The sequence below is a fragment of the Rhizobium sp. BR 249 genome (genome assembly GCF_047445895.1).
GTDB lineage: Bacteria > Pseudomonadota > Alphaproteobacteria > Rhizobiales > Rhizobiaceae > Rhizobium.
In genome coordinates this window covers 225,400-271,655 of sequence record NZ_JARWKX010000003.1, presented here as the reverse complement: position 1 = coordinate 271,655, position 46,256 = coordinate 225,400, and the positions used below count along the sequence as shown (strand labels likewise).

The window sequence follows — 46,256 nt, the reverse complement described above, 5'->3', positions numbered from 1 at the left end:
CCCCATAAAACTGGTTGGCCATCGCCTGGATCGTCGGATTGAACAGGTGAGTGATATTGTTGGGCACCGTGCTGCCGAACTCAGAAGCAGCAACCTTCTTCAAACCGTCGAGGTCGATCTTGAGATCGGCAAACAGGCTGCCGCCGCGCCCGAGCAGTTGGCCGGAATCCACGACCGGCAGGATGGAGCCCAGCCCCTTCAACTCCCGCTCGGTCTTGTCGCCTGCAAGTCCCATCCGGATCAGGCCATCGAGCGCCGTCGTCGGATCGGAGATCGTCGGCAGCACGTTCTTGTCGAAGAATTCGGCATAGGTCTTGTCGGCGATCGCCGAGCGCTGCTTCACGAAATCGTCGGGAAGCACCATGGAATAAAAGCCGAGCGCGGCATTATATTCCTTGAGAATGGTGGTGACGTCCTTGCCGGCTTTCAGGCCGTCGTTCAGCAGGCCACCATTGACGATATCGTGCTCGAAGGCATCCTCGACCTTCTGGCGCAGGTCCTTCATCTTCTCGTCGCGCGCGATCGTATCGTTGATGATGTCGGCAGGATCCTTGTTCGTATCGGCCGGCGCGACGCGATAACCGGAAAAAATCAGCTTGAAGGCCTTCAGCGCCTTCTCCGTCATCAGCGAGTTGACATCGGGGTCCGAGCCGAGGATGGCGATCGACTTGTCGAGATCCTTGATGATCTCCTGGTCGTTATAGATGCCGCGCTGGTTGTCGCCGAGGCTGTCCTTGTATTTGCCGAAGGTCGCCTTGGTCTGAAGCAGATCGAGATACATGATCAGCTTCTGCTCGGCAGTATAATTCTGCGGGTTTTTGACGACGTCGATGCTTTCGAAGGACTTGTCCTTGTCCTTCAGCCCTTCCATGAAGCCCTGGTTGATTTCGTTCATGAAATCGGAATTGAACAGGAGATCGATGACGGACTGGATCGGCGCGGTAGGGCTGGAATCGCCGTTCGAGGTAGCGGCAAGCGAAACGAACTTCGGGCTCGTCGTCTGTGCCGATGTCGACGAAAAAATCGTCAGGCCTGCCGTCGTCGTCCCATCAGAGGCAAAAGGCGATGTTTTCTTGACCGTGGTGCTCGTGGTCTTGCCCTGGCTTGCGGAGTTTTCGGATTTCGAACTGGAATCGGCATTTAACCGGAGAAAAGAAACCGTATCGTTGTCCGAGGATGCTGGTGCGATCGATGACATGCGTTCCCTTTGTTTTCTTTTCCGCTTTTTTTGCGGATGAGGTCGTTTACCCTGTATTCACCATATGAACGGCCTTTGAAAAATAATTCAAGTCTGGGATGCAAAGATCGGCCAACCCCTACCGGTTTCGTGCGCAAATTGGACAGCTTGAGGAAATTGCGGGAGCGGTGACGCGCCTGCTCCGGCGCGCTTCACGTGCCTTGAACGATCAACAACAGAGAGATTTGCGCGGGAAGGACGGCGATCGCCTCGACGAGCGAGGCCGCAATGCGTCGTCACCAGATGAACGACGGATCCGGCCGGAATTCGAGATGCACGGACTCGCCCATGTACCGCTCCAGCTTCTCGTTCAGCTGCTTTTCCATCTTGTCGAGCTTCTTCACGCCATTGGCCATATCCCAGAGGCCGAGCGCCAGCCCGACGCCTGAGGCGACGAGGCCAGTGACCAGTCCGGCCGCGGCAAGGCCGGCTTTGGTGGCATTGCTGAAGATGGTCACCACTTCGGGCGCCACGGTTCCGAGCCCCGAGAAGGCGCGGGACATGGCATTGGTCAGATAGAGCATCGCCTCGGAGAAGCCGATGAGCGCATTGCCGGTGCCGGCAATCCCGCCGATGATTTCGAGCGCGCCCTTGGCGCGGTCGCCGGCCTTCATCGACCGCGACGCCGAGTAGAAGCCGAGGCCCGCCATGGCGAGGCCGCCGGCCGCGCCGAGGATCTTGCCCGCCGCTTCCATCGTCTTGGGCGAGAAGCTCATGGAGATACCCCTGCCCCAACTGCCCGGCTCATTGCCGAAGGCGCTGAACGGCTTGCCGGCAACGTCGAGGTTCTTGCCGAGCCCCTCCATCGTCATGCCGACGATCTGTGTGGCCGAGCCGACCGCAGCCGCGATATCGGCCGGCGTCCACTTGCCGCCCACGCCGAGGCCGCGCGCCACCAGCACGCTCGACATGCTGAGCATCTGGACGGCATGGACGAGGCCGGCTTTATACACCTCGGCATCGATGCCGGCGGGTGTCCGGGTCTGGCGCGGCAGATCGAGCGAATCCTTGAAGGAGGCGAGTGCGTCGTCGAGCTTCATGCCGCCGCGCACCATGCGCAGCACACCGTCGACGTCGCGGGCTATGTCCTGCGCGAGGTTCTGTTTCAGTGTCTCGCCGCCGTCCGCCGGGCCGTTCTTGCTGATGAAATCCTCTGCGAACTTGTTTGCCAGCTGGCTGATGGCGTCATTCGTCGCACCGGGCACGAAGGCATCATCCGGCCCCGACAGCAACGGCTGGAGATCGACGCCCTGGCCGTCGCCGATATAGTGTTCCTTGACGATGTTGGCGAAGGTGACGTTCGCGGCGCCGAGATGCGCATCGATATAGTCTTGAGGCAGGAGATCGACGAGCGTGTTGAGCTCGGAATAATAATCCTTCAGGGCGTCTTCGAAGCTCTTGCCGGCGCCGAGCGCCCGGTCGATCGCCTTGCCGCCGCCGATATCGATCAGATAGGCGTCTTCGATGTTGGTGAGCAGATCGGAATTCTCCGGGCGCTGCAGATATTCCTTCATACCGCTCGCGAAGATGTCCGAGAGATGCTGCTGCGTCGCAGGATCGGCCGTCAGCTTTTCGATCCGTGCGTCGAGGTCCTTGCCGACACGCTCGCCATCGGGAACGCTATCGCCATATTGGTTCATATAGCCGTTGAACTGCTGCTTGATCTCGATGAGATCGTAGAGCAGCGTCGCCTTCTGCTCGGGCGTCAACTGGTCGAGGTGGTCCATATTGTCGGGCGCGACGAAATCCCGGTTTACGTTCTTCACGGCCTCGCCGAGAATGCCGTACTTGAGTTCGTCGAGCTTCTTCAGCGTCGGCTCATAGGCGGTCGACGGAGCGTAGCCGCGCAGCACCTTGCTTTCCAGGACGTCGCTGTCGTCGATCGGCCGCTCGACGACCGGCTCGATGGCATCCGAGCCCGATATGACAAGTCCCATCTTCTCGAGGCTCGATGTCAGATATTCGCTGTCGATATAAGGCAGGTCGAGAGCCTGGATGGTCTTGCTCCAGCCATTGTCCTTGGTGCCGAACATGCGCTCGGCGATCCAGGCATCGCCGCCGCTGCCGATGAAGAAACGACTGTCGGAACCGCCSGTCGCGGCGATCCCCTTGCCGGCCAGGCCGGTGGCGACCATGATCGCCGCCATGACGTCGTTGAACGAATAGCTGGCGAGATTGCTGGAGGGCAGCGGCGAGACGTTCTTGTYCCATTCGGSATTGGCCGGCAACTTCGAGACCAGGCTGGCGCCCATGACGAGGCCTTCGAGGGCCGTCTGCACCGCATGRCGGTAGCCCCAGACTTCCTTGCCGCCSGGWGCCGCCAACCGCGAYGTCAGGCGCTCCAGATTGCCGGCGAGGTCGCCGATCCCGATTTCTCCSGCGCCGAYCTTGTCGAGCAGCGGGCCGAGAAGCGCCTTGACGTCGGCCTTGAACTGATCGCGGACCTCGGCGCTGTCTYCCCCATAAAACTGGTTGGCCATCGCCTGGATCGTCGGATTGAACAGGTGRGTGATATTGTTGGGCACCGTGCTGCCGAACTCGGAAGCAGCAACCTTCTTCAAACCATCGAGATCGACCTTGAGATCGGCGCCCGAACCGGTTTCGGTCGTGCTTGCCTTTGCATCGACCAGTATCGCGCTTTTGGTCGGCGTAGACCCGACGAAGCCCAACCGCACGGCGGAGACGTCGATCGCCTGCCCGTCGCCGGCCGGAGCGATCTTGCGTATTTCGCTGGCGTCGAGGGTTTTCGCAGATGCCGGACGATGGGTCACGTCTTCGGAGCCAAGGTTCAGTACGATGGCCTCAGATCCGTTGCCAACTCGTTCCAACATCTCGTTACTCCCAATCGATGGCTGCATTCAGCGAAAAGCTGAAAGCCTCGTTAGGTCAGAAGTTTTTCAGTTATATGACAAGCGGGGGCGCCGGTCGCCAGCCTTCATCGATGTTTGCGCGAACGAGCTCGCCTGTTTTGCCATCGACTCGCCTCGGCAACAGGAACAGCTTGGCGGCACTCAAGCGCAATCGTTTCACCGCATTACCGGCTATGAACCGATCCGGGCATCACATGGTCGGGTATCGGGCAGATATACGCCTGCCCTTCGGTCTTGTCTGCCCATTCGGCCTTGGCCGCGGCCAGAAGTTCGGGTGTCGTCATCAGCGAGAGCCCGGTTGTCGCAAGCGCCTTTGCAGCATGCGCCATAGCCTTGTGAGCGGCTGCGCTCTTTCCCTGGGCGACGACCTGCCAGGTGTGAGGGTTGGTGCCGATCGCCCAGGCCGGCGTCCAGCATTGCGCCGTCGGCGTCACCCAGCTGACGTCACCGACGTCTGTTGAACCCGCACGGAAATGCGAATGGCCCTCGAACTCACGCAGGCCGAGATGCAGTGGTGTCGATCCGTCAATCTTCGCGTTGGAAAAGACATCGCCCTTGATCTGATAAAGCCGGATGCTGCTCCTGATCGCTTCGTCGGTAAAGGTTTGCTGGATCGACCTGGCAAAGGCAAGATCCGCCTCGTCGAAGGCGATCGGCCCGAGCGCCGTCATATTTACGTGCATGGCGGTTTCGAGTGTGATGTTCGGCAAGAGATTGGTCGAAGCCGTGTCGAAGACGATCTCCACCTCCGTTTCCGTCATCATGGCGGCGCCGCGCGCCACTTTCTCGACGCGTTCGGCAAGATCGAGCGCCTGCTTCATTTCCGGAGCGCGGATCAGATACAACACCTCGGCCCTTGCCTGGACGACGTTTGCCGCCTTACCGCCTGTATCGGTGATCGCATAATGCACGCGGCAGTCCTGCGGCATGTGCTCACGCAGGAAATTGACGCCGACATTCATCAACTCCACCGCGTCGAGCGCCGACCGGCCGAGATGGGCGGCGTTCGCCGCATGCGCGGCGATGCCCTTGAAACGGTAGTAATATTCGATGACCGCAAGATTGTTGGTCGAGCGCACCCCATTGAACGGCGCCGGATGCCAGGTCAGCGCCGTATCGACGTCGTCGAATAGACCGGCACGCACCATGAAGGTCTTGCCGGAGCCGCCCTCTTCACCGGGGCAGCCATAATAGCGGACGGTCCCCTGTAGATTGTTGGCCTTCATGTATCGGGCGAGCGCAATGGCTGCCATCAGCGATCCGACGCCGAGCAGATTATGACCGCAGCCATGTCCGGCGGCGCCGTCGACCAGAGCCTTGTGCGCGGCAGTGTCCGCGACCTGACTCATTGCGGCCAGCGCATCGAATTCGCCCAGAAAGGCGATGACCGGTTTGCCGGAACCGAAGTCGCCGACGAAAGCCGTCTCCATGCCCGCCATGCCGCGCCGAAGGGAGAAGCCGTTGTCCTCGAGCGTCTTGGCCAGCAGTTCCGACGAGCGTTTCTCCTCGAACTTCAGCTCGGCGAAATCCCAGATGCCGTCGCTCAGCATCGCGAATTCCGGCTTCATCGCTTCGATCGTTGCGGCAATCGATTGCACTGCATCGTGGTCCATCGCTCGTCCTCGTATTGTGCCGGCGCCATTCGGGCGCAGGAAGCCGTTCGCCGCCAGGGCGCCGTACTTTCCGCAGGAATTGAGTTGCCCGCGCCGCCGTCCGCCGGCGGCGCGGGTCAGGACTTCAGTCGACCGACACTTCCCAGAGACGGGCGTTCGATTGCCAGACCGGCTGGCCTTTCAGCTTTTTCGTGGCGCCCCAGACATCGACCATGTCGTAGAGGAAGATGCCGGGCATCTCCTTCAGCATCAGTTCGTGGAACTCGTCGAAGATCTTCTGCCGCTTCGTCTGATCGGCCTCGACATAGGCAGCCTTCATCAGCTCGATCGCCTTCGGATCATCCCACATCAGCGAGGCGTTCTTGTCCTTGTCGCCAACATAGAAGGAATACATCAGGGCCGGATCGAGACGCGGCGCGACCGATTGCGAGATGATCTGATAGTTGCCCGACCGGCGGCGATCGACCTGGGTGGCGTAGTCGAGGACCTCGATCTGTACGTTGAGACCGGCCTGCTGCAGCATCGCCTGGGCCATCACAGCGGCCGGGAAGCTCGGCACGTTGCCGCGCTTGTTGGCGATGATCGAGATCGGCTCGCCCTTGTAACCTGCCGCGGCAAGCTCTTTTTTCGCAGCCTCCAGATCATAAGGCGGACGCTGCTTCTGGGTCGCGTCGAAATAGACGGAATCCTGCGACACCATCGACCCGTTCGCTTCGCCGGTTCCGTTGGATGCGGCGGCCACCAGCTCGTCGAGATCGAGCGCCATCGCCATGGCGCGGCGAATATGCGGATTGCCGAGCACCTTGTCGCGTGTCTGGATGTAGAACAGGTTCTTGCCGTTGTTGCGTGCGATGATGAGCTGCATATTCGGGTTCGACTTGAACTCCGGAATGAGATCAGGCGAGAGTTCGGCCGTGTCGAGCACGCCCGATTCCAAGCCGGCCTTTACGGTCGATGGATCGGGGATGATCATGAACTTGATGCCGTCGGCGAGCGGCCGTTTGGAACCGACCATGCCGTCAGGTTTGCCGTCATTGGCCGGCGAAACGTAATCGGCGAATTTCTTGAGGTGGATATACTCGCCCTTCTTCCATTCGTCCCACATGAACGGTCCGGTGCCGATGGGCTTGGTGAAGCTGCCATCCGCCGCAAGGGACTCAGGCGAGATCATGCCGGTATAGCCACATTCCGGACGCGACATCAGCCCGAGGAAAACGGCCGAGGGTTTTTCGAGCTTGATTTCGACAGTCGATGCGTCGACTGCTTCCACCCCGGTCACATGCGCCGCACCGCCTTCGGTGAAGTCCGACAGGCAGGCCCATTTCGTCTCGGGCTTCAGATAACGTGTCCAATTCCACACCACGTCGTCTGCGGTGAGCGGCTTGCCGTTGTGGAATTTGACGTCGGTCCGAAGCCTGAACGTGTAAGTCAGCCCGTCCGCAGAGGTATCGACGCTCTTGGCGATCAGCGGCTTCACTTCACCGCTGTTGTTATAGCCGACAAGCCCTTCGACGATGTGCAGGATCACGCCATCGGTATTGCCGTCACGGTTGACGCCCGGATTGGCGCTGCGCAGATCGGAACTTTGCGCAATCGTGATGTCGCGTGCAGCGGCGCCACCAGCAAGCACCAGCAGGGCGACGCCTGCGAGAAGAAATCTTTTCATTGCTCTACCCTCTTTCTGTTGTTGATCATTATTGGAAAAAGCCGTCCCAGCAGGCGCGCGAAAGCCGGCCGATCGTCTCCAATGACATTGTGTAACCGGGGGTACCGTCCGGCATGACCTGCGGAACCTCGTCGGTATAGGCGGAGATGATGTAGAAGGGCGTGCCGTCGCGGTAGACGATGCCGGCGTTCATGCGGCCGCGTTTGCCGGTCCCGCCCTTGTGCGCCACCACTGTGCCGAACGGCAGGCGCGAGGGGATGGCATAACGCAGGATCTGGTTCTTCAATGTCTGCAACGCATAGGCGCTGAGTTCGGCCGAAGTGCCGAGCCGTTCCTGCACGGCAGGCGACGTCTGCGCATCGAGGATCATCTGCAGAAGCATGGTCTGGTCGCGCGCCGTGGTCGTCGTTACCGACTTCAGCGCGTGATCGGGCGAGAGCGCGAGCGGCGGGATGAGGAAACGGTGATGGGTGCCGGCAAGGCCGATCGACTTGCAGTAACCGTCGACCTCCTCCAGCGTCAGCCGCTCGAACACCATTTTGGTGCAGACATTGTCGCTGAGCACCATCATGCCGGTGATCGCGTCGCGCAAGGAGATCACGATCCCAGGCGTCAGGTAACGGAACATGCCGCTCGCCACTTCCTCGGCGAGGCGGGCCTCATAAGTGATCGGCTCGTTCAGATCGAGCCGCCCTTCATGCACGGCCTTGAGCGCCGCCATCATGATCGAGGTCTTGCGGGTGCTGGCCGAAGGAGTTTCCTCATCGGCGCCGCGTTCGATGGTCTCGCCGGTCTTCAGATTGCGAACCGAAAATCGTGTCACGAAGGGCTGGGCGTTACAGATTTCCGCCAGCCGTTCGGCGATCGCGTGGGAATTCGAAAGCGTTTCCACGTTACGTCTCCAGGCGCCATTTGAGAGTGACGCCGCCCTTGTCGTTCTGATCGAGGGCGGGAATGGCCGAGAGAAGCCGGCGCGTATAGGCTTCCTTCGGATGATCGAAAACCGTGTCGCGGTCTCCTTCCTCGATGATCCTGCCGTCTTGCATGACGACGACACGATCGGCGACCTGCTCGACGACGCCGAGATCATGGCTGATGAACAGGCAGGAAAAGCCGTGCCGCTTCTGCAATTCGGAGAAGAGCTCGAGCACCTGAGCCCTGACGGTGACGTCGAGCGCGGAGACCGGTTCATCGGCAATGAGAAAACGGGGGCGCCGCGCCACTGCCCGGGCAATCGCCACGCGCTGCCGCTGGCCGCCGGAAAGCTCGTGCGGGTAGCGATCGGCATAGGCCGCGCTCAGGCCGACTTCGTCGAGCGTCTCCAGCGCACGCTTGCGCTTGGCCGCGGAGTCGAGACCGGGGACCAGCCGCAGCGCCTCCTCGACCAGGGACAGGATCGTCATACGCGGATCGAGAGAGGAGTACGGATCCTGGAAGACCATCTGGCAATCGAGCCGGAAGCTCTTCCAGTCTTCATCGCGCGACTTCCCGCGAAACTGGATCTGACCGCTGCTTTCCCTAACGAGACCCGCGATCGTACGCCCGAATGTCGTCTTGCCCGAACCGGAGCCGCCGACAAGCGCAACAACCTCGCCTTCGTGGATATCGATGCTGACGCCGTGCAGGGCACGCTTCGGCTTGCCCTTCTTGAGCAGCGACTTGCGACCGGGATAGTCGACCACGACATTGCGCGCCGACACCATCGGCGCCCTGTTCGCATCGATCGCCCGCGCCGCACTTCGGAACGGCAAGGAAGACAGGAGCTTTCTGGTATAGGGATGCCGAGGCGCATCGAGCAAATCTTCCGTCCGCCCCTGCTCGACGATCGCGCCCTTTTCCATCACCACGATGCGGCTGGTATAGCGCGCCACCATCGGCAGGTCGTGGCTGATCAGCAGGACCGCAGTACCCTCGGCGCGCGTCAGGTCCACCATCAGTTCCATGACGTCGCGCTGGATCACGGCATCGAGCGCGGTCGTGGGTTCGTCGGCGATCAGCAGCGCCGGCTTCAAGAGCATGACCGAGGCAAGCATGATGCGCTGGCGCATGCCGCCGGAAAACTCATGCGGATAGGCGGTCAGCGCCCCATCCGGATCGCGGATCCCGACGCGGCGCAGCATGTCGAGAATGCGCTCGCGGCGTTCCTCCGCCGCAAGCTTCGTATGGAGGATCAGGCCTTCCTCCAGCTGCCTGCCGATGGTCATCGACGGGTTGAGCGAGGTCATCGGCTCCTGAAACACCACGCCGATCTCGGCTCCGCGCAGGCGGCGAAGCTCGCGATCCGGCATAGACATGACGTCCCTGCCCTTGTAGGCGACCGATCCGCCGGTAACGCGGATCGCAGGCGGCAAAAGCGAGATCAGCGCGCGGGTCGCCAATGTCTTGCCGGAACCGCTTTCGCCCACGATGCCGAAGATCTCGCCGGCTGCGATGTCGAAGCTGATGTCCTTGACTACCTTGTGGCCGGTTCCTGCAACTTCGAGCGAGAGGTTGCGAACGCTGAGCATAGTATCCGTCGTCATTTCAGGCCCCTCATGCGCGGGTCGAGCTTGTCGCGAAGCGCATCGCCCAGAAGATTGATGCCGAGCAGCGTCAGCGCGATGCAGAGGCCGGGGAAAAGACCGAGCCAGACGGCCTGCTGGATCAGCGGACGGCCGGCGGCAAGCATGTTGCCCCAGGTCGGCGCCGGCGGCGGCACGCCGAGCCCGAGAAAGGAGAGAGCACTTTCCGACAGGATGGCCCAGCCGAACATCGACGTCGCAAGGACGGTGATCGGCGCAACGCAATTCGGCAGGATGTGGCGGAACATCGTGTAGAGTTCACCATTGCCCATCACGCGCGAGGCTTCGATGAATTCGCGTTCACGCAGCGACAGAACCGTGCCGCGTACGACACGGGCCATCGATGGCGTATAGGCGATGCCGAGCGCGAAGATGATGCCATACTGGTTGGCGCCGAAGACCGCGAGCAGGCCAAGGGCGAGAAGCATGCCCGGAAAGGCAAGAAGCGCATTGTTGATCGCCATGATCACGCCATCCACCCAGCCGCGCGCGTAACCGCTGGTAAGGCCGATCATCGTGCCGCATAGCGTGGCGAAACACACGGTCAGGAAGCCGATCCAGACACTCGCCCGGGCGCCGACCATCAGCCGGCTCAAAACGTCGCGTCCGAACTCATCCGTTCCGAGCAGATGCTGGGCGTTCGGGGCAGCGAGCCTTGCCGTGAAAGAGAGCTTCATCGGATCGAAGGGCGTCCAGAAGATGCCGGTCGCGGCGGTGATCAGAAGGATGGCGATCAGGATGCCGCCGACCAGTCCGTTGAGAGTGAACGTCTTCATTCGGCAACCACCCGGGGATCGAACAGGGGATAGAGCAGATCGACCACGAGATTGACCAGCACATAGGAAAGGGAAACGAAGAGCAGACAGCCCTGGATGACCGGATAGTCGCGAGCGAATATGCTGTCGACCATCAGCCGGCCGAGACCGGGGATCGTGAACACCGTCTCGATGACGGCAATACCGCCGAGCAGATTGCCGAGGATCAGACCGATCATCGTCCAGGTCGGACCAAAGGCGTTCTTGAAGGTGTGACGCCACAGGACGGCACTTTCAGACAGTCCCTTGGCGCGTGCGTGGGTGATATAATCGAGACGCAGGACCTCGAGCGCGGAGGCGCGCGCCATGCGGATCAGCACACCCATTTCGTGAATGACCAGCGTCATGACAGGCAGGGCCAGATAGAGCAGGCCGCCAACCAGATTGTCTCCGATCGACACATAGCCGAGGACCGGCAGCCAGCCGAGCGTCAGCCCGAAAAACAGCAGGAGCAGCAGCCCCAGCCAGAATGTGGGGATCGACAGCAGGATCGTTGCACCACCGACGAGCGCCAGATCCGTCAGGCTATTTTGCCGCCATGCGGCGATCACGCCCGCCGGCACGGCAATGAGGCTCGCCAGGAGCACGGCGATGACGACGATCTCGGCGCTGATAAGAAAACGCGACGCCACCAGCGGCAAGACCGCCTCCCCGTTCACGATCGACTTTCCGAAGTCGCCATGCAGGGCATTGCCGGCCCAGATGAGAAATTGCTGCGGCAGCGACCGGTCGAGACCGAGCTCGATGCGCATGGCGGCGATCTGATCGGGCTGCGCCATGTCGCCCAGCATCAGGGCGGCCGGATCGCCCGGAATGAAACGGATCAGTGCAAAAACCGTCACGGAGACGAGCACGATCGTCGGAAGCGCCATCACCAGACGGCTTAGGATGAATCTCAGCATTGGTTCCCCACGATCGGCAGCCGCTTTTCTGTCGGCCGCCATCGATTTCGTTGGGTCAAACTATGAGGGATTGACGAAAGAGGCGCAATATTATGCGTAATCGTCATATGTTTATGCAGAGTCGGAGGAGAGGCCGACATCGATCAGAATGTTTACTCATGCCTCTAATGACATGAAATCAATCTGTTTTCTGTGAAAACTCGATCTGTTTCTTCAATGCGTTGCTCAATCCCTGTGCCGCGATCGACAGCGGGACACCGGCCGCTCGTGCCAAGCCGAACTCCTGCTTGGCCGTCGGGATGAACGGCCGTTGGATCACAGGCAGATGGCGATAGAGGTTTGCGTAAAAGCTGCTGATGATCGTGACACCCAGGCCGTGCGCAACGTAAGCGCAGGCAGAACTGTTGGTATGTGTCTCGATCTTGACCATCTGCGTGACGCCGGCGCGCTTGAACTCCTGATCCAGCGCCATCCGATTCGGCCGCTGCCGCCCGATGAGGACGAGCGGTACGTTGCGCAGGTTCTTGATGGTGATCTCGCTCAGCTCCGCCAGCGGATGATCCCTAGGGATGACGCAGACGCTCTCTCCCTTCGCCACGCGATCGATCTCAATGCCGGGTCCAGTCTCCCCCTCCATGCGCAGGAAGCCGATGTCGATGACACGTTCCTCGACCAGCTTGCTGATCGCCGTGGTCGTTTCGAAGAATGTCTCGATCCGCACGCCCGGAAATTCGCGCACATAGTCGAGAAGCATCGCAGGCGCAAAATTCTCCCACATGCTGCTCGGCAGTCCGATCCGCACGATCTCCGGTCCCGATGCCCCCTTGCGCAGATCCTCCGCATGACCAGTCATCCGATCGACGGCGAGAAGGACGTTTTCGGCATCGCGGGCAAGGACGATCGCCTCGGGCGTTGCGATCAGCCGGCCCTTGTCACGCACGAACAGCGTGATCGAAAGATCCTTTTCCAGTTGCTGCAGGATGCGGCTTACACCGGACTGGCTGAGCCCCATGGCCTTGGCGGCGGCTATGGTCGATCCGGTCGCGAGCAATGTACGCAGCACTTCGAGCTGTTTGATATTCATGAAATGGCACCTCGTCGGGCAGGGTCGGTCATTGCGGCCAGTCGGCGATCGATTGCAGGAATAATCCCGCAACCTTTGGAAGCGGATTCCTTTCGCTGCTGACGAGACCGTAGGTCACCGGCAGGTCCGGCTTCAGCGGGATCAGATGGAGCGGCTGGCCGGCATATTCACGCGCGATGAGGTCTCCGACCAGGGCTATGCCGAGGCCTTCGGCGGCAAGCGCACAGGCGCTTGCAACGGAATGCGCCTCCAGAAGCGGGCGTTGCCGCAGCCCGTGCTGATAGAACAGTGCCTCCAACTGATGCCTGACGGGCCTCTCGCGATTGAGGACGATCAGATCTTGTCCCTTCAGGTCGCCGATCAAAAGCGACGAGCGTCCGGCCAAAGCGTGGCCCTCGTGAAGCGCACAAGTCACATGTGACGGTATGATCCGCTCCTGCCTGAGGCCGGGCGTCGTCAGCGGCAAACGCGTGAAACCGATATCGGCTTCTCCGTCAACAACCATGCGTTCGATGGCAAGATAGCTTCCGGATGCCACCTCGATACGCACCGGGCCGTTGGCGGCCAGGAATGTGCGCAGCATCTTGGGCACGCGCGTCGATGAGAGACTGGCCGGGAACGCAAGCCGCAGCATGATCTCGCGCGAGCGACCGCTCTCAAGCTCCGCCGCCGCAGTTTTCAAGGCGCGCAATCGGTCGGAAATGGCACGGATTTCCGGGCCGAGCTCCAGCCCTTCGCGGGTCGGTTGAAGCCGGTTCTTTTCCCGTTCGAAGAGCCGAACCCCGAGATAGTCCTCCAACTGCTGCAACAGGCGGCTGGCATTCGATTGCGATATCCCGAGCTCGGCGGCGGCGGCAATCGTCGAGCCTGTCGCGGCGATAGCGTCATAGGCCTCGATATGTTTCAAGCTGATCGCCGCACTCGCGTCGCGTACCATTCTATCTCCGATATCGATAGCACTACCCGCAAACCGCATAAGATTGCGGGCTTGCAGAAAGTTGAACATTTTCCGCGAAGGAACCAAACTCACGGAAAGACTTTCGTCAATGGCCACCATTCTCCAGAAGATCGCGGAACAGGTTCTGTCCCGAACCACGTTCTCAAGCCTCGCCATGGACAGGGCAAGGGATGCCGCGGTCGACACCATCGGCTGTATGATCGCCGGCAGGAACGATGAAAGCGTCGCCGCGCTCACCCGCGCCTTCGACCGGGAAATCGCCCAAGGCGGCGAGGCGCGCCTCGTGACCGGCGGCTCCGCCTCGGCCTCGCTTGCAGCGCTCATCAACGCAACGGCTGCTCACGCGCTCGATTTCGATGACAATTTCCATCCGGCAAGGGCACACGCTTCCGCAGTGCTGGTGCCTGCATTGTTGGCGGTTCTCACGAGCGGCGCGGTCACGAGTGGAAGACGTTTTCTCGAATCCTATTTGGCCGGGCTGGAAGCGCAGGCAGCCATCGGCCTTGGCGTCAATCCCTCTCATTACAACAGGGGCTGGCACGCGACCGCCACAGTTGGCGGCATCGGAGCCGCGGCCGGCGTGGCACGGCTTCTCGGCGCCGGCAAAGAGGTCACGGCCGCGGCCATGAGCCTCGCGACCAGCTTCGCCTGCGGCCCGAAAGGACAATTCGGCACGACCGCCAAGCCGCTTCACGCGGGCATCGCCGCGCGCAATGCGGTGGATGCGGTGCGCATGGCGCTTGCCGGCATGAGCGGGCGGCCTGATATTCTCGAGCGGCGGCAAGGCTTCCTCGATCTTTTCGGGGGTGACGAAGCCCACGGCTGGGAAGGCCTGACATTCGACGAGACGCATATCATCGAGAGCCGGGGGTTGGTGACCAAGCGCCATCCCTGCTGCGCCTCGACCCATCGCGCGATCGACGCGCTTCTGGATCTAAAGCAGGAGCATGCGCTTGCGGCCGATGATATCGTCAGGATCGAGACCAAAGTCGGCATATCCGCCGCCCGCAACCTCGCCTATCCCACCCCCGCCGACGAGATGCAGGCCCGCTTCTCGATGCAATATTGCCTGGCGACGGCCTTCCTGAAAGGTTCCCTCAGCCTTTCGGACTTTACGCGACAGGAGATCCAGCGGCCGGAAATTCGGGAGTTTATGCCGCGCATCGAAATGCAGTCTTATTCGCCCGAAGAAGAAAAAGGCGTAGAGCGCCTGCCGCACGTCGTCACCGTCACGACGCGGAACGGCCGCATCTACAGCAAGTCCCGCCTCCACGCCAAAGGCTCGATCGAAGCGCCGATGAGCGACGGAGAACGCGAAGTTAAGTTCATGGATTGTTTGCGCTGGGCAAACAGACACGCTTCCGAAGCCGATTTCCAACGGCTTGGCGCCCTGGCGGAGTTTGAAACATTGTCTCGCGACAATGCATTCTGGAGCCTGATTTCAGACGGCCCACATCCCCGGCCTGGCCCATGAGACCCGGCTACGGTCTGCCAACCTGGCCGAGCTATATGGCGGATAGAGCAAGGACCGGACTCGTTGCCGTCGCGGCACCATCAGACGCATCGGCGCGGGTTTTTTTGTCACCGCCCGTCGCTTATCGCGCAAATTCTCGACCGCTGCCGGGCGGCCCGAATCGGAGCGGCAGCCGACAGAACGTCCTGGCGCAGCAGCCACACGCCCGGCCGTTTCCGATACGGCGCACCGCATGAAAGCCAGCTCCACCAAAACGGACTACTCCGGCCGCCGGGCCACCTCCTATTGGGCGAATGGATGAGGGCAGGCAAAAGTGAGAGAATTCGCCGCCCGGAAAGTCTCCACGCTTGGAGACTTATGACGCCTGGAGGTGTGCCATGAGGGCTCTCAGCTCCGCATTGACGCTGTGCATTGCGATCGCGCTTTGCGCGCCGCATGCCACATATGTCAGCCTGCCCGGATATGCATTCAAGACGAAGCCGAACTGTCAGCGCCACGTACCGAAGACGAGATTCGACGAAAGATGCGATTGGCCGAGACTGGGCTTCAAGGACTTCACGCCCCCGCTTGTGACCGTGCTCGGGATCTGAAGATCCTGTTCAGCCTCTTCGTAAATCACCGCAGTCCAGACGCGCTTGGCAGCCCGGGGCGTTCATCCCTTCGCCAGTTCTTTATCCACCGCGGAAACCAGGCGCGAATCATCCGCCGTCACATCAGGCGCGAAGCGGGCGGCGATTTTGCCGTCGCGGCCGATCAGGAATTTTTCGAAGTTCCAGAGGATGTCGTCCTCGTCGCCGCCTGATATGCCGTGGGCTTTCAGGCGTTCGCGCATCGGGCCGTCGCCTGTCGTCGCAACACCCGACTTGGTCAATTGCCGGTAAAGCGGGTGCTGGGCCTCGCCCTTGACGGAGATTTTCGAGAAGATCGGGAATTTGACGTCATAGGTGAGAGTGCAGAAGTCGAGGATCTCGGCGTCGGTGCCGGGCTCCTGGCCCTTGAAGTCGTTGGCGGGAAAAGCGGCGATGACGAAGCCGCGCTCGCGCTTTTCCTCATAGAGTTTCTCAAGCCCCTCATATTGCGGCGTCAGCCCGCATTTGGAGGCGACGTTGACGATCAGGAGCACCCTGCCCTTGTATTCGTTGAGCGTGGTTTCACGACCATCCACTGTCTTGACAGGGATATCCAGCACATTGCCCGTCACGGGAGCCTCCATTTCGAAAGAACATTTTCGCCGAACTTAACGATATCGCCGCCGTTGTCATCAGCGTCGGGGTCAACTCGGCTTCAGGATAAGCCGGTGCGGCTTCCGGCCGCACCGGGCCTGAAAGCTCAGGCGGGGGATGTTTCCCTCACATCGTCGAGCAGGAAGTGCACGACGATATAATCGGTCTTGTAATGGCGGCCGCTCTCCGACACGGCGTCGACGCTGCCGCCGTCCTTCGGATGCCAGGCGTGGTAGTGAGGGTTGGTTGTGATCAGGGTGATGGCCTTGCCTGCGAAACTTTCCTCGCCAAGGCGGAAGCGCATCTCGGCGAGCGGCCAGATCCGCTCGTAATCCTCCATGGTGATGCGCGCCTTCAGCGCTTTGCGGCGCAACGGCGCTTCGCCGGCCTCGGCGGGTAATTCCAGCATCACCTCCTCGGCTCCGCTGATAATGGCGTTGAATTCTTCAGGCCACATGCGTCTCATGAAATCGCTCCTCCCGAGGCTCTTCCGTCAGTCCACAGGTGAAACTTAGCGGTTTACACGAAAGAAGCAAATTCCTGTCATGCGGTTGTCATCCGCACCGACTGCTCCTACGTTCCCCTCGAACCGCATCAGGGCCGTCAGCCGCCCGCAATTCCGAGATCAGAGATGAAAACACGTGAAGAAAGGCAGGCGCTGCGGGCGAGCATGCCGCGCACGGCACTCAGCGCCCGTCATATGGAAAACGCCCGGCTGCTGCCGGATCGCAGCGAACTGCTCTATCGTATCCCGAACGGCGGCATCGGCGTCGAGGTGGGAGCGGCCTTCGGCGAATATACGGCGGAGATTCTGGAAAAGAACCGCCCGGCGCAGCTCTACCTCATCGATCCCTGGTCGATGGATCGCTACAGTTCCGGCCTCGATTCGATCCATACGCAGTTCGGGGCCGAGATCGAGGCCGGCCGGCTGCATCTGATGCAGGGCACGTCGCTCGAAAAACTCGCCGAATTCGAGGATGATTTCCTCGACTGGGCCTATATCGACACCGACCACTCGTTCGAGCTCACATGGCAGGAGCTGCTGCTTTGCGAGAGGAAGGTGAAGCGGACGGGGCGCATCGCCGGCCATGATTTCTGCACCGGCAACACGGTCAAGCCGATCGTCTACGGCGTCGTCGAGGCGGTCACCAAGTTCTGCAAGGATTACGGCTGGCAATTCGAGTTTCTGACGGTCGAATCACATGCGCATTTTTCCTATTGCCTGAAGCGCCTCTGATCAGCTTACGCCTTGCCGGAATATTGCTCGTCGCTGACCTGTTCCATCCAGTCGGCCACGCGGCCATCCAGCGCTTCCTGGATGGCGATATGCGTCATTGCCGTGTCCGGGCCGGCGCCGTGCCAGTGTTTTTCGCCGGGCGCGAACCAGATCGTGTCGCCGGCGCGAATCTCCTGGATTTCGCCACCCCAGCTCTGGGCGAGGCCCTTGCCCGATGTGACGATCAGCGTCTGGCCGAGCGGATGGGTGTGCCAGGCCGTGCGGGCGCCGGGTTCGAAGGTAACGGAGGTTGCCCTCACCCGCGCCGGCGCCGGCGCCTCCATCAACGGGTCCTGGCGAACGGCCCCGGTGAAATAGTCGGCCGGCGGTTTTATCGAAGGGCTGGAGCCGACGGGTTTGATCTCCATGATCTTTCCTTTTCCATCCAATAGAGTTGAAGCCTCGTCTTCCGACGATATTTCATCGAGGCGAGCGATCAAGGCCGGATCGGCAATTGCCGCACCGTCGCCCGGCTGATAGGCCAGTGTCTTTCATAACCTGAGGAGATTTTTCATGAAACACCATGCTTTCGGCCGCATGCCTTTCACCGTCACCAATGTCGGCTTCGGCGCCTGGCAGATCGGCGGCTCCTGGGGCGATATCAGCGAGGCGGACGGGCGCGCCGCACTGAATGCAGCGCTCGATGCCGGCATGACGTTCATCGACACGGCGGATGTCTATGGCGACGGCCGCTCGGAAAAGATCATCGCTGATGTCTTGAAGACACGCGGCGGCGAACGCCCGATGGTCGCGACCAAAGCGGGCCGCCGCCTCAATCCGCATGTGGCGGAGGGCTATACCAAGGCCAATCTCGAAGGCTTCATCGACCGCAGCCTCAAAAACCTCGCCGTCGACAGCCTCGACCTCGTACAGTTGCACTGCCCGCCGCGCGAGGTGCTTTACCAGCCTGAAGTCTTCGAAGGCCTGAACGAGCTGCAGAAGGCCGGCAAGATCAAGGGCTACGGCGTCAGCGTCGAAAAGGTCGAGGATGGGCTGAAGGCGATCGAATATCCCGGCATCGTCAGCATCCAGATCATCTACAACATCTTCCGCCAGCGCCCCGACCATCTGTTCTTCCAGGAAGCACGCCGCAAGAATGTGGCGATCATCGCCCGCGTGCCGCTCGCAAGCGGCCTTCTCTCCGGCAAGATCACCCGGGATACACATTTCGCCAGCGACGACCACCGCAATTTCAACCGCCATGGCGAGGCCTTCGATGTCGGCGAGACCTTTGCCGGCGTGCCTTTCGAGGTTGGCCTGCAGGCGGTCGAGGACGTGCGCAAGCTGGTGCCGGCCGGCGCCACCATGGCCGCCTTCGCGCTGCGCTGGATCCTGATGAGCGATGCCGTCACCGTGGTCATCCCCGGCGCCCGCAACGCCGAGCAGGCCAAGGCCAACGCGGCCGCTGCCGACCTCGCGCCGCTCTCGGCCGATGTCATGGCGGCAACGCGGGAGATCTACGAGCGGCTGATCGCGCCGCATGTGCATCAGCGCTGGTAGGACTGGAGATTCGTAAGTACTGCCGCGAGACGAGAGCAGCCCCTCATCCGCCTGCCGGCACCTTCTCCCCGCCTGCGGGGAGAAGGGACCATGCCGCAATCTCTCCGTTTCCCTCCAACCTTTCACAGGGCACGTCCCCTCTCCCCGTTTTTACGGGGAGAGGGCTAGGGTGAGGGGCAGCTTCTAGTTCGTCGCGCTCAGCTCGACCGGGAAGAACAAAGTCTCGCCGGAAGAATCGCTGACGCCGTCATTGTCGGTGACGGCGTAGGGCTTGCCCGATGCGTCGAAGGTGAAGCCTTCGAGTTTGTCCAGCACATAGCCGTTGGTCGCGCTCTTGAGTTCGCCGAGGAAGTCGTGCGCTTCGGTCTTCTTGACGACTGGAAGTTCACCGCCGAGCTTGGCGGGCTTCAGCTCCGAAATCGCCACCTTGTAGAGCTTCTTCAGCTTGGCGGCGTCGCCGACGAGGTTGTCGCGCTCGATGATGTAGACGCTGTCGTCGTGGGCGGAGATCTCGGACAGGCCGACCCAGCCGCTTTCCGTCTTGTCGAGCGGATAGCGCACGGCGCCCCATTCCTTCTTCTTCGGATTGTAGGAAACGAGCTTGACGAAGCCCTTTTCGTCGTCGTTCCACTCACGCTGGACCGCCATCCAGAGTGTGGCGTCGTCGCCGGTGCCGATAATGGTCACGCCTTCGAAGCCGTAGCGGATTTCGTTGGCGGCGAGCTCCTTCGGCAGAGCGATTTCAGCCTTGATGTCGCCCTTGGCATTGACGTTGTAGAGGGCGTGCGGGACGAGACGTTCGCTGTAGCCTTCCGAGGCAAGCCAGAAGGAGCCATCGGCGGCCGCCGCGATGCCTTCGATGTCGAGCTTCTGGGCCGGAGCGCCGTCACGCTTGACGACCAGGGCGTCGGTGATGACGGCCGGCTTCTTGGTGGCGTCGATCGTGTAGATCGTCGGCTGCGAACCGAGAACGCTGTCGCTGACGGCGTAGAGCATGCCCGGCTTGCCCGGAACGGCGGCGAGGCCCGAAAGAGCGGCGAAGCCGATCGGATTGCCGTCCTTCTCGGCCGAGACGATCTGCGGATAGGCCTTCTCGCCTTCCGCGCGCTCATAGATCATGACATGCGAGCGCGTACCGCCATCCTTGCCGAGGTCGAGTTCATTGGCGGTGGCAAGGAGGTTGCGCTGGGGAACAGAGACCGCACCTTCCGGCGAAATGCCCGACGGCAGCAGCTGAACGAGCTCGGGATCGGCGCCGGTATCCTTGTAGACGCCGACGACGGAGGCGCGCTCGGCGAGCAGGAAGAAATATTGCTCATCGCCGAACTTGGCGGCTTCGAGGCCTTCCGGCTCGACGCCCTTCGATCCCGAGCGGCTTTCCGGATAGTGGCCGATATGGGCAACGGCGCGCTCGAAGGATGCGCCCGATTCGTAGAGAACCTTGCCCGTCTTGTCGAAGATGGTGAAGCCGCGTGACCCGCCCTGGTAATCGCCTTCATTGGCAACGACGAGGCGGTTGTCGTCCAGCCACTTCACGGCGTCGGGTTCGCGCGGCACCCCCTTGGATTCGCCTGAGAATTTCAGGGCGCCGTCCCGCTTCGTGTCGATGCCGGTGAGATCGACGCTGCCGGCGGTGAAATGCGTCTTCACCTGAGCCGTGTTGGCGTCGATGATGACGATCTCGTTGTTCTCCTGCAGCGTCAGGGCAATTTCGTTCAGGCCGTTGAAGGCGACGAATTCCGGCTCCGGATCTTCAGGGGCGACACCGGCAAGCCCGGTCAGCGCCACGTGCTTGATGGTGCCGCAATCGACGGCGCCGTTCTTGACCTGGAAGACGACGAGGTCGCCGGCCGGCATCTGCGGGATCTTGCCGTCATTGACCTCTTCGTCACGCTCGTTTTCGATCGCGATGGTCCCGAGCGTCTTGTCCTTGTTGAGGGCGATCGAATCCGGCTGGCCGCCGAGATCGCAGGTGTTCTCGATCTTTTTCGTCGCCATGTCGACGATCGCGAGGCGACCCGAAGGCTTGGCCTTGCTTTCGGAGGCGTTGACGGCGACGAGTGCCTTGCCGGCGCTCGAGGTGACCGATGTCGGCTCGCCGTCCATCATCAGCGCGCCGCCGGCTTTCGGGGCCTTGGCGTCAGTGATGTCGATGAAGCCGATCGCACCGAGCGGACTGTCGCTATAGATCAGCGTGTTGCCGTCATCGGTCGCGGTGATGATTTCGGCGGATGTCGGCGAAAGCTTATCCTTTTCGGCCGGCAGGTTCTGAGCGACCGGGAAGGAAGCGATGCGGTTGAAAACCGGCTCGGCCGCGGCCGGGAAGGCAACGGATGCGAGAAGCACGGCAGCGAGCGCCGCCTTGCGCGATGAAATTGTCATGAAATCCCCCAATGTCGAAAGATCGAACAGAGGGGTTTTTGCGGGACTGCCATGACACAGACATGACAGCCCGCGAGATTTCAGAGGGTTCGCGTCAGGCCGGCTGCCTTTCCCGGCGCATCTCGTTCCTCATGATGAAGAGCGACGCGGAAAGAATGAGCGCGGCGCCCAGCCATAGATAGCCGGCCGGCGCATAGCCGAAGAACAGCCAGCCGGCGAGCACGTTCAGCGGCAGCTTGAGATCATCGAACGGCTGCACATAGGCGGCGTCGGCGCTGGCATAGGCAAGGGTCAGCAGATATTGCGCCACGACCGTGAGCAGGCCTGCGAGAAGGAAGAGCGCGAGTGTCGTGCCCGTCGGCACCGCGAAGTCGGCCGCAAGCGCCAGGCCGCCGTTGATCGGCGTCAGCAGAACCAACAGCCAGACGGTGATCGTTTCCGGTCTCTCGATGCCGGTCAGGCTCTTGGTGATGAGCGACGAGGCGCCCCAGAGCAGCGCCGAGAGGACAGGCAGCAGTGCTGCCCAGGTGAAACCATCAGACCATGGCTGGAGGATGATCATCGCGCCGGCAAAACCGACACCGGTCGCCGCCCAGCGGGCGGGGCCGACACGTTCGCCGAGGAACAGGCGGGCGCCAAGGATGATGAAGAAGGGCGAGGTCATGACGAGCGCGATCGCCTGCCAGATCGGCACCGAGGCAAGACCTAAAACCCAAGCCTCGACGCCGAGCGCGGCAAAGAAGACGCGCACGACATGCCGCCAGGGATAGTCCGTCCGCATGGCCGAAAGGCCTGCCTTGCGCAGGAAGGGCAAGGAGAAAAGAAAGGCAAAGGCATATTGCCAGAAGGCTGCGGATGCCGGCGGAAAGGCGAGCTTCATGGTCAGCCATTGGGTGACGACGTTGAGGAGCGAGAAGGCCACGCCTCCAAGCACCATGAAAGCTGCGCCGGCAAAGGCGCGGGAACGCGGGAGTGCAAGGGAATTCTGATTCATGTCTTCCATCCAAAACAGGGACCAAACATAAATCAGGACGCATGAGGCGACGGCACGCAGGCCGGCAGTCCCCTGCCCGCACGCGGCCATGCTCATTCTCTTTCATCCGGACTATACCGTCGGCTCCGGAATCACACCGGATCTGCTGACCCCTCCCCGGCCGAAGCTTCGGAAGGCGCTCGCGGGCTCGGGCCGCAGCCCTTACCGCCGGTGGGGACTTTCACCCCGCCCTGAGAACAGCTCCGTTCGTAGAACAAAGTGCGGGATGCGGCAAGCGGCAAAACAAAAGGGGTCCGGCAATGCCGAACCCCTCGAAATCCTGCTCAGCCGTTCTCGTTTACGACTGGCGGACGATCAAATCAGCCGTTGACGGCGTCCTTCAGGCCCTTGCCGGGCGTGAACTTCGGCACGTTGCGGGCCGGAATGTCGACTTCAGCGCCGGTCGACGGGTTGCGGCCCTTCGTTGCAGCGCGATGAGAAACGGTGAAGCTGCCGAAACCAGCGAGGCGGATGTCGCCCTTGTTCTTGAGTTCGGCCTGGACAACGTCGAAAACCGCGTCAACAGCGGAAGCTGCGTCAGACTTCGTCAGTCCTGCCTTTTCGGCCACTGCGGACACGAGTTCATTCTTGTTCATGTTTCCACCCCTTTCTAAATGGTATGAAACGACTCAAATCTAAGCTAGGCGCAGAATAGGTTTCATCAGGCCCGCCGGAAACCCAAAAGCCCTGCAAATCAAGGAAAAGCAAGCGTCTCCATGACGTTTTCACAAAAAAGGCTGGCGTTTCCGCCAGCCTTTTTGCGTGTTTTGCTCCAATGGGGCATAAATGTGGCAAGTGCCACTCAATGCGCTATGGCTGCGCCCGTATCGTCGAGACCTTCGACCGACGTGATGACAGGCGTTTCCACCGTGCCGTCCCACTCGATCGGCTCCGGCCGCCGGATCAGCGCATGCTTGATCACCTCGCCCATGCGGGATACCGGGATGATCTCCATGCTGTTCTTCACGTTGTCCGGAATCTCCGCCAGATCCTTGGCGTTTTCCTCCGGAATCAGCACCTTCTTGATGCCGCCGCGAAGCGCTGCAAGCAGCTTTTCCTTGAGACCGCCGATCGGCAGAACACGGCCGCGAAGGGTGATTTCACCGGTCATGGCCACATGCTTGTTGACCGGGATCCCGGTCATGATCGAGACGATGGCGGTCGCCATGGCGACGCCGGCCGAGGGGCCATCCTTCGGCGTTGCGCCTTCCGGCACATGCACGTGGATGTCGTTCTTTTCGAACATCGGCGGCTCGATGCCGAAATCGACGGCGCGCGAGCGGACATAGGAGGCCGCTGCCGAGATCGATTCCTTCATCACATCCTTCAGATTGCCGGTGACCGTCATGCGGCCCTTGCCCGGCATCATCACGCCTTCGATGGTCAGCAACTCGCCGCCGACTTCCGTCCAGGCAAGACCGGTGACGACGCCGACCTGGTCCTCGCCCTCGGCTTCGCCATGGCGGAAGCGCGGGACGCCCAGATAATCGGCGATGTTTGCGGCCGTCACGTGAACGGACTTCGTCTTGCCCTTGATGATCTCGGTGACCGCCTTGCGGGCGAGCTTCATCAGTTCGCGTTCGAAGCTGCGGACACCGGCCTCGCGGGTGTACTGCTGGCTGATCGCCATCAGGGCGTCGTCGCTGACCGAGAATTCTTCCGGCTGCAACGCGTGTTCCTTGATGGCCTTCGGCAGCAGGTGCCGCTTGGCGATCTCACGCTTTTCATCTTCGGTGTAGCCGGCGATACGGATGATTTCCATGCGGTCCATCAGGGGCGCCGGGATGTTCAGCGTATTCGCCGTCGTGATGAACATCACGTCCGACAGGTCGTATTCGACTTCCAGGTAGTGGTCCATGAAGGTCGAGTTCTGAGCCGGGTCAAGCACTTCGAGCAGGGCCGACGACGGATCGCCGCGGAAATCCATGCCCATCTTGTCGATTTCGTCGAGCAGGAACAGCGGGTTGGACTTCTTCGCCTTCTTCATCGACTGGATGACCTTGCCGGGCATCGAGCCGATATAGGTGCGGCGGTGACCGCGGATTTCGGCTTCGTCGCGAACGCCGCCGAGCGCCATGCGGACATACTCACGGCCGGTCGCCTTGGCGATCGACTGGGCGAGCGAGGTCTTGCCGACGCCCGGAGGGCCGACGAGGCACAGGATCGGGCCCTTGATCTTGGTGGCCCGGGCCTGCACGGCGAGATATTCGACGATGCGTTCCTTGACCTTGTCGAGGCCGAAGTGATCGGCTTCGAGGATCTTCTCGGCATTGTTGAGATCGGCCTTGATCTTCGACTTCTTGCCCCACGGGATACCGAGCAGCCAGTCCAGATAGTTGCGCACGACGGTGGCTTCGGCCGACATCGGGCTCATCTGGCGCAGCTTCTTCAGCTCCGCATCGGCCTTTTCACGGGCTTCCTTGGACAGCTTGGTCTTGGAGATGCGCTCTTCCAGTTCGCTCATCTCGTCGCGGCCTTCCTCGCCGTCGCCGAGTTCCTTCTGGATCGCCTTCATCTGCTCATTGAGGTAGTATTCGCGCTGGGTCTTCTCCATCTGGCGCTTGACGCGCGAGCGGATGCGCTTTTCGACCTGCAGGACCGAAATCTCACCTTCCATGAAGCCGAGAGCCTTTTCCAAGCGAGCCTTGACGCTCGTCGTCTCCAGCATCTCCTGCTTCTCGGTGATCTTGATCGACAGATGCGAGGCAACCGTATCGGCGAGCTTGGAATAGTCGTCGATCTGGCTGGCGGCGCCGACCACTTCAGGCGAAATCTTCTTGTTGAGCTTCACGTAGCTCTCGAATTCGGAAACGACCGAGCGCGACAGCGCTTCCAGTTCGACCGGATCGTCGTGCGGCTCCTCGAGCACATGGCCGAGCGCCTCGTAGAAATCCTCGCGGCTGGTATAGGAATCGATCTCCGCGCGGGCGCGGCCTTCGACCAGAACCTTCACGGTGCCGTCAGGCAGCTTGAGCAGCTGCAACACGTTCGCGACGGTGCCGACATTGTGGATCGCCGAAGGATCCGGATCGTCGTCGCTGGCGTTGATCTGCGTCACCAGCATGATCTGCTTGTCGGACCCCATGACCTCTTCGAGCGCACGGATCGACTTTTCCCGTCCGACGAACAGCGGCACGATCATATGCGGGAAAACCACGATGTCGCGCAAGGGCAGAACAGGATATGCGGTGCTGCTCGCTACAGACGTTTTCTTCGTCATTTTATGTCCTTTCCATCGTCCCGTTGCCGGGCTCTCTGCACGGCCGCTTGGGACCGGCCGGCACTCTCACTTGGCTCTACAAGTGGAGGTTCTGACTACGCTTTTCAAGCCACGCTAACGCCCGCGTTCCCCGGATGTGACAGCTTCATTACAACGGAACGCCAACACTATGAAACGCGTGGCTGGACCGGCGCTTACCACTTCCGACCTCGCTAAAATACAAACGCCAGCAATAGGCTTACGGAATCGCTGCATCTTTGCCAAGCACCGCCCCTCGCGCAAGATCGGCAAAGGCAATTCCGGTTCCCACCGGGAAAATACTAACAGCGCCTCGCATGGTTTTTCAAATAGAAAGGGGCTCGCCTAAGGCAAGCCCCTTAAAATAATGGTGCGAAAGTCACAGCATTACGCGGAAGCGTTGGCTTTTTCTTCCTGACGATCGGCATAGATGTAGAGCGGACGAGCCGAACCGCGCACGACTTCCTCAGAGATGACGACTTCGCGCACGCCTTCCAGCGTCGGCAGTTCGAACATCGTGTCGAGCAGGATCTTTTCCATGATCGAGCGAAGGCCGCGGGCGCCGGTCTTGCGCACGATCGCCTTGCGGGCGATTTCGCGAAGCGCGTCCTCGTGGAAGGTCAGTTCCACGTCTTCCATCTCGAACAGGCGCTGATACTGCTTGATCAGCGCGTTCTTCGGCTCGGACAGGATCTGGATCAGTGCATCCTCATCGAGGTCCTCGAGCGTCGCCAGAACCGGCAGACGGCCGATGAATTCGGGGATGAGGCCGAACTTGACCAAGTCTTCCGGCTCCAGTTCGCGCAGGACTTCGCCGACGCGGCGGTCGTCCTGGGCCTTGACGGTCGCGCCGAAGCCGATCGACGTCTTCTCGCCGCGGGCGGAGATGATCTTGTCGAGGCCGGCGAAGGCGCCGCCGCAGATGAACAGGATGTTCGTCGTGTCGACCTGCAGGAATTCCTGCTGCGGATGCTTGCGGCCGCCCTGCGGCGGAACCGATGCAACCGTGCCTTCCATGATCTTCAAGAGCGCCTGCTGCACGCCCTCGCCCGAGACGTCACGGGTGATCGACGGGTTGTCGGACTTGCGCGAGATCTTGTCGACTTCGTCGATATAGACGATGCCGCGCTGCGCGCGCTCGACGTTGTAGTCGGCCGCCTGCAGGAGCTTCAGGATGATGTTTTCCACATCCTCGCCGACATAACCGGCTTCCGTCAGCGTCGTCGCATCGGCCATGGTGAAGGGAACGTCGATGATGCGGGCAAGCGTCTGGGCAAGATAGGTCTTGCCGCAGCCCGTGGGCCCAACGAGCATGATGTTCGACTTCGCCAGCTCGACTTCGCCGTTCTTGGAGGCGTGCGCCAGGCGCTTGTAATGGTTGTGAACGGCGACCGACAGGATCTTCTTCGCCTGCCGCTGGCCGATGACGTATTCGTCGAGGACCTTGATGATGTCCTGGGGCGTCGGAACGCCGTCGCGGGACTTGACCATCGAGGACTTGTTCTCCTCGCGGATGATGTCCATGCACAATTCGACGCATTCATCGCAGATGAACACGGTCGGTCCGGCAATCAGTTTCCGGACTTCGTGCTGGCTCTTTCCGCAGAACGAACAATAGAGGGTGTTCTTGCTGTCGCCGCCGTTGCTGCCGCTGACCTTGCTCATATCACTTTCCTTCCAGCACGCCGCATTTCAAGGCGAAATCGCGGTCCACTCAATCAGCTCCTGACCGGCACTCCGTATCCGGAGTCTTTGCCGAGAAGGGCTTCAGGGGGGTACGAACCGGTTCCAATCAATCATGTGCTGGTTCCGGCGGCAACGAATTCCCCTTCGAATGCCGAATGCTATGTCATAAAAATTCAACATAGCATTAATAGTTACTATTAGCGTCTTCGTCGCCGGATGAAAGCCCTTGTTCAATCACAAATGGGATAGAACTGTGGCGACGAAAACACCATCCCAATTAATTACTAGGCCTGCTCGCCTTCCATCTCGAGGCGGGACGTCAGGACCTTGTCGATCACGCCCCAGCCCTGGGCTTCGTCGGCATCCATGAAATGGTCGCGATCGAGGGTCTTTTCAACTTCCTCATAGGTGCGGCCGGTGTGCTTGACATAGACCTCGTTCAGACGGCGCTTCATCTTCAGGATGTCGCGGGCGTGGCGTTCGATGTCCGAAGCCTGGCCCTGGAAGCCGCCCGAGGGCTGGTGCACCATGATGCGGGAATTCGGGGTGGCGAAGCGCATGTCCTTGTGGCCGGCCGCCAGCAGCAGCGAGCCCATGGACGCGGCCTGGCCGATGCAGAGCGTCGAAACCGCGGGCTTGATGAACTGCATCGTATCGTAGATCGCCATGCCTGCGGTCACGACGCCGCCGGGCGAATTGATGTAGAGCGCGATTTCCTTCTTTGGGTTTTCAGCCTCGAGGAAGAGAAGCTGGGCGCAGACGAGCGTCGCCATGTGGTCCTCGACGGCCCCCGTCAGGAAGATGATACGTTCCTTCAACAGGCGGGAATAGATGTCGTAGGAGCGTTCACCGCGGTTGGTCTGTTCCACGACCATCGGCACGAGGGCCATTGCGGTATCGACTGGGTTTCTCATGTGCGTCCTTTGTCAACGTCTCGCCGGCCGGCGCCGGGAATCAAAGAAAATGTCTTATCCCTACATAGAGTGTCCCTGCCCTTCTCTTCAAGACACGCATTGGGATAACGTTAAGAAGGCGGGGGCAAGGCGGCTAAGCTTCGGCTTCGGCAGCCTCTTTCTCCCAAACCCCGGACGACCGCGAGCCCCAGTCGCCCTCTCCCCCGGCTTTTCTCGGTGACAGGATGAAGAAAAGCTTACTCCATTCGACCGTGCTCACACACGTTTACCCTACGGAAAGCCTACCGGCAGATATCGGCGTAAAACCATGCCGCAGTGCAGCGGCGTTAAGGAAGTGGCGAGCTTCCTCGGCAAGGATGCAGGCCAACAGACAAGGGCCGACAGACGAGGGGTTGCTGCCGTGTTCAATATCGCTACAGGTCTCGCCATCTGGTGCTCGGAGGCCATGACGCTCGCTTTGGTGCTGTTCGTCGCCTGGCGCCACAACGTCAGGAACGAGGCCTATCTCTATTGGGGCTTCGGCTTCCTTCTGACCGGCATCGGCTTTGCGATGGTCGCGCTGCGCGGCCAGATCCCCAGCGTGCTTTCCATAGAAGCGGGCAATGCCATCGCGCTCCTCGGGCAGAGCGCCTGGGTAGCAGGCTTTCTTGCGCTCGACCGCAAGAAGATCGAATGGTGGGCGCTGCTGCCGCCGGCGATCTGGCTGGCAGGCGTTTTCCTGCCCTGGGTCAACGATGATTATTCCAACCGCGTCGTGCTCTACAACCTCGCCTCGGCGACGGGCGCCACGGCGCTCGCCATGGCAGTCGCCGCCGGCGACATGCGCCGCGAGCGCACCCGCGTCAAGCTGATGGGCATCTTCGTCATCCAGGGCTGCCTGTGCTTCGGCTCGGCGCTGACGATGGCGCTGATGCTGCCGAACGAGATCGAGGCGACCAATATCGGCGGCGTCTCGGCGATGGCAAGCGCCTTCCTGCTCACCATCGCCTTTGCGCTCACCTGCCGTCTGATCATGGAACGCTCCGAACGGCACCTGCGGGCGCTGAGCCTGACCGATGCGCTGACGGGCGTGCTCAACCGCCGCGGCCTGCTCGGCTATTTCGACGCCATCCAGGAAACGGCTCATATCGAACAACGCCAGGTCGCGGTGATGCTCTTCGACCTCGACCATTTCAAGCGCGTCAACGACCGCTTCGGACATCAGTCGGGCGATGCCGTGCTCACCGCCTTCGCGCGCATGGCCCGCCAGTATATTCCGAGCAACATCTTCGGCCGCATGGGCGGCGAGGAATTCGCAGCCTTCGCCGCCGTCGCGGACCAGACGGAAGCCGAAGCGATCGCCGAAGCGATCCGCACCGAATTCTGCCGTCTTCCCGTCAGCACCGGCGAGGCGATCGTTCCGGTCACCGTCAGCATCGGCATCGCGCTCGCCTCCTCGGTCGAAGCCAATATCGACAAGCTGATCTCGGCCTCCGACCGGGCGCTCTATGCAGCCAAGGCCGCCGGCCGCAATTGCACGGTCACGTTCGGCGAAGCGGAGGCGGCAGCCCCAGCGCCCGCCACGCCGAGCAGCACCGCCGGCGAATTGGTGCCGACGGTCGACGACCAGGTCGAGGCCTTGCGGCGCATGAGCACTCTGTCGCGGGCCGGTTAACTGGAATCGATTCCTAAAGCGCGTCGCGATCCTTCAGATTCGCTCCTCGCGCTTTAGGTCTTTGTTTTACGCATGTCGTTATCGCAAAACCGCCGCACACTTTTGCACGACATGCTCTAGGCTTAGGCGCAAGTCTTAAAGTGATGGGCGCGTCCTGCGGGACGCGCGCTTAAGCCACCATCTTTCCGAGGTCCGGCAAATCCGCTAAGCCTCAGGGCATGACGATACCGCCCTTTCTCTCGATCGATCGCGCCAGCCGCCATGTCTCGCTGGATGCCCGTAACCCGGCCTTTTACGGCAATCCGAACGCCGTCTATGCGGCGCTTCACGCCCACTGCCCGACCTTTTACTGGCAGGAGCAGAAGCAGTGGTTCTTCACCGGCTACGACCATGTGAACGGCCTGCTGCGTGACCGTCGCTTCGGCCGGCAGATCCTGCACATCGCCAGCCGCGAGGAGCTCGGCCTTGCCGAGCCGATGCCGCATCTTGCCAGTTTCGACTTATCGGAGCGTTATTCGCTGCTCGAACTCGAGCCGCCGGAGCACACGCGGCTGCGCACGCTCGTCAACCGCGCCTTCGTCTCCCGCCATGTCGAAAAGATGAAACCGGAGCTTGCCGAACTCGCCAACCGCCTGATCGACGGCTTCGCCGACCAGCGCGAAGTCGAGCTGCTCTCGGCCTTCGCCGACATCATTCCGGTGACGATGATCGCCCGCATGATCGGCATCCCCGAGGAAATGGGGCCGCAGCTGCTCGCCTGGTCGCATGCTTATGTCCGCATGTACATGTTCGGCCGCACGCGCGCCCATGAGGAAGAGGCAGAGCGGGCGGCAAAGGAGTTTTCCGATTACGTCAAGACGGTCATCACGGAACGCCGTGCCGCGCCGCGCGACGACCTGCTCACCCACATGATCCATACCGAGCACAAGGGCCAGTATCTAACCGAGGAGGAGCTCGTCTCGACGACGATCGTGCTGCTCAATGCCGGACACGAGGCAACTGTACATCAGATCGGCAATTCCGTGCGCACCATCCTCGACAGCGGCTGCGATCCGGCGGATCTCTTCCGGGATGAAGCGACGACGGAGCGCACCGTCGAGGAAACCCTGCGCATCTGTGCGCCGGTTCACATCTTCCAGCGCTGGGCGCTGGAGCCCGCCGAAATCGACGGCGTCTCCTTCAAGCGTGGCGACAAGGTCAGTCTCATCCTCGCCGCCGCCAATCTCGATCCGGCGAAATTCACCGATCCGCTGACCTTCCGGCCCGATCGAAACGAGGCGGCAAACCTCTCCTTCGGCGCCGGCATCCATTTCTGCATCGGCGCGCCGCTGGCCCGGCTGGAGCTCAATGTCGTGCTGCCGATCCTGTTCGAGCGGCTCGCCGGCCTCAAGCTGGCAAAGACGCCGGTGGTCAAGGACGTCTACCATTTCCACGGGCTGGACCGGCTGGATCTGCGGTGGTGATCAGCCTCCCCGCAGATCAGCCGTTGCGGCCGGTGATGTAGTCTTCCGTGCACCACAACCTTACGGCATTACGCCGCTTGTTCTTGAAGCTTATTGGATATGTCGAATGCCGACATCGGTTTTCCGATCAAATAGCCTTGCAGCTGGTCGCAGCCGGCCTCCCGCAAGATCGCTGCCTGGCGGATATTCTCGATGCCTTCCGCGGTGACGGGAATCTGCAGCGCGGTCGCCAAAGAGATGGTTGCCTTGAGAACATCGGCGCCGTTCGAGCCCTGGTCGAGAGCGGACACGAGCGAGCGGTCGATCTTCATCCGATCGAAACCGAACTGCCGCAATGCGCCGATGCTTGCATAGCCGCAGCCGAAGTCGTCAAGGGCGAATTTGATGCCGACCTGCTTGAGGTGATCTATCGACCGGCGGGCCTGATCCGGATTTGTCATGAGGACGCCTTCGGTGATCTCCAATGTCAGGCGCCTCGGATCGAAATCGAGTTCCTGCAGGAGCGAGATCACTTCGACGGCAAATTCCGGATTGCAGAGCTGGACCGGCGAAACGTTGACGGACAGTGCGAGACCGGGCCAGTTCTTGGCATGCTCGATCGATGTTTTCAGCATATGGCCGCCGAGCGCATCGATGAGGCCGCATCTTTCGGCAAGCGGGATGAAGATCTCCGGGCTGATATTTCCAGTCGCAGTCTTCCAGCGGGCCAGCGCTTCAAGGCCGGTGACAGCACCCGTCGTCGCGGAGACGAGAGGCTGGAAAACGGCTTCGATCGCACCATCGCCGATGGCGGTCTTCAAAAGGCTTTCCAGTTCGGCGACCCTTTGGCGCTCCCGATCCAGTTCGGGGTCGTATTCGATCGCCCGGCCCCTGCCATTTTCCTTGGCGCGATAGAGCGCCATGTCGGCTCTGCGCAGCAGCTCCAAAGGCTCGATGTCTCCGTCACGCGCAGCAGCGCCGATGCTCGCTCCAACCTCGATCGTTCGTCCGTCGATTTTGAATGGCTCGGCAAACAGCGCCAGAATGGTCTCTTCTATCTCCTGGCGCGCGGCGGTTCCGACCTGCACCAGGGCGAACTCATCGCCTCCAAGCCGAGCCACGGCAACGACTTCGGGGTGGCAGGCGATCAGCGCGTTCGAGACCATCCGGATCAGGTCATCCCCCACCGCATGCCCCCAGGCGTCGTTGACCGCCTTGAACCCATCGAGATCGATCAGATAGAGCCGAGGCGGCGAAAAATCCGTAACGACCAGCTCGTCCAGCAGGGCGAGAAGTCCATGCCTGTTCAGCAGGCCGCTCAGGCTGTCGTGGTTCGCTTCGAAAATCGCTGCTTGCGCCAATTTACGCAGGCGCCGCGCCTCGGATACGCCCGCCAGCAGAACACCGGTCAGGAACAGCACGAGGATGAGTGTAGCAGCGGCAACATAGGGATAGACCTGTCGGTACACGGCACTTCCCGGCGCTTTGCTCGGCCAAACGAGATGGCCGATCACGCCACCCTTCATGTCCGTGATCGGCGTGTTCAGCAGGCCCGGCGCGGGTGCGGCGGCAAGGTGCAGTCCCTCGAGTTCGTGTTCGTTCGAAAGCGTGCCGAGAACGTCCGAGTTGAATTCCTTGTAGAAGCTCAGCACGCTGAGCCTCGGAAGCTCGCCTTCCTCTTCATAAGGCTGAATTGCCTGTGACGCTATCAGCGCGATGCCCGTTTCGGTCTTGATGAAATTGACCACCGGCGCCTGTACGGAATCGGCGGCCGTGTCGATCTGCCGATAGAAGGCCTGGCCAAAAAAAGCACCCGGCTGGAAGGGCTTGCCCTTGGAATATGCGGAGACGATCGACGAGCGGTCGGGACCGATCACGATCGCGCCGTCATAGAGCGGGTAATCCTCGCTGGTTTTACCCCAGTTCTCATAGGCCCAATCCGCCGCGCTGGGAGATGAGATCGCTTTGTAGGCATCATCCCATACGGCGTTGTCCGTCGTTGTCGCGCTCAGGCGACTGACAAAGGCTGCGATCGCCGCGCGGGCGGCGCGATTGGCCCTGGCATCATCGATCTCGTTCGCCGACCGCGTCATCGTGGCGACGACATGGGTCATGAGGCCGGTCAGAAGCAGCGCGACGACAACGAAGCAAACGGTTGTCACAATGATGGAAGACGTCTGGGTGCGAACGTGCCTACCCGCAAGATTCGACGACATGCCAATCCCGAAAAGATGAATTGCAAGGCCATGTCTATGGTGACGGCAGGAGACATCATGTCCGCAATGCGCTGCAGATAAGGTCTACCATTTGACGATATAGGCACCATTAATAAGATCGATCAAATGCCGTCTATCCGGGAAAGAAACGGTGAGATTGCAGCAGAAACGGACCACAATCGCCGCAAACCGGGACAGGCCTGGCATCGCCGGAGCCGGTTTGCCGCCGCCGCTCAGACCTTGATCACATAGTCCTTGCGAGTCGTTTCAACGACTTCCCAGGTTCCCTTGAAGCCGGGTCTCAAGATCATCCGGTCGCCCGCCTTCAGATGAACCGGCTCACCACCGTCCTCGGTCACGATCGAATGGCCGGAAAGCAGGCTGAAATATTCCCACTCCTCATAGACGATCCGCCACTTGCCCGGGGTCGCCTCCCAGATGCCGGAATAGAGGCCTTCGGCCTCCTCCAGGCTCCAGGTGCGGAATTGCGGATCGCCGGAGATGATCCGCTCAGCCTCGGGGGCCCCGAACTCGGGTTCGACGCCATCGATGCTGAAGGGGATGAAATTTGCCATGGTTTGCCATAGACCTCTTTGATGTCAGATCTTCGAGAGCGCCTGTTCGAGATCGGCGATGATGTCCTTGACATCCTCGATGCCGACGGAGAGGCGCACCACGTCGGGCCCTGCCCCGGCTGCGATCCTCTGCTCGTCGGTCAGCTGCCGGTGCGTGGTCGAGGCCGGATGAATGACGAGTGAGCGGGTGTCGCCGATATTGGCAAGGTGGGAGAAGAGCTCCAGGCTCTCGACCAGCGTCTTGCCCGCCTCGTAGCCGCCCTGGACGCCAAAGGTGAAGACGGAGCCTGCGCCCTTCGGGGAGTAACGCTGCTGCAGGGCGTGGTTCGGATCGTCTTCGAGGCCGGCGTAATTCACCCAGGCGATCTTGCTGTGCGCCTTCAGCCATCTGGCGACGGCGATCGCATTGTCGCTGTGGCGCTGCATCCGGAGCGGCAGCGTCTCGATGCCGGTCAGGATCAGGAAGGCGTTGAAGGGCGAGATCGCCGGCCCGAGATCACGCAGGCCGAGCACGCGGGCGGCGATCGCGAAGGCGAAATTGCCGAAGGTCGCGTGCAGGACCATGCCGTTATATTCCGGCCGCGGGCTCGACAGCATCGGATAGTTGCCGGACTTCGACCAGTCGAAGGTGCCGCCGTCGACGATGAGGCCACCCATGGAATTGCCGTGGCCGCCGAGAAACTTCGTCAGCGAATGCACGACGATATCGGCGCCGTGCTCGATCGGGCGGATGAGATAGGGCGTTGCCATCGTATTGTCGACGATCAGCGGCAGGCCGTGGCGATGCGCGACCTCGGCGATCGCGGCGATATCGACGAAGGTGCCGCCGGGATTGGCCAGGCTTTCGATGAAGATGGCGCGCGTTTTCTCGTCGATCTGGCTCTCGAAGCTCGCCGGGTCGTCGGGATCGGCCCAGCGCACCTGCCAGCCGAAATTCTCGAAGGCATGGCCGAACTGGTTGATCGAACCGCCGTAGAGCCTGCGGGCGGCGACGAAATTCTCGCCCGGACGCATGATGTTGTGGAAGACGATCATCTGCGCTGCATGGCCGGAGGCAACGGCAAGGGCTGCAGTTCCCCCTTCGAGCGCTGCGACACGCTCTTCGAGCACGGCCTGCGTCGGGTTCATGATGCGGGTGTAGATGTTGCCGAAAGCCTGCAGGCCGAAGAGAGCGGCGGCATGATCGGAATCGTTGAACACGAAAGCGGTCGTCTGATAGATCGGCGTCACCCGCGCGCCGGTCGCCGGATCGGGCTGAGCGCCCGCATGGATCGCCAAAGTATTGAATCCCGGATCATTCTTGGCCATGTCGTCCTCCAGTTATCGTGACGGGCAGGATCATAGCCTGTCGCGGATGAAAGTTAATCGCGATCCGTTTCAACCCAGGGGCGTTCGGTGGAAAATCCGTCTCCGCGGACAGCAGGTCAGGCAATGAGGCGAGGATACTCGATCGCCGGGCAGCGGTTCATCACCACCTTGATGCCGGCGGCTTCCGCCTTTGCCGCAGCCGCATCGTCGCGGACGCCGAGCTGAGACCAGACGACCTTCGGCAGCGGCTCCAGCGCCAGCACCTCCTCGACGACCCCATCCAGATATTCGGAGGCGCGAAAGACGTCGACCATGTCGATCGGCACGGGAATATCGGCGAGCCGGGCATAGACGGTGCGGCCGTGGATCTGTTTGCCCGCCTGCCCCGGATTGACCGGGATGACCTCATATCCGAGCGACAGCAGATAACCCATGACGCCGTTGCTCGGCCGCGCCGGATTGGGCGAAGCGCCGGTCAGCGCGATGGTCTTTACCGAATGCAGGATGCCGGCCAGATAATCGTCCCCGTAAGCGTCGTGATTCATGTCCGCTTCTCCACTCCCGTGAGTCCCTTGGCGCCGCCTGCAGTTTTTTTCATTTCCGTGAAACCGGCCGCACGCTTTTGGCGTATATATGAAGTGGATACTCATGAGGATAATTCGATGAAAAAAATCGCTCTTGCCCTCACGCTCGTGCTCGCCGCATCGCCGGCGCTGGCGATCTCGCGCTACAATCCGCTCACCATGAGCTGCGCCAGCGTGCGCGCCGCCATCCACAATCAGGGCGCCGTCATCTTCCGCTACCAGTCTCCCCGAGGCCTGCCGCTCTACGATCGCTACGTCCGCAACAGCAATTACTGCGACGCGACCGATTATGCCGAATGGACCCATATTCCCTCGAAAGACACCCCCCGCTGCCCGGTCCTGAACTGCCAGAACATCGACAACCTTGACGGGATGCTGTTCATTCCGCATTATCAACTCTGATAGTTCCGCCGCCGAGACGGACGCAAAACTATACGCCCTTCGCGCTTGTAAAGAGGCCTGGGCTCAATCCCGTGATGCGATTTCCTGCAGTTTACACAATCATAAGCTTTAATTTTCAACTATGTCAAAGTTATAGAATAATATCTATGTTTCAGCAGCATAGAATAGACGACCTCCGAAACCTCGCGCAAACTTTCCGTATTTGTTCCCGATAATATCACGATACGTTCCCGCATCCATTAGGAGCATCTCATAGTTGAAAGCCTCGCCTGGATTGAACGCATGTCGCGCGCACGTAAAAATTGATCTGACGGGCCGCCTTTGATCACATATCGAAGGATGTCAATCGACATCTGAACGAGGCCGTCACCGCAGCCTTCCATTTTCGTGCAAATGCCAGTTGTCTTTTCAAGAATTTAGGTCGCCTATGGCGAGGCGTTTCCTCTTTTTCGTCCCCTTTCCGGATTTGCTCCCTTGCCTGTCGACGTCATTCTGCTCGTTCTCTTCGGCGCATTGCTGCACGCGATATGGAACGCCATCGTCAAAGCCGGCAGCGATAAATCGCTCGATGCGGCGCTGATCTCGGCCGGCGGCGCGGTTTCGGCGCTGCCATTCCTTGCCTTTCTGCCCTTGCCGCAAACCGCCGCCTGGCCGTTCATCGGCGCCTCGGCCATCCTGCAATTCGTCTATTTCCAACTGGTCGCCGCCGCCTACCGAGCCGGCGATATCGGCCTCGTCTATCCGCTGATGCGCGGCTGCGCCCCTCTGCTGATTGCGGCGATCAGCGGTTTCATCCTGCAGGAAAATCTTTCCAGCGGCGCCCTCGCCGGCATCATGACGATCTCGGCCGGCGTGCTGACGCTCGCTCTCGAAGCACGGCGCGGCAGCGGCCGTGCCGTCCTCTTCTCGCTTGCCAATGCCTGCGTTATCGCCAGCTATACCTATGTCGACGGCATTGGCGCTCGCCTTTCCGGCAACGCGGTTTCCTACACCTTATGGATGTCGTTGCTGCCGCCCGTCCTGCTGTTTTCCTGGGCGACGTCGCAACGCGGCGTTTTAGCAGTGGCTAAGCATATCCGCCGGAACTGGTGGCGAGGCCTCATCGGCGGCGCAGGCTCGATCGCTTCCTACGGGCTGGCGCTCTGGGCGATGACGAAAGCGCCGGTCGCAACCGTTGCCGCCTTGCGCGAAACCGCGATCCTCTTTGCGCTTGTGATCTCCGTCACCGTGTTCAAGGAAAAGGCCAGCATCTGGCGCTACGTCGCCGGCGTCGTCATCGCAATCGGCGGACTGGTTCTGAAATTGGCGTGATCATTCGCCCTTCCATTCCGCCTTGCGCTTGCCGAGAAAGGCGCCGATCCCTTCCTGCGCATCCTGCGTCAGCATGTTTTCGACCATCACTCTGACGGTATGATCGTAAGCTGCCTCGACCGGCAGTTCGAGCTGCCTGTAAAAGGCCTCCTTGCCGATCTTCAGGGTCAGCGGCGACTTGCTGGCGATGACGCCGGCATATTTGGAGACCACCTGCGTCAGATATTGTTTCGGCACGATGCGGTTGACGAGGCCGAAATCCTTGGCGGTCGAGGCGTCGATCGTCTCGCCGGTCAGCAGCATCTCCATCGCCTGCTTGCGATGCGCGGCACGGGAAACGGCCACCATCGGCGTCGAGCAGAAGAGGCCGATATTGACGCCCGGCGTGCAGAAGGTCGAGGTATCCGTGCAGATCGCCAGATCGCAGGAAGCAACGAGTTGGCAGCCCGCGGCCGTCGCGAGCCCATCGATCTCGGCGATGACGGGCTTCGGCAGGTGCGCGATCTTCAGCATCAGATCGGCGCAGAGCCGGAAGCTTCTTTCAAAGAAACCGACACCCTGGTCCTCGTCGGCGCGATGGGCCGTGAGTTCCTTGAGGTCATGGCCGGCGGAAAAGACATTGCCGGTCGAGGCGATGACGATCACGCGCACATCCGCATCCGCGTCAGCCGCCTCGAGCGCGGCCGTCAGCGCTTCGAGAAGCGCGACGGAAAGCACATTGGTCGGCGGGTTGTTGAGCACGAGCCGCAGCACGCCGTCCCGCAGCGAGCGGACCAGCAATCCGCTCTCTTCCATCCTGTCTGCGTCCTTCCGGAAGGATACGATTTCGGCCATGACCATGCTCCTGCGCTCGATTTTCAGACAGGTGTTCTGCCACAAGGCGGCAGCAATTTCGAGCAAGATCCGCTCTCCGGATGAACCGACGTCAAGACCAGAACCAGGACTTGGAGACCTCGGTCCTCGCCTGGCCGCGCGTCAGGCCGACATCGCGAAGTTCGTCGTCGGTCAGGTCGATAAGCGTGCGGCGGCTACGGCGCTTCTCCAGGCGATGCTCGACAGCCGCGAGAAGCCGCAGGGCTAGGCCCATGATCTTGCGGAGTTTCCGCCGGGCGGCATCGCCGGAGGCTTCAGCGATCTCGCTTGTATCCAGAGCCATCTCTTCTTCCTTTTTTCAACGGATGAAGGATGGCCTGGAAGACGCCACGAAAGAAGCTTATGGATATTATCATATGCATAAGGATTTCTTTGGCGTGCCTCTTAATCTCGATCAGCTCTCGGCCTTCGTCAACGTCGCCGATCTCGGAAGTTTTACGGCTGCGGCCGACAAGGAGGGCCTGACGCAACCGGCGGTCAGCCTGCAGGTCAAAGGTCTCGAACAGCGGCTCGGCGTCCGGCTGATCGAGCGCGTCGGACGGCGGGCGCAGCCGACAGCCGCAGGCCTCGACCTGCTCGTGCATGCAAGGCGGCTGCTCCAAGAATCGGCTGCCGCGGAAGAAGCGATGATGCCGCACAGAGATGGCGCGAGCGGCCGCGTGCGCATCGGCAGCGGCGGCACGGCGTCGATCCATCTGCTTCCCCGCGCCATCGCCGCCGCCAGGAAAAACATGCCGAACCTCGAAATCACCGTCCATATCGGCAATGCCGACGATATTCTGCGCGACCTGGAAGCCAACAGCCTCGATATCGCCGTCGTCGCGCTGCCGGCATCCGGGCGGAACTTCGAGATCGAGACATTCTACGAAGAGGAGTTGCTGGCCGTCGCTCCCGCCGGCAGTCGCATGCCGGAGGGCGGACCGGACGCCGCTTTCATGCGCGAAAAGACGCTGCTGCTTTACGAGGGCGGCAACACAAGACGCGCGATCGACACGTGGTTGACCGGCTCGGATGCGACGACCCGGCCCGCGATGGAGTTCGGCAGCATCGAGGCGATCAAGGAACTGGTGGCCGTGGGGCTCGGCTGGTCGATCCTGCCGGGGCTGGCATTGAAAAGAGACCGCGCAGGCCTCGTGGCGACGTCGTCGCTAAAGCCCAAGCTCACGCGCCGCCTCGGCATGGTTCTTCGCCGGGACAAACACCTGACGCGCGGCCTGCGCGAAATGATGAAATGCCTGCGCGGCCTCGAGGATTAGGCGGCTTTCGACCTTGGAAATAAGGGTCTCAAGCCGCCGCTAAAGCGTCAGCACGACGGCTCTCCGGCCGACAAATGTGAGGTAATATAATACCATACAGCTAACGCATTGTTTTTACTTATTCTTTTTTCAGATGGCCGGGGAAGTCGATATTGACCGGATGTCACATTCCCTTTATACACCCCGCCAGAACGCAGCCTCTCCCGGCTGCTTTCTTTTTGGCATGCCTCGGGCGTGTCAATCCAAGCAACAAAAAACGCCCTTCAAGCCCTCGGGCCAAGGGTCCTAAAAGAGAGTATTCACTATGGCAACCTTCTCTCAGAAGCCTGCAGAGGTAGAGAAGAAGTGGGTGATCATCGACGCCGAAGGGCTTGTCGTTGGCCGTCTCGCTTCCATCATCGCTATGCGCCTGCGCGGCAAGCACAAGGCAACCTTCACGCCCCACGTTGACGACGGCGACAACGTCATCGTCATCAATGCCGACAAGGTCGTTTTCACCGGCAAGAAGTATTCCGACAAGGTCTACTACTGGCACACCGGTTATGCCGGCGGCATCAAGGAACGCACCGCACGCCAGATCATCGAAGGCCGCTTCCCGGAGCGCGTCCTCGAAAAGGCCGTCGAACGCATGGTTCCGCGCGGCCCGCTCGGCCGTCGCCAGATGAAGAACCTGCGCGTCTACGCCGGCTCCAACCATCCCCATGAAGCCCAGCAGCCGGTCGCCCTCGACGTTGCCGCGCTCAACAAAAAGAACGTAAGGAGCGCCTGATAATGGCTGACCTCTCCTCCCTGAAGGATCTCGGCACGGCTTCCGAAGCTGCTGCTCCGGCACACGTCCGCAAGGTCGATTCGCTCGGCCGCTCCTACGCGACCGGCAAGCGCAAGAACGCCGTTGCCCGCGTCTGGGTCAAGCCGGGCTCCGGCAAGATCATCGTCAACGGCAAGGAATTCGCGGAATATTTCGCCCGTCCGGTGCTGCAGATGATCCTGCGTCAGCCGATCGTCGCGGCTGCCCGTGACGGCCAGTTCGACATCGTCGCCACCGTTGCCGGCGGCGGCCTTTCCGGCCAGGCCGGCGCCGTTCGCCACGGTCTCTCCAAGGCCCTCACCTACTTCGAGCCGGGCCTTCGCTCGGTGCTGAAGAAGGGCGGCTTCCTGACCCGCGACAGCCGCGTCGTCGAACGCAAGAAGTACGGCAAGGCAAAGGCCCGCCGGTCCTTCCAGTTCTCCAAGCGTTAATCGCTTCGGACAGACGAGAATTTACGAAGGCCGGGGAAACCCGGCCTTTTTGTTTGCGCGGTCACAGCATCGCGCATCTTTTCCGACGCGCAAGAGACGCCGACCGCTTCGCACCTTTACTGGATTTTTTTAGAAGCCGCCGGAAGAGAGCGCCGCCACGCCGTTTTCAGCCGCCACGTCGTCTCGCTTCAGAGCGACCAGAATTTCGTCGGCTACGGCTTCCGCCCCCGCCGGGGTGAAATGCACCTTATCGAAAATCAAGGCTTTGCCTTCCCGCGCCAGATCGCATCGCCCCGTCTCTATCCCGCAGAAGATCTTGGCCGGATCGACGCGCAGGACATGCTTGTCCTTGGGGCCATCGAGATAGGCATAGGACGGCAATGACTGCTCGATGAATTCATCCTGGGCGATGGTGATGGTCGGCGCCGGCATGCCCTTGTGCATCAGCTTGGCGACCTTGGCTGCGATCTCCGTGTCGCCGCGCGGATGAGGGTAGACGATGACCACTCGGATGCCGGCCGACGTCAAATCGCCGACGGTTTTGTCAAAAGCATCCTTCAACTTCTGTCCGACGTCTGGCGTCGCGACTTCCTCGTCCTTGAACACGTATCGGGATTGTGCGAAGAACACCTGCCAGGATGCGGCGAGAACGACGGTCTTGACCTTGCTCTTGACGAGATAGTCGATCGCGGCAGCATTGAAGGCACCGCATTCGCGCGCCTGGAGGGAGGCCATCGAAACATCGGCGACCGGCGCACAAAAGCTGTGCGTGATCTGCTCCAGGCCGATATCCATGCCGTCCAGACGCTTGGCAAGCGCGGGCGTCAGCGCCGATGCCAGGGAATCTCCGAGGATTGCGTAAGTCCGCGCGTGACCGCTATTGAATATGCAGTCCTTGATCGGCATCGCATCCCAATCCGACCCGCTCTCGATAAGACACGTCTTGCTCCACTCGCTGTCCGCGATGAAATCCTTGATCGGCTCCGGAAGTCGCCAGGGAATACCGCGCGTATCGTGGCCATAAAGCCCGAAGGCAAAGAGGGCTGCGAGCATCACCGATGCCGATACGGTCAGGCCCCGGCGGGTCGGCAGCAATCTGTGCCGGCTTCTGCGGAACGGCTGCTCGACGAAACGCCACGAGAGATAGCCGAGGACAAGAGCAACGCAGGCCAGCGCGCCCATCACGGCGAGACGGGGCGGATCGATGCTGCGAATGCGCGCAAAGGCAAAAAGCGGCTGGTGCCAGAGATAGGCGCTATAGCTGATCTTCCCGATCATGATGAAGGCGCGGGTCGAAAGCAGCGCCGCCACCCAGGTCCCCTGTCGGGCAAAGAGCAGCACGAGCATCGCGCCCACCACGGGAACCAGTGCGAGCGTGGAGGGAATGGGCGAGGTCTCGTCGAAGTAAAAGACGGAGAAGGCAATCATGCCGAAACCGAGGAGCGACAGCGGATCGCTGCCGCGTTCCTGCCCCTTCAACTGCATGAAGCTGCAGAGTGATCCGGCCAGAAACTCCCAGGCCCGCGACGGCAGGAAATAGAAATTGGCCGAGGGAAAGGCGCGTGACGCCCACTCGCTGTAGGCAAGGCTCGCAAGCGCAATCGCAACCAGGAGCGCAAAGAGCCAATTCCGCTTGCGCTTCCACATGAACATGACGAGCAGCGGGAAGACCATGTAATATTGCTCTTCGACGGCAAGGCTCCAGATATGAAGCAGCGGCACCTCTCCGGCCTCCGGCGCGAAGTAGCCGCTTTTGAACCAGAACAGGAAATTTGCGCCGGAGAGGCTGGTGGCAATCAGGCTGTCGGAGAAGGCACGAAATTCCTCCGGCATGACCCAGAGCCAGGCGAAGGGCAGACAGCACAGAATGACGAGAAACAGGGCCGGCAGGATACGGCGGGCCCGGCGCTCGTAGAATGCCGCCAGCGAAAAGGTGCCGTCGCGCATCTCCTCGAGGATGATCGACGTAATCAGAAAGCCGCTGATCACGAAGAAAACATCGACGCCGATGAAACCGCCGGAAAAGAGACTGCAACCCGCATGGAACAGAATCACGGGCATCACCGCGGCTGCCCGCAGGCCGTCAACCTCTCTTCGGTAAATCACTGTAAATATTCCTAAAATACAATGCTCTTGCTGACTGCGGAGTCATCCCCACGACTCAGGGCTTGCTTTAGGTAGCCGCAAGACTTATTGCAAGTGTGGATTTTAAAAAAATTGTGACTAAACTAGTGCTTTCATGCATCCCGTCGATGCAGGAGAGGACGGCACTCCGCGCCATGGCCGTAACGGGCGGGCCGTGATCCGAACGATTGCTTGAATTCCAGCCGCACCTCGCCTACCCCTTTCTGCGCGCGAGGGATCAGCCAACACTTTCGCGAGACTGCCGCTCGATGCCTGCGTCGAACGGTGATCTTACAACGCAGCGTCCGCATCGAACGCGACGATGGTTTTGCGAGCGAAAAAAGGAGCATGACTTGGCGAACAGATCGATTGACCACGCCTTCATGGCGACCAGCCTTACCTCCGCCGCCAGCGACCCGACCTTTGCCGGCGCGCTGTCCTTCATGCGCCGCCGCTTCACCAAGGAGCTTGCCGGCGTCGACGTCGCCGTCTGGGGCATTCCTTTCGATGCCGCGACATCGAACCGGCCGGGCACGCGCTTCGGGCCGCAGGCGATCCGGCGCGCCTCGGCGATCTTCGACAACGACGCGCAATATCCCTTCAACCGCGATCTCTTCGCCGGGATGGCCGTGATCGACTATGGCGATTGCCTGCTCGACTACGGCAACCATCAGGACACGCCCGCGGCGATCGAACGCCAGGCGAACGCCATCCTCGACAGCGGCGCCTTTCTGCTGACGCTCGGCGGCGATCACTACGTCACATGGCCGCTGCTGAAAGCCCATGCGGCAAAACATGGCCCCCTCGCCCTCGTGCAGTTCGACGCCCACCAGGACACATGGTTCGACGAAGAGCGGCGCATCGACCATGGTTCCTTCGTGGCGCGCGCCGTCCGCGAGGGCATCATCGATCCCGACCGATCGATCCAGATCGGCATCCGCACGCATGCGCCCGAGGATTGCGGCATCAATATCCTCTACGGGCATCAGGTCGAGGATATGAGCGCCGGCGACATCGCCTCTGCGATCATCTCGCATACGCGCGGCGCACCCGCCTATCTCACCTTCGATATCGATTGCCTCGATCCGGCCTTTGCGCCCGGTACCGGCACACCGGTTGCGGGCGGACCGTCGAGCGCCAAGATCCTCTCGGTGCTGCAGCGTCTGCATCAGCTCGACATACGCGGCGCCGATATCGTCGAGGTGTCGCCGCCCTACGACCACGCCGATACTACCGCCATTGCAGGGGCGACGGTGGCAATGTATATGCTGGGGCTTCATGCGGAGCGACGCGCCATCGCGACGTCACACGACTGATTTATTGATCTCCCAAACCGAATCCGGAAACCTTCAGAACCTCTTGAAAGCGCAGGTCTATCATGGCACCGAAAATCTTCATCGACGGCGAACACGGCACAACGGGTCTGCAGATCCGTACGCGCATGGCCGGCCGCCGCGATGTCGAGCTTCTGTCCATTCCCGAGGCCGAACGGCGCAATGCCGCCATGCGCGAAGACATGCTGAACGGCGCCGACATCGCCATCCTCTGCCTGCCCGACGATGCGTCGAAGGAAGCGGTTCAGATGGTTTCGGGCAACAACAACGTCCGCGTCATCGACACCTCGACGGCCTTCCGCGTCAATCCCGGCTGGGCCTATGGCTTCGCCGAAATGGACGGGGCGCAGGCCGACAGGATCAAGGCCGCCCGTTTCGTCGCCAATCCCGGCTGCTATCCCACCGGCGCGATCGGCCTCATCCGGCCGCTGCGCGCCGCCGGCATTCTGCCGGACGGCTATCCGGTGACGGTCAACGCGGTTTCCGGTTATACCGGCGGCGGCAAGCAGCTAATCGCCCAGATGGAAAATCCGGATCATCCGGATGCGATCACCGCGCCGCATTTCCTTTACGGCCTGCCGCTCACCCACAAGCATGTGCCGGAGATGACCGTGCATGGTCTGCTCGACCGCGCGCCGATCTTCTCGCCGTCGGTCGGCAAGTTCGCGCAGGGCATGATCGTGCAGGTGCCGCTCCATCTCGACGATCTCGCCGAGGGCACGACGATGGAGAGCATCCATGCCGCGCTCGTCGCCCATTTTGCCGGACAGGATATCGTCACCGTCGTGCCGCTCGCCGAAAGCAAGGCGCTGCCCCGTGTCAACGCCGTCGAGCTCGAAGGCAAGGACACGATGAAGCTCTTCGTTTTCGGCAAGGAAGGCGGTTCGCAGGTCAATCTGGTGGCCTTGCTCGACAATCTCGGCAAGGGCGCATCGGGCGCCGCGGTCCAGAACATGGACCTGATGCTCGCTTCCTGACGACATCATGACGCCGGATGCGCTTATCGCCGGCCTGCGTGCCTGGTTTGCAACCGCCCTGCCCGACCACGGCATCTACGCGCTGATGGCGTTTGCCTTCATCGCCGGACTTGCCCGCGGCTTTTCAGGTTTCGGGGCCGCGCTGATCTTCATTCCGCTCGGCGGCGCAATCGTCGGGCCGAAGCTGGTTTCACCGATCCTGCTCGTCATCGACGGCATTGCCACGCTCGGAATGATCCCGCCCGCCTGGCGCGGCGCCAACCGACGCGAGGTCTTCGTCATGGCGGCGGGGGCTGCCCTCGGTGTGCCGGCCGGCACGGCGATGCTGGCTTTGCTCGACCCGATGCTGCTGCGCTGGAGTATCGCGGTCATCGCCATATCCCTGCTTGCGCTCCTCGTCTCCGGATGGCGCTACCACGGCGCCCCGTCCACGCCGCTCACCAGCGGCGTCGGCCTGATCGCCGGGCTTTTCAGCGGCGCCGCGCAACTCGGCGGCCCGCCCGTCGTCGCCTATTGGCTCGGTGGCAAG

General features: G+C 61.3%; 40 protein-coding genes, 1 pseudogene and 1 riboswitch (1 of these 42 running past the window's edge). Of the genes and pseudogenes, 15 read left to right on the top strand and 26 right to left on the bottom strand.

Features of this window, described 5'->3' with window-relative positions; translation table 11 throughout:
- Window positions 1-895: pseudogene (locus tag QD408_RS05235) on the bottom strand (hypothetical protein); the annotation flags it as partial.
- A gap of 25 nt (window positions 896-920) precedes the next feature.
- Between QD408_RS05235 and QD408_RS05230 the strand changes: the two are divergent.
- On the top strand, window positions 921-1,238 hold the full coding sequence (locus QD408_RS05230; protein WP_414138564.1) for a hypothetical protein: 318 nt from the start codon (window positions 921-923) through the stop codon (window positions 1,236-1,238).
- A 235-nt stretch (window positions 1,239-1,473) separates the two neighbouring features.
- On the opposite strand, the gene QD408_RS05225 is transcribed toward QD408_RS05230, so the two are convergent.
- The 9 genes from QD408_RS05225 to QD408_RS05185 all read right to left on the bottom strand — a co-directional run bounded on the left by QD408_RS05225 (window position 1,474) and on the right by QD408_RS05185 (window position 13,754).
- On the bottom strand, window positions 1,474-4,068 hold the full coding sequence (locus tag QD408_RS05225; RefSeq protein ID WP_414138563.1) for a hypothetical protein: 2,595 nt from the start codon (window positions 4,066-4,068) through the stop codon (window positions 1,474-1,476).
- A 203-nt stretch (window positions 4,069-4,271) separates the two neighbouring features.
- A complete protein-coding gene (locus QD408_RS05220; RefSeq protein ID WP_414138562.1) occupies window positions 4,272-5,720 on the bottom strand; it encodes a M20 family metallopeptidase in 1,449 nt (482 codons plus the stop codon).
- 124 nt (window positions 5,721-5,844) lie between these two features.
- On the bottom strand, window positions 5,845-7,386 hold the full coding sequence (locus tag QD408_RS05215; protein WP_414138561.1) for an ABC transporter substrate-binding protein: 1,542 nt from the start codon (window positions 7,384-7,386) through the stop codon (window positions 5,845-5,847).
- Window positions 7,387-7,414: 28 nt separating this feature from the next.
- Window positions 7,415-8,278, bottom strand: a complete 864-nt coding sequence (locus QD408_RS05210; RefSeq protein ID WP_414138560.1) for a serine hydrolase — start codon at window positions 8,276-8,278, stop codon at window positions 7,415-7,417.
- Window position 8,279: 1 nt separating this feature from the next.
- Window positions 8,280-9,908: an ABC transporter ATP-binding protein gene (locus tag QD408_RS05205; protein WP_414138559.1), complete on the bottom strand. Its 1,629-nt coding sequence runs from the start codon at window positions 9,906-9,908 to the stop codon at window positions 8,280-8,282.
- Window positions 9,905-10,723: an ABC transporter permease gene (locus tag QD408_RS05200; protein WP_414138558.1), complete on the bottom strand. Its 819-nt coding sequence runs from the start codon at window positions 10,721-10,723 to the stop codon at window positions 9,905-9,907. Before QD408_RS05200 ends, QD408_RS05205 begins: the two co-directional genes overlap by 4 nt.
- Complete coding sequence (locus QD408_RS05195; protein ID WP_414138557.1) at window positions 10,720-11,664, bottom strand: ABC transporter permease; 945 nt, start codon at window positions 11,662-11,664, stop codon at window positions 10,720-10,722. Before QD408_RS05195 ends, QD408_RS05200 begins: the two co-directional genes overlap by 4 nt.
- Before the next feature lie 178 nt (window positions 11,665-11,842).
- Window positions 11,843-12,748, bottom strand: a complete 906-nt coding sequence (locus QD408_RS05190; RefSeq protein ID WP_414138556.1) for a LysR family transcriptional regulator — start codon at window positions 12,746-12,748, stop codon at window positions 11,843-11,845.
- A gap of 28 nt (window positions 12,749-12,776) precedes the next feature.
- On the bottom strand, window positions 12,777-13,754 hold the full coding sequence (locus QD408_RS05185; protein WP_414138555.1) for a LysR family transcriptional regulator: 978 nt from the start codon (window positions 13,752-13,754) through the stop codon (window positions 12,777-12,779).
- Between the two features lie 40 nt (window positions 13,755-13,794).
- Between QD408_RS05185 and QD408_RS05180 the strand changes: the two genes are divergently transcribed.
- Both QD408_RS05180 and QD408_RS05175 read left to right on the top strand, forming a co-directional pair.
- Complete coding sequence (locus QD408_RS05180) at window positions 13,795-15,180, top strand: MmgE/PrpD family protein (protein ID WP_414138554.1); 1,386 nt, start codon at window positions 13,795-13,797, stop codon at window positions 15,178-15,180.
- 377 nt (window positions 15,181-15,557) lie between these two features.
- A complete protein-coding gene (locus QD408_RS05175) occupies window positions 15,558-15,770 on the top strand; it encodes a hypothetical protein (RefSeq protein ID WP_414138553.1) in 213 nt (70 codons plus the stop codon).
- A gap of 62 nt (window positions 15,771-15,832) precedes the next feature.
- On the opposite strand, the gene QD408_RS05170 is transcribed toward QD408_RS05175, so the two are convergent.
- The gene (locus QD408_RS05170) at window positions 15,833-16,381 is read right to left on the bottom strand and encodes a glutathione peroxidase (protein ID WP_088685525.1); all 549 of its coding nucleotides are present in this window, start codon (window positions 16,379-16,381) and stop codon (window positions 15,833-15,835) included.
- Window positions 16,382-16,509: 128 nt separating this feature from the next.
- Window positions 16,510-16,869 carry a hypothetical protein gene (locus tag QD408_RS05165; protein ID WP_088685413.1) on the bottom strand — a complete coding sequence of 120 codons (360 nt, stop codon included), beginning with the start codon at window positions 16,867-16,869 and terminating at the stop codon, window positions 16,510-16,512.
- Between the two features lie 165 nt (window positions 16,870-17,034).
- Between QD408_RS05165 and QD408_RS05160 the strand changes: the two genes are divergently transcribed.
- The gene (locus tag QD408_RS05160) at window positions 17,035-17,640 is read left to right on the top strand and encodes a class I SAM-dependent methyltransferase (RefSeq protein ID WP_414138552.1); all 606 of its coding nucleotides are present in this window, start codon (window positions 17,035-17,037) and stop codon (window positions 17,638-17,640) included.
- A 5-nt stretch (window positions 17,641-17,645) separates the two neighbouring features.
- Here QD408_RS05160 and QD408_RS05155 read toward each other — a convergent pair whose 3' ends face one another.
- Window positions 17,646-18,068, bottom strand: coding sequence for a cupin domain-containing protein (locus QD408_RS05155; protein ID WP_414138551.1), 423 nt, complete (start codon window positions 18,066-18,068; stop codon window positions 17,646-17,648).
- 124 nt (window positions 18,069-18,192) lie between these two features.
- On the opposite strand from QD408_RS05155, the gene QD408_RS05150 reads away from it, so the two are divergent.
- Window positions 18,193-19,179 (top strand): aldo/keto reductase, encoded by a 987-nt coding sequence (locus QD408_RS05150; protein WP_414138550.1) that lies wholly within the window; start codon window positions 18,193-18,195, stop codon window positions 19,177-19,179.
- Window positions 19,180-19,362: 183 nt separating this feature from the next.
- Here QD408_RS05150 and QD408_RS05145 read toward each other — a convergent pair whose 3' ends face one another.
- From QD408_RS05145 to clpP, 6 genes are all read right to left on the bottom strand, one after another.
- Window positions 19,363-21,561 carry an esterase-like activity of phytase family protein gene (locus QD408_RS05145; protein ID WP_414138549.1) on the bottom strand — a complete coding sequence of 733 codons (2,199 nt, stop codon included), beginning with the start codon at window positions 21,559-21,561 and terminating at the stop codon, window positions 19,363-19,365.
- 94 nt (window positions 21,562-21,655) lie between these two features.
- The gene (locus QD408_RS05140) at window positions 21,656-22,555 is read right to left on the bottom strand and encodes a DMT family transporter (RefSeq protein WP_414138548.1); all 900 of its coding nucleotides are present in this window, start codon (window positions 22,553-22,555) and stop codon (window positions 21,656-21,658) included.
- Window positions 22,556-22,645: 90 nt separating this feature from the next.
- Window positions 22,646-22,797: riboswitch (FMN riboswitch) on the bottom strand.
- A gap of 117 nt (window positions 22,798-22,914) precedes the next feature.
- On the bottom strand, window positions 22,915-23,190 hold the full coding sequence (hupB, locus tag QD408_RS05135) for a DNA-binding protein HupB (RefSeq protein ID WP_003558438.1): 276 nt from the start codon (window positions 23,188-23,190) through the stop codon (window positions 22,915-22,917).
- A gap of 206 nt (window positions 23,191-23,396) precedes the next feature.
- A complete protein-coding gene (gene lon / locus QD408_RS05130; protein ID WP_088685410.1) occupies window positions 23,397-25,814 on the bottom strand; it encodes an endopeptidase La in 2,418 nt (805 codons plus the stop codon).
- 405 nt (window positions 25,815-26,219) lie between these two features.
- Window positions 26,220-27,497: an ATP-dependent Clp protease ATP-binding subunit ClpX gene (gene clpX / locus QD408_RS05125; RefSeq protein WP_004680013.1), complete on the bottom strand. Its 1,278-nt coding sequence runs from the start codon at window positions 27,495-27,497 to the stop codon at window positions 26,220-26,222.
- A 305-nt stretch (window positions 27,498-27,802) separates the two neighbouring features.
- On the bottom strand, window positions 27,803-28,432 hold the full coding sequence (gene clpP / locus QD408_RS05120) for an ATP-dependent Clp endopeptidase proteolytic subunit ClpP (protein WP_003573944.1): 630 nt from the start codon (window positions 28,430-28,432) through the stop codon (window positions 27,803-27,805).
- A gap of 400 nt (window positions 28,433-28,832) precedes the next feature.
- On the opposite strand from clpP, the gene QD408_RS05115 reads away from it, so the two are divergent.
- Both QD408_RS05115 and QD408_RS05110 read left to right on the top strand, forming a co-directional pair.
- Window positions 28,833-30,086, top strand: a complete 1,254-nt coding sequence (locus QD408_RS05115; protein WP_414138547.1) for a GGDEF domain-containing protein — start codon at window positions 28,833-28,835, stop codon at window positions 30,084-30,086.
- A 218-nt stretch (window positions 30,087-30,304) separates the two neighbouring features.
- On the top strand, window positions 30,305-31,549 hold the full coding sequence (locus QD408_RS05110; RefSeq protein ID WP_414138546.1) for a cytochrome P450: 1,245 nt from the start codon (window positions 30,305-30,307) through the stop codon (window positions 31,547-31,549).
- Between the two features lie 68 nt (window positions 31,550-31,617).
- Here QD408_RS05110 and QD408_RS05105 read toward each other — a convergent pair whose 3' ends face one another.
- From QD408_RS05105 to QD408_RS05090, 4 genes are all read right to left on the bottom strand, one after another.
- Window positions 31,618-33,744: a bifunctional diguanylate cyclase/phosphodiesterase gene (locus QD408_RS05105; RefSeq protein WP_088685408.1), complete on the bottom strand. Its 2,127-nt coding sequence runs from the start codon at window positions 33,742-33,744 to the stop codon at window positions 31,618-31,620.
- A gap of 233 nt (window positions 33,745-33,977) precedes the next feature.
- Window positions 33,978-34,319: a cupin domain-containing protein gene (locus QD408_RS05100; RefSeq protein WP_088685407.1), complete on the bottom strand. Its 342-nt coding sequence runs from the start codon at window positions 34,317-34,319 to the stop codon at window positions 33,978-33,980.
- Window positions 34,320-34,343: 24 nt separating this feature from the next.
- Window positions 34,344-35,627: an O-acetylhomoserine aminocarboxypropyltransferase gene (locus tag QD408_RS05095; protein WP_088685406.1), complete on the bottom strand. Its 1,284-nt coding sequence runs from the start codon at window positions 35,625-35,627 to the stop codon at window positions 34,344-34,346.
- A gap of 116 nt (window positions 35,628-35,743) precedes the next feature.
- Window positions 35,744-36,172, bottom strand: coding sequence for a CoA-binding protein (locus tag QD408_RS05090; RefSeq protein ID WP_088685405.1), 429 nt, complete (start codon window positions 36,170-36,172; stop codon window positions 35,744-35,746).
- Between the two features lie 117 nt (window positions 36,173-36,289).
- Between QD408_RS05090 and QD408_RS05085 the strand changes: the two genes are divergently transcribed.
- Window positions 36,290-36,613, top strand: a complete 324-nt coding sequence (locus QD408_RS05085) for a hypothetical protein (protein ID WP_088685404.1) — start codon at window positions 36,290-36,292, stop codon at window positions 36,611-36,613.
- A 474-nt stretch (window positions 36,614-37,087) separates the two neighbouring features.
- Window positions 37,088-37,924 carry an EamA family transporter gene (locus QD408_RS05080; RefSeq protein WP_088685403.1) on the top strand — a complete coding sequence of 279 codons (837 nt, stop codon included), beginning with the start codon at window positions 37,088-37,090 and terminating at the stop codon, window positions 37,922-37,924.
- Here QD408_RS05080 and QD408_RS05075 read toward each other — a convergent pair whose 3' ends face one another.
- Window positions 37,925-38,758 carry an enoyl-CoA hydratase gene (locus QD408_RS05075; RefSeq protein WP_088685520.1) on the bottom strand — a complete coding sequence of 278 codons (834 nt, stop codon included), beginning with the start codon at window positions 38,756-38,758 and terminating at the stop codon, window positions 37,925-37,927.
- A gap of 91 nt (window positions 38,759-38,849) precedes the next feature.
- Entirely contained in the window at window positions 38,850-39,080 is a 231-nt protein-coding gene (locus QD408_RS05070; protein ID WP_088685402.1) for a DUF1127 domain-containing protein, read from the bottom strand.
- 73 nt (window positions 39,081-39,153) lie between these two features.
- Here QD408_RS05070 and QD408_RS05065 point away from each other — a divergent pair, with 73 nt between their 5' ends.
- From QD408_RS05065 to rpsI, 3 genes are all read left to right on the top strand, one after another.
- A complete protein-coding gene (locus QD408_RS05065) occupies window positions 39,154-40,053 on the top strand; it encodes a LysR family transcriptional regulator (protein WP_414138545.1) in 900 nt (299 codons plus the stop codon).
- Between the two features lie 304 nt (window positions 40,054-40,357).
- The gene (rplM, locus tag QD408_RS05060; protein ID WP_012483399.1) at window positions 40,358-40,822 is read left to right on the top strand and encodes a 50S ribosomal protein L13; all 465 of its coding nucleotides are present in this window, start codon (window positions 40,358-40,360) and stop codon (window positions 40,820-40,822) included.
- A 2-nt stretch (window positions 40,823-40,824) separates the two neighbouring features.
- Complete coding sequence (gene rpsI / locus QD408_RS05055) at window positions 40,825-41,292, top strand: 30S ribosomal protein S9 (protein ID WP_009995734.1); 468 nt, start codon at window positions 40,825-40,827, stop codon at window positions 41,290-41,292.
- Between the two features lie 129 nt (window positions 41,293-41,421).
- On the opposite strand, the gene QD408_RS05050 is transcribed toward rpsI, so the two are convergent.
- The gene (locus QD408_RS05050; RefSeq protein WP_088685401.1) at window positions 41,422-43,398 is read right to left on the bottom strand and encodes an acyltransferase family protein; all 1,977 of its coding nucleotides are present in this window, start codon (window positions 43,396-43,398) and stop codon (window positions 41,422-41,424) included.
- Window positions 43,399-43,769: 371 nt separating this feature from the next.
- On the opposite strand from QD408_RS05050, the gene speB reads away from it, so the two are divergent.
- From speB to QD408_RS05035, 3 genes are all read left to right on the top strand, one after another.
- Window positions 43,770-44,732, top strand: coding sequence for an agmatinase (gene speB, locus QD408_RS05045; RefSeq protein WP_088685400.1), 963 nt, complete (start codon window positions 43,770-43,772; stop codon window positions 44,730-44,732).
- A 62-nt stretch (window positions 44,733-44,794) separates the two neighbouring features.
- A complete protein-coding gene (argC, locus tag QD408_RS05040; RefSeq protein WP_414138544.1) occupies window positions 44,795-45,727 on the top strand; it encodes an N-acetyl-gamma-glutamyl-phosphate reductase in 933 nt (310 codons plus the stop codon).
- A gap of 7 nt (window positions 45,728-45,734) precedes the next feature.
- Window positions 45,735-46,256 carry the 5' portion of a sulfite exporter TauE/SafE family protein gene (locus QD408_RS05035; RefSeq protein ID WP_088685398.1) on the top strand. Its footprint extends 270 nt past the window's final position, so the window shows 522 of its 792 coding nt (coding positions 1-522); its start codon is at window positions 45,735-45,737; its stop codon lies off the right edge, out of view.

What these genes read in the sequence shown, in the direction of transcription:
- QD408_RS05230 (WP_414138564.1), top strand. Translation starts at nt 921, where the DNA reads ATGACGGACTGGATCGGCGCGGTAGGGCTGGAATCGCCGTTCGAGGTA.
- QD408_RS05220 (WP_414138562.1), bottom strand. Translation starts at nt 5,720, where the DNA reads ATGGACCACGATGCAGTGCAATCGATTGCCGCAACGATCGAAGCGATG.
- QD408_RS05215 (WP_414138561.1), bottom strand. Translation starts at nt 7,386, where the DNA reads ATGAAAAGATTTCTTCTCGCAGGCGTCGCCCTGCTGGTGCTTGCTGGT.
- QD408_RS05205 (WP_414138559.1), bottom strand. Translation starts at nt 9,908, where the DNA reads ATGACGACGGATACTATGCTCAGCGTTCGCAACCTCTCGCTCGAAGTT.
- QD408_RS05200 (WP_414138558.1), bottom strand. Translation starts at nt 10,723, where the DNA reads ATGAAGACGTTCACTCTCAACGGACTGGTCGGCGGCATCCTGATCGCC.
- QD408_RS05195 (WP_414138557.1), bottom strand. Translation starts at nt 11,664, where the DNA reads ATGCTGAGATTCATCCTAAGCCGTCTGGTGATGGCGCTTCCGACGATC.
- QD408_RS05190 (WP_414138556.1), bottom strand. Translation starts at nt 12,748, where the DNA reads ATGAATATCAAACAGCTCGAAGTGCTGCGTACATTGCTCGCGACCGGA.
- QD408_RS05185 (WP_414138555.1), bottom strand. Translation starts at nt 13,754, where the DNA reads ATGTTCAACTTTCTGCAAGCCCGCAATCTTATGCGGTTTGCGGGTAGT.
- QD408_RS05180 (WP_414138554.1), top strand. Translation starts at nt 13,795, where the DNA reads ATGGCCACCATTCTCCAGAAGATCGCGGAACAGGTTCTGTCCCGAACC.
- QD408_RS05175 (WP_414138553.1), top strand. Translation starts at nt 15,558, where the DNA reads ATGAGGGCTCTCAGCTCCGCATTGACGCTGTGCATTGCGATCGCGCTT.
- QD408_RS05165 (WP_088685413.1), bottom strand. Translation starts at nt 16,869, where the DNA reads ATGAGACGCATGTGGCCTGAAGAATTCAACGCCATTATCAGCGGAGCC.
- QD408_RS05160 (WP_414138552.1), top strand. Translation starts at nt 17,035, where the DNA reads ATGAAAACACGTGAAGAAAGGCAGGCGCTGCGGGCGAGCATGCCGCGC.
- QD408_RS05150 (WP_414138550.1), top strand. Translation starts at nt 18,193, where the DNA reads ATGAAACACCATGCTTTCGGCCGCATGCCTTTCACCGTCACCAATGTC.
- QD408_RS05145 (WP_414138549.1), bottom strand. Translation starts at nt 21,561, where the DNA reads ATGACAATTTCATCGCGCAAGGCGGCGCTCGCTGCCGTGCTTCTCGCA.
- QD408_RS05140 (WP_414138548.1), bottom strand. Translation starts at nt 22,555, where the DNA reads ATGAATCAGAATTCCCTTGCACTCCCGCGTTCCCGCGCCTTTGCCGGC.
- hupB (WP_003558438.1), bottom strand. Translation starts at nt 23,190, where the DNA reads ATGAACAAGAATGAACTCGTGTCCGCAGTGGCCGAAAAGGCAGGACTG.
- lon (WP_088685410.1), bottom strand. Translation starts at nt 25,814, where the DNA reads ATGACGAAGAAAACGTCTGTAGCGAGCAGCACCGCATATCCTGTTCTG.
- clpX (WP_004680013.1), bottom strand. Translation starts at nt 27,497, where the DNA reads ATGAGCAAGGTCAGCGGCAGCAACGGCGGCGACAGCAAGAACACCCTC.
- clpP (WP_003573944.1), bottom strand. Translation starts at nt 28,432, where the DNA reads ATGAGAAACCCAGTCGATACCGCAATGGCCCTCGTGCCGATGGTCGTG.
- QD408_RS05110 (WP_414138546.1), top strand. Translation starts at nt 30,305, where the DNA reads ATGACGATACCGCCCTTTCTCTCGATCGATCGCGCCAGCCGCCATGTC.
- QD408_RS05105 (WP_088685408.1), bottom strand. Translation starts at nt 33,744, where the DNA reads ATGTCGTCGAATCTTGCGGGTAGGCACGTTCGCACCCAGACGTCTTCC.
- QD408_RS05100 (WP_088685407.1), bottom strand. Translation starts at nt 34,319, where the DNA reads ATGGCAAATTTCATCCCCTTCAGCATCGATGGCGTCGAACCCGAGTTC.
- QD408_RS05095 (WP_088685406.1), bottom strand. Translation starts at nt 35,627, where the DNA reads ATGGCCAAGAATGATCCGGGATTCAATACTTTGGCGATCCATGCGGGC.
- QD408_RS05090 (WP_088685405.1), bottom strand. Translation starts at nt 36,172, where the DNA reads ATGAATCACGACGCTTACGGGGACGATTATCTGGCCGGCATCCTGCAT.
- QD408_RS05085 (WP_088685404.1), top strand. Translation starts at nt 36,290, where the DNA reads ATGAAAAAAATCGCTCTTGCCCTCACGCTCGTGCTCGCCGCATCGCCG.
- QD408_RS05075 (WP_088685520.1), bottom strand. Translation starts at nt 38,758, where the DNA reads ATGGCCGAAATCGTATCCTTCCGGAAGGACGCAGACAGGATGGAAGAG.
- QD408_RS05070 (WP_088685402.1), bottom strand. Translation starts at nt 39,080, where the DNA reads ATGGCTCTGGATACAAGCGAGATCGCTGAAGCCTCCGGCGATGCCGCC.
- QD408_RS05065 (WP_414138545.1), top strand. Translation starts at nt 39,154, where the DNA reads ATGCATAAGGATTTCTTTGGCGTGCCTCTTAATCTCGATCAGCTCTCG.
- rplM (WP_012483399.1), top strand. Translation starts at nt 40,358, where the DNA reads ATGGCAACCTTCTCTCAGAAGCCTGCAGAGGTAGAGAAGAAGTGGGTG.
- rpsI (WP_009995734.1), top strand. Translation starts at nt 40,825, where the DNA reads ATGGCTGACCTCTCCTCCCTGAAGGATCTCGGCACGGCTTCCGAAGCT.
- argC (WP_414138544.1), top strand. Translation starts at nt 44,795, where the DNA reads ATGGCACCGAAAATCTTCATCGACGGCGAACACGGCACAACGGGTCTG.